Annotated in this window: 64 protein-coding genes, 1 pseudogene and 1 riboswitch (1 of these 66 only partly in view); of the genes and pseudogenes, 19 read left to right on the forward strand and 46 right to left on the reverse strand. The window is 34.0% G+C overall.

The window, feature by feature from the left end; all coding sequences use genetic code 11:
• Window positions 1-141 precede the first annotated feature (141 nt).
• From ABH960_RS17960 to ABH960_RS17970, 3 genes are all read left to right on the forward strand, one after another.
• Entirely contained in the window at window positions 142-732 is a 591-nt protein-coding gene (locus tag ABH960_RS17960; protein WP_002065987.1) for a hypothetical protein, read from the forward strand.
• 761 nt (window positions 733-1,493) lie between these two features.
• On the forward strand, window positions 1,494-1,976 hold the full coding sequence (locus tag ABH960_RS17965; protein ID WP_404447192.1) for a DUF2975 domain-containing protein: 483 nt from the start codon (window positions 1,494-1,496) through the stop codon (window positions 1,974-1,976).
• Window positions 1,977-1,986: 10 nt separating this feature from the next.
• On the forward strand, window positions 1,987-2,202 hold the full coding sequence (locus ABH960_RS17970; RefSeq protein WP_002084833.1) for a helix-turn-helix domain-containing protein: 216 nt from the start codon (window positions 1,987-1,989) through the stop codon (window positions 2,200-2,202).
• Between the two features lie 42 nt (window positions 2,203-2,244).
• Here the strand turns inward: ABH960_RS17970 and ABH960_RS17975 are convergent, their stop codons facing one another.
• The 9 genes from ABH960_RS17975 to ABH960_RS18015 all read right to left on the reverse strand — a co-directional run bounded on the left by ABH960_RS17975 (window position 2,245) and on the right by ABH960_RS18015 (window position 8,169).
• On the reverse strand, window positions 2,245-2,556 hold the full coding sequence (locus tag ABH960_RS17975; RefSeq protein WP_404447195.1) for a hypothetical protein: 312 nt from the start codon (window positions 2,554-2,556) through the stop codon (window positions 2,245-2,247).
• Between the two features lie 102 nt (window positions 2,557-2,658).
• Window positions 2,659-3,045 carry a DUF3887 domain-containing protein gene (locus ABH960_RS17980; protein WP_404447198.1) on the reverse strand — a complete coding sequence of 129 codons (387 nt, stop codon included), beginning with the start codon at window positions 3,043-3,045 and terminating at the stop codon, window positions 2,659-2,661.
• Window positions 3,042-3,725, reverse strand: a complete 684-nt coding sequence (locus ABH960_RS17985; protein ID WP_404447201.1) for a YhfC family glutamic-type intramembrane protease — start codon at window positions 3,723-3,725, stop codon at window positions 3,042-3,044. Before ABH960_RS17985 ends, ABH960_RS17980 begins: the two co-directional genes overlap by 4 nt.
• Before the next feature lie 89 nt (window positions 3,726-3,814).
• Window positions 3,815-5,131: a GHKL domain-containing protein gene (locus ABH960_RS17990; protein ID WP_404447204.1), complete on the reverse strand. Its 1,317-nt coding sequence runs from the start codon at window positions 5,129-5,131 to the stop codon at window positions 3,815-3,817.
• Window positions 5,131-5,865, reverse strand: coding sequence for a response regulator transcription factor (locus ABH960_RS17995; RefSeq protein ID WP_404447207.1), 735 nt, complete (start codon window positions 5,863-5,865; stop codon window positions 5,131-5,133). The genes ABH960_RS17990 and ABH960_RS17995 overlap by 1 nt, the downstream gene beginning before the upstream one ends.
• Window positions 5,866-6,043: 178 nt before the next feature.
• Window positions 6,044-6,622, reverse strand: coding sequence for an HAD-IA family hydrolase (locus ABH960_RS18000; RefSeq protein ID WP_404447210.1), 579 nt, complete (start codon window positions 6,620-6,622; stop codon window positions 6,044-6,046).
• Window positions 6,623-6,649: 27 nt separating this feature from the next.
• Window positions 6,650-7,228, reverse strand: a complete 579-nt coding sequence (locus ABH960_RS18005) for a kinase (protein ID WP_404447213.1) — start codon at window positions 7,226-7,228, stop codon at window positions 6,650-6,652.
• A complete protein-coding gene (locus tag ABH960_RS18010; RefSeq protein ID WP_404447215.1) occupies window positions 7,228-7,770 on the reverse strand; it encodes a GNAT family N-acetyltransferase in 543 nt (180 codons plus the stop codon). The genes ABH960_RS18005 and ABH960_RS18010 overlap by 1 nt, the downstream gene beginning before the upstream one ends.
• 15 nt (window positions 7,771-7,785) lie before the next feature.
• Window positions 7,786-8,169, reverse strand: a complete 384-nt coding sequence (locus ABH960_RS18015) for a VOC family protein (RefSeq protein WP_193653841.1) — start codon at window positions 8,167-8,169, stop codon at window positions 7,786-7,788.
• Between the two features lie 282 nt (window positions 8,170-8,451).
• Here ABH960_RS18015 and ABH960_RS18020 point away from each other — a divergent pair, with 282 nt between their 5' ends.
• The gene (locus ABH960_RS18020) at window positions 8,452-8,700 is read left to right on the forward strand and encodes a hypothetical protein (protein ID WP_002013535.1); all 249 of its coding nucleotides are present in this window, start codon (window positions 8,452-8,454) and stop codon (window positions 8,698-8,700) included.
• 166 nt (window positions 8,701-8,866) lie between these two features.
• On the opposite strand, the gene ABH960_RS18025 is transcribed toward ABH960_RS18020, so the two are convergent.
• Window positions 8,867-9,976, reverse strand: coding sequence for a lactonase family protein (locus ABH960_RS18025; RefSeq protein ID WP_002185545.1), 1,110 nt, complete (start codon window positions 9,974-9,976; stop codon window positions 8,867-8,869).
• A 191-nt stretch (window positions 9,977-10,167) separates the two neighbouring features.
• On the opposite strand from ABH960_RS18025, the gene ABH960_RS18030 reads away from it, so the two are divergent.
• Window positions 10,168-10,464 carry a hypothetical protein gene (locus tag ABH960_RS18030; protein WP_002185543.1) on the forward strand — a complete coding sequence of 99 codons (297 nt, stop codon included), beginning with the start codon at window positions 10,168-10,170 and terminating at the stop codon, window positions 10,462-10,464.
• Window positions 10,465-10,579: 115 nt separating this feature from the next.
• On the opposite strand, the gene ABH960_RS18035 is transcribed toward ABH960_RS18030, so the two are convergent.
• Window positions 10,580-11,116: a DUF2812 domain-containing protein gene (locus tag ABH960_RS18035; RefSeq protein WP_002137004.1), complete on the reverse strand. Its 537-nt coding sequence runs from the start codon at window positions 11,114-11,116 to the stop codon at window positions 10,580-10,582.
• A gap of 7 nt (window positions 11,117-11,123) precedes the next feature.
• A complete protein-coding gene (locus ABH960_RS18040; protein WP_000991891.1) occupies window positions 11,124-11,441 on the reverse strand; it encodes a PadR family transcriptional regulator in 318 nt (105 codons plus the stop codon).
• A 204-nt stretch (window positions 11,442-11,645) separates the two neighbouring features.
• Between ABH960_RS18040 and ABH960_RS18045 the strand changes: the two genes are divergently transcribed.
• The 3 genes from ABH960_RS18045 to ABH960_RS18055 are packed head-to-tail and all read left to right on the forward strand — an operon-like array spanning window position 11,646 to window position 14,819.
• Window positions 11,646-12,575 carry an AAA family ATPase gene (locus ABH960_RS18045; protein ID WP_012261180.1) on the forward strand — a complete coding sequence of 310 codons (930 nt, stop codon included), beginning with the start codon at window positions 11,646-11,648 and terminating at the stop codon, window positions 12,573-12,575.
• A complete protein-coding gene (locus tag ABH960_RS18050) occupies window positions 12,572-13,735 on the forward strand; it encodes a DUF58 domain-containing protein (RefSeq protein WP_404447222.1) in 1,164 nt (387 codons plus the stop codon). Before ABH960_RS18045 ends, ABH960_RS18050 begins: the two co-directional genes overlap by 4 nt.
• Window positions 13,710-14,819 (forward strand): DUF4018 domain-containing protein, encoded by a 1,110-nt coding sequence (locus ABH960_RS18055; protein ID WP_404447225.1) that lies wholly within the window; start codon window positions 13,710-13,712, stop codon window positions 14,817-14,819. Before ABH960_RS18050 ends, ABH960_RS18055 begins: the two co-directional genes overlap by 26 nt.
• 68 nt (window positions 14,820-14,887) lie before the next feature.
• Here ABH960_RS18055 and ABH960_RS18060 read toward each other — a convergent pair whose 3' ends face one another.
• Together ABH960_RS18060 and ABH960_RS18065 are read right to left on the reverse strand one after the other, a co-directional pair.
• On the reverse strand, window positions 14,888-16,339 hold the full coding sequence (locus ABH960_RS18060; RefSeq protein ID WP_012261183.1) for an MFS transporter: 1,452 nt from the start codon (window positions 16,337-16,339) through the stop codon (window positions 14,888-14,890).
• A 303-nt stretch (window positions 16,340-16,642) separates the two neighbouring features.
• Window positions 16,643-17,860, reverse strand: a complete 1,218-nt coding sequence (locus ABH960_RS18065) for an aspartate aminotransferase family protein (RefSeq protein WP_002190021.1) — start codon at window positions 17,858-17,860, stop codon at window positions 16,643-16,645.
• Between the two features lie 271 nt (window positions 17,861-18,131).
• Between ABH960_RS18065 and ABH960_RS18070 the strand changes: the two genes are divergently transcribed.
• Window positions 18,132-19,511 carry a catalase gene (locus ABH960_RS18070; protein WP_404447228.1) on the forward strand — a complete coding sequence of 460 codons (1,380 nt, stop codon included), beginning with the start codon at window positions 18,132-18,134 and terminating at the stop codon, window positions 19,509-19,511.
• A 125-nt stretch (window positions 19,512-19,636) separates the two neighbouring features.
• Here ABH960_RS18070 and ABH960_RS18075 read toward each other — a convergent pair whose 3' ends face one another.
• The 10 genes from ABH960_RS18075 to ABH960_RS18120 all read right to left on the reverse strand — a co-directional run bounded on the left by ABH960_RS18075 (window position 19,637) and on the right by ABH960_RS18120 (window position 29,194).
• The gene (locus tag ABH960_RS18075) at window positions 19,637-20,158 is read right to left on the reverse strand and encodes a hypothetical protein (protein WP_404447230.1); all 522 of its coding nucleotides are present in this window, start codon (window positions 20,156-20,158) and stop codon (window positions 19,637-19,639) included.
• A 113-nt stretch (window positions 20,159-20,271) separates the two neighbouring features.
• Complete coding sequence (locus tag ABH960_RS18080) at window positions 20,272-22,026, reverse strand: adenine deaminase C-terminal domain-containing protein (protein ID WP_404447233.1); 1,755 nt, start codon at window positions 22,024-22,026, stop codon at window positions 20,272-20,274.
• A 329-nt stretch (window positions 22,027-22,355) separates the two neighbouring features.
• Entirely contained in the window at window positions 22,356-23,522 is a 1,167-nt protein-coding gene (locus ABH960_RS18085; protein ID WP_404447235.1) for a serine hydrolase domain-containing protein, read from the reverse strand.
• Between the two features lie 452 nt (window positions 23,523-23,974).
• Complete coding sequence (locus tag ABH960_RS18090) at window positions 23,975-24,481, reverse strand: DUF3902 family protein (protein ID WP_404447238.1); 507 nt, start codon at window positions 24,479-24,481, stop codon at window positions 23,975-23,977.
• Between the two features lie 349 nt (window positions 24,482-24,830).
• Window positions 24,831-25,568: a signal peptidase II gene (locus ABH960_RS18095; RefSeq protein ID WP_404447241.1), complete on the reverse strand. Its 738-nt coding sequence runs from the start codon at window positions 25,566-25,568 to the stop codon at window positions 24,831-24,833.
• Between the two features lie 15 nt (window positions 25,569-25,583).
• On the reverse strand, window positions 25,584-26,693 hold the full coding sequence (locus ABH960_RS18100; protein WP_061688471.1) for a DUF58 domain-containing protein: 1,110 nt from the start codon (window positions 26,691-26,693) through the stop codon (window positions 25,584-25,586).
• Window positions 26,690-27,646 carry an AAA family ATPase gene (locus ABH960_RS18105; protein ID WP_265324634.1) on the reverse strand — a complete coding sequence of 319 codons (957 nt, stop codon included), beginning with the start codon at window positions 27,644-27,646 and terminating at the stop codon, window positions 26,690-26,692. Before ABH960_RS18105 ends, ABH960_RS18100 begins: the two co-directional genes overlap by 4 nt.
• Before the next feature lie 122 nt (window positions 27,647-27,768).
• Complete coding sequence (locus ABH960_RS18110) at window positions 27,769-28,062, reverse strand: putative quinol monooxygenase (RefSeq protein ID WP_404447244.1); 294 nt, start codon at window positions 28,060-28,062, stop codon at window positions 27,769-27,771.
• Between the two features lie 46 nt (window positions 28,063-28,108).
• Window positions 28,109-28,747 carry a nitroreductase family protein gene (locus ABH960_RS18115; protein WP_000185377.1) on the reverse strand — a complete coding sequence of 213 codons (639 nt, stop codon included), beginning with the start codon at window positions 28,745-28,747 and terminating at the stop codon, window positions 28,109-28,111.
• Window positions 28,748-28,765: 18 nt separating this feature from the next.
• Window positions 28,766-29,194, reverse strand: a complete 429-nt coding sequence (locus ABH960_RS18120) for a MarR family winged helix-turn-helix transcriptional regulator (protein ID WP_000204168.1) — start codon at window positions 29,192-29,194, stop codon at window positions 28,766-28,768.
• 264 nt (window positions 29,195-29,458) lie between these two features.
• Between ABH960_RS18120 and ABH960_RS18125 the strand changes: the two genes are divergently transcribed.
• A complete protein-coding gene (locus ABH960_RS18125; RefSeq protein WP_404447248.1) occupies window positions 29,459-31,402 on the forward strand; it encodes a GTP-binding protein in 1,944 nt (647 codons plus the stop codon).
• A 47-nt stretch (window positions 31,403-31,449) separates the two neighbouring features.
• Here the strand turns inward: ABH960_RS18125 and ABH960_RS18130 are convergent, their stop codons facing one another.
• Complete coding sequence (locus tag ABH960_RS18130; RefSeq protein WP_404447251.1) at window positions 31,450-32,094, reverse strand: alpha/beta hydrolase; 645 nt, start codon at window positions 32,092-32,094, stop codon at window positions 31,450-31,452.
• 21 nt (window positions 32,095-32,115) lie between these two features.
• Window positions 32,116-32,583, reverse strand: a complete 468-nt coding sequence (locus ABH960_RS18135) for an NUDIX hydrolase (protein ID WP_404447254.1) — start codon at window positions 32,581-32,583, stop codon at window positions 32,116-32,118.
• Between the two features lie 190 nt (window positions 32,584-32,773).
• Between ABH960_RS18135 and ABH960_RS18140 the strand changes: the two genes are divergently transcribed.
• Entirely contained in the window at window positions 32,774-33,565 is a 792-nt protein-coding gene (locus ABH960_RS18140; RefSeq protein WP_404447257.1) for a DUF4240 domain-containing protein, read from the forward strand.
• A gap of 59 nt (window positions 33,566-33,624) precedes the next feature.
• Here the strand turns inward: ABH960_RS18140 and ABH960_RS18145 are convergent, their stop codons facing one another.
• From ABH960_RS18145 to ABH960_RS18175, 7 genes and pseudogenes are all read right to left on the reverse strand, one after another.
• Window positions 33,625-34,662 carry an SDR family oxidoreductase gene (locus ABH960_RS18145; protein WP_404447260.1) on the reverse strand — a complete coding sequence of 346 codons (1,038 nt, stop codon included), beginning with the start codon at window positions 34,660-34,662 and terminating at the stop codon, window positions 33,625-33,627.
• Window positions 34,663-34,843: 181 nt separating this feature from the next.
• The gene (locus ABH960_RS18150; RefSeq protein WP_404447263.1) at window positions 34,844-35,515 is read right to left on the reverse strand and encodes an ABC transporter ATP-binding protein; all 672 of its coding nucleotides are present in this window, start codon (window positions 35,513-35,515) and stop codon (window positions 34,844-34,846) included.
• A complete protein-coding gene (locus tag ABH960_RS18155) occupies window positions 35,515-36,780 on the reverse strand; it encodes an ABC transporter permease (protein WP_404447266.1) in 1,266 nt (421 codons plus the stop codon). The genes ABH960_RS18150 and ABH960_RS18155 overlap by 1 nt, the downstream gene beginning before the upstream one ends.
• 2 nt (window positions 36,781-36,782) lie before the next feature.
• Complete coding sequence (locus tag ABH960_RS18160) at window positions 36,783-37,868, reverse strand: FtsX-like permease family protein (RefSeq protein ID WP_404447269.1); 1,086 nt, start codon at window positions 37,866-37,868, stop codon at window positions 36,783-36,785.
• A 65-nt stretch (window positions 37,869-37,933) separates the two neighbouring features.
• Complete coding sequence (locus ABH960_RS18165; protein ID WP_404447272.1) at window positions 37,934-38,305, reverse strand: hypothetical protein; 372 nt, start codon at window positions 38,303-38,305, stop codon at window positions 37,934-37,936.
• 130 nt (window positions 38,306-38,435) lie between these two features.
• Window positions 38,436-38,706: pseudogene (locus tag ABH960_RS18170) on the reverse strand (hypothetical protein); the annotation flags it as partial.
• A gap of 289 nt (window positions 38,707-38,995) precedes the next feature.
• Window positions 38,996-39,754, reverse strand: coding sequence for an SDR family oxidoreductase (locus ABH960_RS18175; protein WP_159146809.1), 759 nt, complete (start codon window positions 39,752-39,754; stop codon window positions 38,996-38,998).
• Window positions 39,755-39,900: 146 nt separating this feature from the next.
• Between ABH960_RS18175 and ABH960_RS18180 the strand changes: the two genes are divergently transcribed.
• Together ABH960_RS18180 and ABH960_RS18185 are read left to right on the forward strand one after the other, a co-directional pair.
• Window positions 39,901-40,467: a TetR/AcrR family transcriptional regulator gene (locus ABH960_RS18180; protein ID WP_159146810.1), complete on the forward strand. Its 567-nt coding sequence runs from the start codon at window positions 39,901-39,903 to the stop codon at window positions 40,465-40,467.
• A gap of 22 nt (window positions 40,468-40,489) precedes the next feature.
• On the forward strand, window positions 40,490-41,245 hold the full coding sequence (locus ABH960_RS18185; protein WP_404447275.1) for a CPBP family intramembrane glutamic endopeptidase: 756 nt from the start codon (window positions 40,490-40,492) through the stop codon (window positions 41,243-41,245).
• A 211-nt stretch (window positions 41,246-41,456) separates the two neighbouring features.
• Here ABH960_RS18185 and ABH960_RS18190 read toward each other — a convergent pair whose 3' ends face one another.
• From ABH960_RS18190 to ABH960_RS18205, 4 genes are read right to left on the reverse strand one after another with little or no spacing between them, the layout of a single operon-like run.
• A complete protein-coding gene (locus ABH960_RS18190; protein WP_404447278.1) occupies window positions 41,457-42,398 on the reverse strand; it encodes a serine hydrolase domain-containing protein in 942 nt (313 codons plus the stop codon).
• A 24-nt stretch (window positions 42,399-42,422) separates the two neighbouring features.
• Entirely contained in the window at window positions 42,423-43,313 is an 891-nt protein-coding gene (locus tag ABH960_RS18195) for an AraC family transcriptional regulator (protein ID WP_404447281.1), read from the reverse strand.
• Between the two features lie 47 nt (window positions 43,314-43,360).
• On the reverse strand, window positions 43,361-43,831 hold the full coding sequence (locus ABH960_RS18200; RefSeq protein WP_002066078.1) for a GNAT family N-acetyltransferase: 471 nt from the start codon (window positions 43,829-43,831) through the stop codon (window positions 43,361-43,363).
• A gap of 17 nt (window positions 43,832-43,848) precedes the next feature.
• Window positions 43,849-44,256 carry a DUF3980 domain-containing protein gene (locus ABH960_RS18205; protein WP_404447284.1) on the reverse strand — a complete coding sequence of 136 codons (408 nt, stop codon included), beginning with the start codon at window positions 44,254-44,256 and terminating at the stop codon, window positions 43,849-43,851.
• Between the two features lie 96 nt (window positions 44,257-44,352).
• Here ABH960_RS18205 and ABH960_RS18210 point away from each other — a divergent pair, with 96 nt between their 5' ends.
• Window positions 44,353-44,820, forward strand: coding sequence for an NUDIX hydrolase (locus ABH960_RS18210; protein ID WP_404447287.1), 468 nt, complete (start codon window positions 44,353-44,355; stop codon window positions 44,818-44,820).
• 18 nt (window positions 44,821-44,838) lie between these two features.
• On the opposite strand, the gene ABH960_RS18215 is transcribed toward ABH960_RS18210, so the two are convergent.
• Window positions 44,839-45,750, reverse strand: a complete 912-nt coding sequence (locus ABH960_RS18215; protein ID WP_404447290.1) for a DMT family transporter — start codon at window positions 45,748-45,750, stop codon at window positions 44,839-44,841.
• 124 nt (window positions 45,751-45,874) lie between these two features.
• On the opposite strand from ABH960_RS18215, the gene pdxR reads away from it, so the two are divergent.
• Together pdxR and ABH960_RS18225 are read left to right on the forward strand one after the other, a co-directional pair.
• Complete coding sequence (pdxR, locus tag ABH960_RS18220; protein ID WP_404447293.1) at window positions 45,875-47,317, forward strand: MocR-like pyridoxine biosynthesis transcription factor PdxR; 1,443 nt, start codon at window positions 45,875-45,877, stop codon at window positions 47,315-47,317.
• A 232-nt stretch (window positions 47,318-47,549) separates the two neighbouring features.
• Complete coding sequence (locus ABH960_RS18225) at window positions 47,550-47,990, forward strand: YaiI/YqxD family protein (RefSeq protein WP_002084774.1); 441 nt, start codon at window positions 47,550-47,552, stop codon at window positions 47,988-47,990.
• 86 nt (window positions 47,991-48,076) lie between these two features.
• Here ABH960_RS18225 and ABH960_RS18230 read toward each other — a convergent pair whose 3' ends face one another.
• The gene (locus ABH960_RS18230; RefSeq protein WP_201031315.1) at window positions 48,077-48,397 is read right to left on the reverse strand and encodes a DUF3892 domain-containing protein; all 321 of its coding nucleotides are present in this window, start codon (window positions 48,395-48,397) and stop codon (window positions 48,077-48,079) included.
• Between the two features lie 239 nt (window positions 48,398-48,636).
• On the opposite strand from ABH960_RS18230, the gene ABH960_RS18235 reads away from it, so the two are divergent.
• Window positions 48,637-49,512 carry a hypothetical protein gene (locus ABH960_RS18235; protein WP_404447296.1) on the forward strand — a complete coding sequence of 292 codons (876 nt, stop codon included), beginning with the start codon at window positions 48,637-48,639 and terminating at the stop codon, window positions 49,510-49,512.
• 158 nt (window positions 49,513-49,670) lie between these two features.
• Here the strand turns inward: ABH960_RS18235 and ABH960_RS18240 are convergent, their stop codons facing one another.
• The 6 genes from ABH960_RS18240 to ABH960_RS18265 form a co-directional block, all read right to left on the reverse strand.
• A complete protein-coding gene (locus tag ABH960_RS18240; protein ID WP_404447299.1) occupies window positions 49,671-50,495 on the reverse strand; it encodes a DUF2785 domain-containing protein in 825 nt (274 codons plus the stop codon).
• Window positions 50,496-50,781: 286 nt separating this feature from the next.
• A complete protein-coding gene (locus tag ABH960_RS18245) occupies window positions 50,782-51,324 on the reverse strand; it encodes a GrpB family protein (RefSeq protein ID WP_404447302.1) in 543 nt (180 codons plus the stop codon).
• 43 nt (window positions 51,325-51,367) lie between these two features.
• Complete coding sequence (locus ABH960_RS18250) at window positions 51,368-52,036, reverse strand: nucleoside/nucleotide kinase family protein (protein ID WP_404447305.1); 669 nt, start codon at window positions 52,034-52,036, stop codon at window positions 51,368-51,370.
• Between the two features lie 143 nt (window positions 52,037-52,179).
• Window positions 52,180-52,923, reverse strand: coding sequence for a metallophosphoesterase family protein (locus ABH960_RS18255; RefSeq protein WP_219302922.1), 744 nt, complete (start codon window positions 52,921-52,923; stop codon window positions 52,180-52,182).
• A 13-nt stretch (window positions 52,924-52,936) separates the two neighbouring features.
• Window positions 52,937-53,875: an aminoglycoside phosphotransferase family protein gene (locus ABH960_RS18260; RefSeq protein ID WP_404447308.1), complete on the reverse strand. Its 939-nt coding sequence runs from the start codon at window positions 53,873-53,875 to the stop codon at window positions 52,937-52,939.
• Between the two features lie 14 nt (window positions 53,876-53,889).
• Window positions 53,890-54,687 carry a VOC family protein gene (locus ABH960_RS18265; protein ID WP_404447311.1) on the reverse strand — a complete coding sequence of 266 codons (798 nt, stop codon included), beginning with the start codon at window positions 54,685-54,687 and terminating at the stop codon, window positions 53,890-53,892.
• A gap of 207 nt (window positions 54,688-54,894) precedes the next feature.
• Between ABH960_RS18265 and ABH960_RS18270 the strand changes: the two genes are divergently transcribed.
• Complete coding sequence (locus ABH960_RS18270; RefSeq protein ID WP_002127976.1) at window positions 54,895-55,797, forward strand: sulfite exporter TauE/SafE family protein; 903 nt, start codon at window positions 54,895-54,897, stop codon at window positions 55,795-55,797.
• Window positions 55,798-55,837: 40 nt separating this feature from the next.
• Here ABH960_RS18270 and ABH960_RS18275 read toward each other — a convergent pair whose 3' ends face one another.
• Window positions 55,838-56,287 carry a GNAT family N-acetyltransferase gene (locus ABH960_RS18275; RefSeq protein WP_002127978.1) on the reverse strand — a complete coding sequence of 150 codons (450 nt, stop codon included), beginning with the start codon at window positions 56,285-56,287 and terminating at the stop codon, window positions 55,838-55,840.
• Window positions 56,288-56,671: 384 nt separating this feature from the next.
• A riboswitch (Lysine riboswitch) is annotated at window positions 56,672-56,864 on the forward strand.
• A 112-nt stretch (window positions 56,865-56,976) separates the two neighbouring features.
• Here ABH960_RS18275 and ABH960_RS18280 point away from each other — a divergent pair.
• Window positions 56,977-57,671, forward strand: the 5' portion of a protein-coding gene (locus ABH960_RS18280) for an amino acid permease (RefSeq protein ID WP_002013597.1). It continues 772 nt past the right edge of the window; 695 of the gene's 1,467 nt are visible here — the first part of the coding sequence; it begins with the start codon at window positions 56,977-56,979; the stop codon falls past the right edge of the window.

The following is a 57,671-nucleotide window of genomic DNA, read 5'->3' on the forward strand; positions in this document are numbered from 1 at the left end:
TTTAATTTCAAATCTATGATATATTCAAAATATTAATCACACAAAGTTAATAAAATGAAAACAAGGGAAATTTATGAAAAAATATATTTTATATTCATACTAAAATCACATAGTTTTTAGTATAGAAAGGAGATTCAAAATTTGAATAAGAATTTAACCAAAATTACATTAATAAGCGGTCTCGCTCTCATACTTTATCATTTTTTCAAATGGTATTTAGTTGAATTCCTTACCCCATTTGTTATGCCATTTCTTTCAATAATAGTTCATGGATTGTTTTTCTTAATATTAATTTTCACAATCATACATCTTATCAAATACAAAAATTGGAAACCATTAATTATTCAATTAATCATAATAATTACTTGGATATGTATACCATTTAATGAGATTTATATAAATTTAGATTTTATTATCTATAAAGAAGACCGTGAAAAAGTTATAGCACTTATAGAACATAAAGAGTTAACTCCTAATGTTCATTATGATAGTAGACAAATTCATTTACCTAAACAGTTTGCATCCACTTCCAAAAACGGTGGGGATGTAATTATTCAACAAAATAAAAATGGTATTTCTGTTTTCTTTTTTACTTATCGTGGTATATTAGATAATTTTTCAGGATTTATTTATACACCAAATGATACTAGACCAAACAAATACGACTTTAATAATGAATATAAAGAAATCACAAAAATAGAAAAAAACTGGTATTATGTGACATCATATTAAAGAACACAAAAATTTTCTTTTAATTATATTAAAAACATACCGTATTTATAGAAAGGGAATGCTTGTATACTATATACTGATCTGTACTGCATTCCCTAATTAGGCCCGAAACGGATTCTTGTCGTATTAGCTCATTCAAGGTGATGCAATTTTTTTACAAGCGATACATCTTTTTTATCATATACGTCGCTTTAACACCACTCAATATAGAGGGTGCTGTTTCAAATGACTCGAACCTTAACATAGGAGTAGCATCACACATCCATCAACTTAAGAATTTTCTCGTTTGGATTATTTGTTTTTCTCAGCTTGATTGTGACAGGGCACTGCCAACAAAAAGCGATTTTCGTACGCTAAGCGATCTTTTATATAAAAAGCCGATTTCTTGTAATCTAAAGGATAATCGGCTTTTTACTATTGATTTATTTGTAGTAGTTGAAGAAATTCTAAAGGTATAATCATATTAATTATTATCTATAAAGTGAAACTTTAATCAGAGGGTTTTTTTCCATCCCCACTGATTATTAGCCTTCACCAATCGGGCTTTTACGGGCAGCCCGACTCCCACAAATAGCGGGATAAGAACGACTTAATCGTTACTTTTAACATAACATCATTTACAGAAAGAAGGAATGATTATCTTCATTAAAATACAAAATTGGTTTAACAATAAAAACAAGATTATAATAAATAAAAATTTATTGTTAAACGATAAATTTCATGTTAGATTAAATAGATAATTAATAAATGAGGTGCTTTATATGAAACAAGGATCAACACTCTTTTTAAAGACAGCTATTATTCTGATTGGAATCCCTGTTCTTGCTTTATGTATATTTTTAGTTCCTAACATAGGGAAATATGCAGCGGAATTGTTCCCGGATATTGCATTTATAAAATATCTTGTTTTAATCAATCTATATGCAACGGTGCTACCTTTTTATTTTGCTCTGTATCAAGCTTTTAAACTTGTAAGCTTCATTGACAAGGGTAACGCTTTCTCGAAATTATCTGTTAGAGCTTTAAAAAAGATAAAAAACTGCGCAGTAACAATCAGTATTTTATATGTGGTAGGTATGCCACTCTTCTATCTTGTAGCAGAGAGAGATGACGCACCAGGTATTATTATACTTGGCATGCTCCTAATCTTTGCTTCAATGGTTATCGCAATCTTTGCTGCCGTTCTCCAAAGACTTTTAAAAGATGCGATAGATATAAAATCAGAAAATGATTTAACGGTCTGAGGTGAATAACATGGCAATAATAATTAATATTGATGTAATGTTAGCTAAAAGAAAAATGAGTGTAACAGAGCTTTCGGAGAAGGTTGGAATTACAATGGCTAACCTTTCTATATTAAAAAATGGAAAAGCAAAAGCAATTAGAATTACAACTTTAGATGCTATTTGTAAAGCATTAGAATGCCAACCTGGGGATATTTTAGAATATCAACCTGAAGATAGCGAATAAAAAAGAGTCCTTCTCGTAATGAAGGACTCTTTTTATCGCTCATTAAGGCGCAAAACTTATTTGCCCCGTAAACAATAAGATAATCGCGATAATCCAAAAAATAAAAAACGATGAGGAAAGTATTAATGAGATAATTGCAATTGCCTTCTTCTCTGTTTGTTTCGTCATTGTAATTATTGAAAGTATAATACCTACACCTGTAAGAGCAATCGTTACATAATCTCCAACTATATTTCCCGCATTCGCTATTCTCGTCGGAGTTATAAAAACGAATAAAAAACACATAATTCCGATGAGTAAAGATATATAGCTTATTATACTGTACTTCTTTTTGGGAACTATTTCGGTTCTCATAATACCCACCCCTTTTATATAGCTATGTGTTCATATCAGCACAAATAACCATAATTTGGTTAAAAAAAACAGATACAGTGGAAACTTCCACTGTATCTGTTTTTATTTAATATATAAACCTGCTATTTCTTCTTTAGCGTTATAAGTTATGATAAAGGTACGTTGTTCTTTACTATATTTTGCTACGAGAACAACTGTATATAAACCATCTTTTTCTTCAATCGACTTTTTTTCAATCTTTTCGAATGTACCAGCTTTTTCAATTACAGGTGTAAGATCTTTCATTTTTTCTTCTGGTAATCCAGCTTTCATTTTACTATCAAATTTGTCATGCACCTCTTTATACTTAGCTTCATTTAGTAACGTTACAATTTCTTCCGCCTTCGGAATAAATTTTTTTGACGTACTTTCATCTACTTTATTACCGGTACATGCTGCAAGTGCGAACGCTGCAATAGCACTTATAATAATGAGTAACATTCTTTTCATTTTAATACACCCTCTCTTTTTAAGATGAAACTATAACTAAATAGAAGTAAAGCACAAATTGCTATTGTAACTTCTACAGTTAATATAGCCCTATCTGCTGGTACGTATAGTGGGATGATGCCTGTTAGTGCATTTACAGTCCCATGGATGAAAATTGCATATACAACATAACGAAATTTCTTTTGGACAACCGCTTGCAATACAATGAATGACAGACCGACATGGATTAACATCGCAAAGATACGTTCCACTCCACCGACAAAATAACTATCCGTATTTCCGCTAACTGTTTGCGATAATAATAGAGATACTACTGGAATACCGACTATCAATACAGCTTCAATACCACTGTGCCCTACTCCGAATAAAAATCCAGACTGCCAATCTCGTTGTTTCATAAAATAACGCATTGCAATAAAACGAGCTATCTCTTCAAAAATACCAGCTGACAAACTAAGCGTAATCACAAATAATATAGGCTGCATGACACTAAACATTGAAAAAGCTGTGCTATTTCCATTTAAATAATTCAGTATTGGTATACGGATTAAAACTTGTGATACAACAAATGCCAATACGCCTAGCATATACGGGATATAACGTTTCTTCCAAAAAGCATATAAAAGTGCAACAAGCGGTAATCCTATACTTATACACGCTGTAAAAATAAGACCATTCATCTCGTTTCACCTCTTACTTGAAGTGTATAAAAACGAGTGAAGAAAGTATGTAGTTCTTTCCTATTCGGTTTCATTTTCATCATAGATGGTCATTTCATCTCTTTTAATATGAATGTTTGAGTAAAATAAGGACTTACATACGTTGTTTCTAACGTCGCATTATTTGTTTTATTCATAATACGTTTTAATGAGAATAACCCGTATCCTCTAGCCCCTTCTTTACTTGAATGGTTTTTCTCATAAATTTTTTGCAAATCAATTACTTCATCCTTTGAACTATTACGTACAATAAAATATTGTCGTGAATCCATTTCAAAGAATGCGATTTGCAATATCTTTTCCTCACTATGTACTGCCTCTTCAATTGCATTGTCTACTAAAACTGAAATGATGCGAATAAATGAAATGATCGTCATCGAAACAATTTCAATTTTCTCCGGTATATCAAGCATTACTTTTATTTGTTGTTGCTGGGCAGTACCAACTTTCGCTCTCAATACACTTCTCACTTCAGGTATATGTATACGAGATAATTTCGCAAGATCAAGTTCATGATCATTTATTGTTTTTAACGTAGGAGCTATAACGTCATAGTACACTTGCTCAATTTCTTTCACATTTTTCGTACGTATTCCCTCTTCTAACGATAGTAATACATTCATATAATCGTGACGGAAACTAGCAAGCTCATCATGCATATCCTCTAATTTCTCCACATAATCTAATAACTCTTTATCTAAACGTTTTTCATGCTCTTCTTGTAACTTTGCTTTCGATAAATGTGAACTTATAAGTACTATGATGACTAATAATAAAAATACAATAATCGCTGAAATATAACTTACATCACTGTATTGTTGATTTAACTTTGCTAAAAACGCAGAAGATGGCCGAGTTAAAATTAGTTCAATAATAAATCCAACAATTAATAATATATAAGTTACATAGTATAGCCGACTACCTACTATATATTGAGCAATTTTTCGGATTCTTTTCCGAGCTACAAAAATACCGATAAAAGTAAGTGTCGATACGATAAGATGAATAATACTACCTGTCCATAAATATAAATTGAATGTTGTTAACATAAAGATTTTCATTCCTAAATCAAATAGCAACATTTTCACTAACGTTATAATCACCATACTCACTAGTGCAAAATATACATTATGCTTAAATTTCAATTCATTTTGCATTAATCCTAAACTTATTAAAAATAACACAATAGTACTATTCAACTCTGGGTATCTCGTTACTGTTACGACAATAGCTAGTAAAATAATGAATACTGCACTTAAAGCTATTAACATTCTATATGACAATCTATTGTACCGGATTAATTGAATGTATAAAAACGTATGGCTTATACTAGTAAGCAGTATTGCAAATAAATCATAAATATACATTACATCTCACCCTTTAATATGTTACGTACTTTATTCAATAAACGACGTGATACTGGAATACGTTTCCCGCTTTTTAAAACTATCATTTTTTGCTTCGCATCGTAATAAGACATTTGCTTCGTATTCACGATATATGATTGATGACAACGAAATAAACGTTCATCTATTATTTCTATCTCCTTTAATGTTCCATAAAAATAAACGATACGATCTAACGTCACTAATGCTAAACGGTGCGGTTCATCAGTCATAACATATTCAACTTCATGAAACGGAACCCGCACAGTCGCATTACTATTTTCAACGATAAAATCATCAGATGGAATAATATGCTTATTACGCGCTTCATATTGGAGTAAACATTGTTCAAAAACGTTACACCTCTCCTCGTATGGCAACCCTTTATCAATAAAAGTTAAAGCTGATACCATGTATTGATATGAAATAGGTGCAAATTCAGAATGCGTCGTTACAAACACAATAATTCCTTGCGTATCATACTTTCGTATCTCTTGTGCCACTTGTAACCCTTTACGTTCTTCTCTTTTTATCTCTATATCTAAAAAATAGATTGGGATATACTTCGCCTTAGGAATGTTGGTAATGATGTTTTCACTTTTACTAGTTACCTCTATAAAATCAAAAGGCAACATATACTCCTCACAAATCTCTTCAACTAGCCGCTTCATTTGCTGTGCTTGTATGACATCATCTTCTAAAATGAAAATACTCATGTGATCACTCGCTTTATTGAAATCTTTTCATCTATAGATTTATCTATAACTATATAATTCAAATCGTTATACCAATCTCCTCCTAAGTACTAGAAAGTATTAATTTTCTATAGTTTTTATAAAGCATAGAAAATAACCTCTACTTTCAAGCAAAAAGTAAAGGTTTTATTTAAATTATTTATAAAATAACCTCTCTATCAATCACTACGTTAAAAAATTCCGAGTAATGCGATAAAGAATAATCCGCTACATCACAATTCCCTTGAAACATACATGTTGAAATACCTAATTCTTTTGCAGGTAATAAATCTAATTCTTTATCACCAATAGCTAAATCAATACTGTGCTTTTTATGCAAATGATCATAAGATAAAGTGTTCGGTTTTCGAGGGAAACCATCGTCAATTGTAACCATGTCTACGAAGTATTTCTCCCAGCCGTAATGATTTAATATAGATAATACCCCCGCTCTATCTTTATGAGTCATAATTACATTTTTATCGGCAAACTTTAATACCTCTTCCACTTTTTCAAATGGTTTTATATCTTCTATCATAATGCGACTCTCTAATACATCAATTTCACTTAATTGTTTTTTAGATATTTTATAATAATCAATTGCGTGAGAAAATGAAACCTTTAACTTTGTATAGATTTCCTCTTCACTTATTTCCTTCCCTAAAACTTGAGAAAGAATTTTTGTATATACCGGATACGTATCAAATAACGTCCCATCAAAGTCCCACAAAATATTCATTTCATTCACCCTTCTATTTTCTAATCACTAAATAACTAAATCCGCCCTATCCCTCGGCAATTCCGCTTCCAAATAATACTCCTCCGCTTTCCAATACCTACTTTGAAATTTTGAAAGGTTCTTCTGCGTTTCTGGACTTTCACGTAGAAACCTTGTCTCTCTTGAACAATCCAAATACACCATATAATGAAAGAAATCTCTCCATTCTTTTCGCTGCAGAAAAACTCCTTCTATAATTATTACACCTACTAAAGGAAGCTGTATTTCTTTCATTTCACATGAGTCTGTTTCATCATGATAAAAAGGTAATTTTAATTCAATGTCGCTTTGTAACTTTTGAAAAAGGTTTCGCAGCAACCAATCGATATCCCATTGAAGGTTGTAGTACTCATACCACTCTTCAAATCCAGTATTATATCGCTTGTTACGCTCGGTAATATGATCGTCAATATGAAAAATATGAAACGAGATTCCACTTCGTTTCATATTTTCTTCTAATTTTTTAACCAATGTTGTTTTACCCGAACGACTTAGTCCGTCTATACCTATTATAAATCGCTTATCTTTATGTTCCTTAATAACCTTCATTATTTCATTTGTGCTCATTACTTTTGCCAATCTTCTTTTAATAATGAATAAACGACCGTGTCATGAGCAACATCATTTTGAATCATATATTTTCGAAGTAATCCTTCTTCTTGAAATCCGACTTTTGTTAATAAATTACGGGAAGCTTCATTTTCTATATATACAACAGCTGCAATTCTTATAAATTGCAACGTTTCAAATCCGTAAGCTAACATTGCTTGCAGTGCTTCGGTTGCGTATCCTTGCCCCCAATGTGTATCATCTAGCTCATAACCAATTTCAGCTCGTTTATGATGATTGTTAATTAAATGAAACCCACACGTACCAATTAATTGATCCGTTCCTTTCTTCTCTATTCCCCAGCGAAATACGCTTCCCTCTTCATTACGCTTTCTAAACGTTTGAATTGTCGTTTTCGCTTGCTCAATATTTTCGAAAGCATCCATCCCAAAATAACGAATAACGGATTCTTTTGAAAAATAATGGAACATCGTTTCTGCATCTAACAGTGTAAGTTCTCTTAATAGTAAACGTTCTGTCTCTAATTTTGGAAACCCCATCCTCTTTTTCTCCTTCTATTCTAATGAACTACAAATTTCAATATAATTACCGTCTGGATCGGCAATGTAAGCAATTGTTTGTCCCCACGGTTTTACGATTGGCTCAACTAGAACTTTAACCCCTTTTTCTTTTAATTTCTCAATCGTTCCCTTTACATCTTCTACAACAAACCCTAACTCAAAATGAGAAGATTGTAGTACACCTTCTGTAAGAGGTAGTCCCGTTAACTCCTTAACATCCTCTCGTGTATTCATCGCTAAAATTGTTGCTCCTGTTTCAAATTCAATATATGTACCGTGCTCTGCTCTTATTGGTAATCTTAAAATTTCTTTATAAAACTGAAGACATTGCTCAAACTTTTCCACATATAAAATAATGTATTTCATTTTTAAGTTCATAATTATTCCCCCTTAACCTTCACCTCTAAAAATTCGACAAATGTTTTTAAAAACCTTGTACCTTATTGAGATGAGCACAAAAAAATGAGGCCGATTTCTCGGCCCCCCAGCTTATTGGCATAAAACAGGAGATTTGGTTTGGACATAACCAGTTCTTACATTCATTATATTTTATTTTTTCTGAATTTTAAATATAATAAATACCTATTTATGTTGAGAAAGTTTTTTTACTTGCATAAAATCATACCGCTTAAGAAATGCTACAAATGGAGGTGTATACATATGGAACCAATGCTTTGTCCAAGTTGTAAAACGAACCGAACTCGCTTTAATATTCTCGAGCAACAAGTAAAACCAGTAAAATTAAATCCACAAACTGGTCATGTAGAAGAAGAATACACGAATGAAACGATGAACGCTTTTCATATGGCTTATCAAGGACCTACTTACCGCGTCCAATGTGCTGTATGTGGGCTTGTTGAAAACCCAGAACAATTTATAAAACCTGCGCAAAATCAGTCTTTCTCTTAAACATTTCCCTACCCCCTATCAATTTTCTATAGGGGGTTTTTCCGTTTTACGTAAGCAAGGTGGACAATTGCTGTTTAATCAAAGGTCCCTAATTCATCTACATGTCTACTATTCATACACCGTCATATATTTTTCTTTTCCACACAAATATAGCGGCCCAATAGAATCAAAGAACAGCTAAGCCTTGCGACCCAAAGTAAGGAAAATTTGATGAAGCAACAACCTGCAGCCTTACTAGACTACCATCACTTTGAATATTAAATACTGACACTGTGCCCTGATTTCCATTAAGGGTGTAAAAATGTCGTCCATCTTTACTCACTCCAACATCCATCGGAAGACCCGGTGCTGTCCCCGGCGGTGTACTAGTAATATGCCTTACTACTGACAGTACTCCATTGGGGGCGATTTGGTAGGTGGAGATGGTGCCACTTAAAGTGTTCGTAGTGTAGGCAAAACGTTCATCCTTCGTTGTTATAACCCAACAGGCAGTTTTATATCCGTTTTGTACAGAGCCGCTGATTACATGAAGAGTACCATCATTGCTCAATGAATAAGATGACAACGCATTTGAAACTGCTTCTGTAACTAAGAGAATTCCGGACGATAGAAAGTAAGCACCCAATGGGCCTTTACCGTAAGAATCATTAACAATTGGTCCTGTAACCGTACCATCTTTATTTACATGGAAGACACTGAGATGGTTTGATGTAAGCTCGGAGACAACAATTTTACTACCATCCGGGGTGAAGAGAACTTGTGCAGGCTGAGCATTAAAGGTACTGAGAGCATGAGTGGATCGTGGAATAGGTGTAAGGTTTCCCTTATCATCTATGTGAAATCCAGTAATATTTGATGCAAAATTGTTTGCAGCATTACCTACATTGGAGACATAGAGAAGATTATCATACACACCAATGCTATTGGGCTGAGCACCTCCTGATGGCTTTACATCCACGAAAATCGGTACCCCGTTATCTGCTATGATAAAACTACTGATACTATGACTGCCTGCGTTAACTGCAAATAGGAAACGACCATCACGGGACAAAGTCAGAGAACCTTGTGATGCTAGAGGATCTATACCATCGTTTGCCGTTTCTGTAGAAACTTCCTTTATACCAGTACCTCTTCCGTAAGTTCGGTAAGAACCCACAAAGGTGAGCATTCCATTCGTATCCATATGAAAAGAAACAATGTGATTCATTACTTCATTATTAGTCATCATGTATACCATACTCGCACGAGCACGAAAATAATTGTTCATTCTCTGCATTTTATGACTCTCCTCCCTTCATAATTTTATATGGTTCTTTTTCCATTTAAATTCCTATGCAAATGGAAATTGATTTAGAAATATCTCTTACTCATCTCGTAGTTTCTTTAAGTGAAAACCTTATTCACTTCCATATTATATTTTAAACTCCATACTCTTCTGGTAATATTTACATAAGAGAGGTGAAATAAATGATTTTAAATAAAAAGTTAATGATTCCATCTACATTTCTACTATTAACTTGTCACATAGGTATTTTTTACTTTTGGATTTTCGATTGGAAGAAGATAACAACTCCTTACGGTCTAGCTATATGGATTGTTTCTACTGTTTGCGGCTTTTTACTTTATTACCACTTTAAACATCAAAAATCTAATAAAATAGTATTAATCAGTAGTTCATTATTATTAATCGTTTCTTCATCATTTATGATTTTTTTAGGTATTATTACTAGTATTATCTTTGTAACTGTTAGTTCTATGCCTTAAATATACAGTCTTTTATTATGTAAAAAAGAGTGAACAAAAAAAATACATAGAAATGAAAGAAGATGATTCCCGTATAATATCTACGAAATCATCTTCTTTTAAAATCCACTCTTTATTATAATATTTCACTTTTCAATTTCTTAATTTTCCAAGAGATCCTTATAAAGAAATAAACATACATACAACTAACAAGCCCCATCATAACTTTCGCCCACATTGGCACTATTGATTCTGTTGAATTTAAAAATGTGTTAAACATTAACGGTAACATAGCTATTGAAATAAATGCAAAAAATTGTAATAACTCCTTCATTTTTTGCACCTTCGTGTCCTTCTCTGAATATATGTCAGGTAACTCATTTTCCTCTTCTACTTCTTTACAAAAATAATTCCATCTTGTAAAACTCGTTACGCGTTTCCAACCAGACATTTCATATATTTCGAAGTACTCTTGTTGTTTTTCTTTTGAATCTCTATAAACCAATCTAAAATCTGCTTTATATATTACATCTTTCGGCTCAGTTTTCTTAAACGTATACATCATATTATATTTTTGTAACGCCCAGCCTTGCTGATGCATCTTTCGTAAAAAAACTTCTTCTTTTTCTAAATTCCATGCCGTGAAAAATTTAAATACCTTCTTTGTCTCCATCTTCCATTCACTCCCCTAATATACTGTTTCCATTTCTTACAGATCTCTGTAACCTGTTATACTCTAGCTCTAACACTTCTCTCCCAAATGGTGTTAACTCATAGCACTTCTTTCTGTCTGTAGAGGCAACTTCAACAATCAATTTCTCTTTTAATAACTTCGTCGTATTCCCATATAAAGTACCAGGACCGAGTTTTACTTCCCCATTTGTCATCTCTTCTACCATTTGCATAATTCCATAACCATGCATTGGCTTTACAAGTGACAACAATATGTAATATGTCGCCTCAGTTAATGGAATGTATTTTTGCGCTTTCGCATTCATTATAACTACCTCCGATACATCGCTTCATGATATATCGACTCGCGATACATCGTATATCGATATTGTATAATCATATTCCAAAATATGCAATAGTAATTTAATAATTAAATATCTATTTCTTCGGATTAAAAAATCATACCAATTTTCTGAATAATTTGTTAAAATATAGAAATATCCACTTTTATTTTGAAAGGAATGATACATATGATAAATAAATTAAAAGAAAACATAGGATCTGTTTTTGTCGGTAAAGAAAATGTAATTGATTTACTCCTCGTTTCACTGCTTGCTGATGGACATGTACTACTTGAAGACGTACCTGGTACTGGAAAAACATTACTAGCAAAAACAATTTCTAAAAGCATTGGTGGTAATTTTTCTCGCGTTCAATTTACCCCTGATGTACTTCCGAGTGATGTAACAGGTATTGAATATTTCAATCCAAAAACTAGTGAATTCGAATTAAGACTTGGACCAGTTATGACAAATATACTACTCGCAGATGAAATTAACCGCGCGATGCCAAGAACACAATCTAGTTTGTTAGAAGCGATGGAAGAACGACAAGTAACGCTTGAAAAGCAGTCTACTCCTCTTCCGAAACCGTTCTTTGTTATTGCGACGCAAAACCCGATTGAATCACAAGGAACTTTCCCTCTTCCAGATGCACAACTTGATCGTTTTTTAATGACGATTTCAATTGGTTATCCGTCTCCTGAAGATGAATTAAAAATGATGCGCCGTTTTCGTAACAATGCACCGTTAGAAAGCGTCACATCTGTCATTTCTTTAGAAGACATTTTAGAAGCACAAAAACAAGTGAAAGAAATTTTCGTATCAGAACCGTTAGAACATTACATTATTAAGCTTGCTCACGCTACAAGAAATCATGATTACATTGCTAACGGTGTAAGCCCGCGTGCTACATTAGCTTTAGTACGTGCCGTTCAAGCACTAGCCTTTTTACGCGGCAGAGAATATTGCACACCTGAAGATATACAATTTTTAGTTCCTTCCGTTTGGAATCACCGTATCGTCTTGTCAATGGAAGGAGCTTTACGTACGACAAAAAATGAATTAATGCAAAGGATTTTAAAAGAAGTTGACGTACCTGTGGAGATTGAACAAGCATGAATGGACAGCGCGTTGTAACTGTACCTTTATTTTTTCAAATCCACATTATTCAATTAACTGTGCCCATCGCTTTACTTTTTACGTTTTTTCTGCCCCAACGAATTATTATGTTTCTCTTTTTCTTCTACTATTTATTTGCGATTTTCATTTATAAATATGTCGCTTACATAGAGAAACGGTTTCAAATTATAAATGAGAAGCACACTACACGTCTTTTCCCAGATGAATCGGGACAATTTTATATTCATTTAAAAAATGGTGCAAATATACCACTCGTTAATGGAGTTTGTTATTTTCATTTAAATTCGTCCCTTATACCGCATAAGGATCAAGGGATTGAACAAATATCAAAAACGTTATTTTCTTTCCCATTTTCACAACCTGCTCATTCAGCGCAAAAATGGGATTTAACATTAACCGCAACGAAGCGTGGTGTCTTTCAAATTGAACAGTTCGAATGTGTTTTAAAAGATCCTTTTCATCTTTTAACTATACATTTACCTGTTTTCGATAAGTTAAAGGCTGAAATTATTGTGTACCCTTCTCCTAAAGAAGTAGCCGGTTTACAAGAACTTCGGCAATTATTAACAGGTTCGTATCGAACGAATTTCTCTTTTTACAATGATGAAACATCCATTATCGGTGTAAAGCGCTACGAGCGTGAATCTTTCCGCTCTATTCATTGGAAAGCATCTGCTAAAATGCAGGCGTTACAAGCGAAGCAATATGAACCTGTAAAAAATTATAGTTGGACAATTTGTCTTTCTTTAGCTGCTGATCGTGGGTTTGGTTGGAAAGAGAATGTAGAAGACCTTATTTCATTTACAACGTACATTTGTCAATTCGCAACGAAGCATCAAATTCCGTTTGAGTTATTTATTAGTGTTTTAGCAGAAGGTGGCCCTTTGCTTTTACCATTAAACGAAGGACAAACACATTACGCCAAAGCGTTAGAAGAATTAGCACGTATTTCAGATGATAGTACGCTACTTCCGAAACAAGGATTTCTTCACTATGTAACGAGAAAAAGGGAACGCTCATCTACAATGATATACATTGGTTTGCAGAAAAAGGAGCTCCCTCTTCTATCTCAGCCTACGTTCCTCATTAATAATGAAGGGATGGTGGAAAAGCTTGAAAACTTGGCTCTATCACGTTAATGACTTTATTCTACTCCTCCTTCTTTCATTATTAACGGAAAGAAATGAACTCATTGGTATTGCTATATTTTTAGTGACCGGTTATGTAGGAGTATTTCTTATTCATAAATTTATGAATAAAAAAACAACAGGTTTTGTAGTACTGTTAGTTATTCAAATAATCGGTTGTTCTTTATTTCTACCTTTCTCTATTTTAGGCACAATATTATTACCACTGTTTTTCTTTATCGTACACTCTGTTGGACCGGGATATCCAGTACAAAAATCGTTAGGCGGTATTGTATGGTTTGTCGTTTCAGCTATATTTTATGCCCCCTTTCCGCCATTGTGGAAATTGTTACTATTAACTTTACACATTATGATTACATTTTGGTTAACAGGTTCCAATCGTAATCAACAGCTATTACGTTTCACTTCTATTATTACGATTGGAATAATTAGCGCTTTACTTATTCCGGTATTTCCTTATATTCGGCTTCTTTTTTCCTATATCATACAAGTAGTTGCCTTAGGATTTGGTTATGCTTTAAATCCATTGTTCTCGGCAGCTGCATTAAAAGATACAGACGACTTTTGGTCGAATAAAGGAAATTTAAAAGATTCTCAAATTAAAGAGGAATTGGGGCAGCGTCCTTTTGATCCAACTCTCATAAATAGCATTACAATAATAGCCTGTACAGCCATCGCTATTTACGTCGTTTGGAAAATAGTAAAAAAACGAAAACATTTAAGTTTACCAAATATGCCTGTCTTTGAATCTACAATCATTACTGATAAAGAAGGCATTAGCCAAAAACGGTTCAAACGAAATAAACCACCAAATAACGAAATTCGGAAAGAAATTTTCAAACTTGAGAGTAAACTATCCCCTCCTTTAAATCGTGAACGAGGAGAAACTGTTGAAGCTTGGTTAGAAAGAATAAATCTTGAAGAAGAGGTAAATATTCAGAGTCATATTATTATAGACGCGTATAATGTAGTGCGTTATTCAAATGGTGAAAACACTGTACTTCTGCATGAATTTAAGGAAGAGGTTTATAAGCTTTATGCGTATCAGAAGAGTTTGAAGAAGAAGAGAAAATGATGTACACAAAAAGACTCCTATTAAACTAGGAGTCTTTTTGTGTACAAGTCCACGTTGCTTTTCACAAATTATGCTTTTTTTCCTGCTTCAATTTCTAAAGATTCTTCATGCCACCAAAGTGTTTCTTCAGGATCCTCTTTAGCAATTTGATGTGCTTCTTTTTTCGATTCTACAGTAGGGTAAGAACCTTTTAGTGCACGTCCTGATGTTGTGACAAACAGTACACTAAACACAATTAATCCAATTACACTTACACCTGTTAAATAAAATGCTGGTGCCAGTGGATTACCAGTAGCATGAACTAAGTATGAACATACAAGCGGCGTTGTACCACCGAATATAGATACAGAAATATTAAAGGAGATAGAAAGCGCACGATAACGTACATCTGTGAAAAAGAGTGCTGGTAATAACGAAGGCAATGTTCCTTCATATACACTAAGGAAGAAACCTAAAATGAAAATACCCGCAAACATGGCTACAATATGTCCGTTACCAATTAATAAAAATGCTGGAATTGAACATAATGCTAAACCGAGTAAACCAATTTGTACTACGCGTTTATTACCTACTTTATCACTTAATTTACCGAAATAAAGTGCTAGTGGAATCATAAGTGCCATCGTAATTGAAATAATTAATAAGCCCGTTGTTTCTTTGACTTTTAGTACTTGTGTTAAATAAGAAGGAATATACGAAAGGATCATATAGTTTGTAATGTTAAAGAAGGCAACAATTACTGTGCTTAATAAGAAGTCTTTTTTGTGATATTTTAATATATCCATAAATGAAAATTGTTCGTTGTCTTCAGATTCCTCTTGTGCTTTTTCCATCTCTTGAAAGATTGGAGATTCATCTAAATGACGTCGTAAATATAAACCGACCAAACCAATTGGTGCAGCAATTAAGAAAGGAATACGCCATCCCCAGCTGAGCATTTGCTCATCTGTTAATAATAACGTTAAAATGGTAACAATTACCGAGGCAGCAATGTAACCTGAGAGTGTTCCAATTTCAAGACCACTACCGAGTATACCACGCTTTTTATCTGGAGAAGATTCTGCGATATAAACCATTGCTCCTGAATATTCGCCGCCTGTAGAGAAGCCTTGAATCATTCGAGCAATTAAAAGTAGTATTGGTGCCCATACACCAATTTGTTCATAGGTTGGTAGTAATGCGATGAATAATGTAGAAAGTGCCATTAAAATAATAGTTGTACTTAAAACAATCTTTCGGCCATACTTATCTCCTATTCTACCAAAGAAAATACCTCCGATTGGTCGAACGAGAAAGGCCGCTGCAAATGTACCAAATGTAAGTACAAGTTGCAAACCACTATTATCCACACCTGAGAAGAATAGTTGACTTAATATTACCGCTAAATACGCGTATAATCCAAAGTCAAACCACTCCATTGCATTCCCTATGCCAGTAGCAATAACTGCTTTTTTCGCTTGTTTAGAATTGACAATATTAACGTCTTGAGGTTCAAAATTCAAATCATTATTTTGTTGCATATAGTAAAACAGCCCCTTATTTAATTTAACTTCTTTAAGCACACCTTCTCTTACTAGAATAAATTCAATACGAAGCACTTAAGGAAAAGCAACGTCTCCTTATCTGTTATTATTGTTTCACATAATTAATTATTTGTCCAACGAGATGCTTCCTAGATTAAGTAATTTACTATTTTAAAAAGCTGAAGAAGGCGCTATACGAGTACCTTTTTCAGCTTTTTATTTTAATACGTAAATTTATTTTTTTCACCCCTATTTTCTTCCTATTTGAATTAAAAATAAGGTGCGTTTTTATAAAGTTTTTTAAACACTCGCTATAGCTGATAAGCTATGAATACAGGAGATAAACTCATAAATAAATGCATCAATTTCTTCTTTAGTAATTATATATGGAGGAAGTAAACGGATGATGTTCCCTTGTGTAACATCAACTAACATTCCTTTCTCCATTAGCTCCACCTGTAATTTCTTAACATTTTCATTCTTATCATTCAAACTAATTCCAAACATCATTCCAGCATGACGTACTTCCTGAATATAATAAGAATTTTCTTTCTGAATTTCTTGCAATTTATCATTTAGATAGTGTGATGTTTCATACGCTTCTTGCATTAAACCATCGTCAATCAATGTATTTAAAACCGTTAACCCTAAAGCCGTTCCCATTGAAGAATGAGCAAACGTTGTGCCGTGATCTCCTGGTGCAAATACATCACATAATTTTTCACCTACAATAATTCCGCCAAGCGGTATCCCGCCTCCTGCTCCTTTACCAATTTGAATAATATCCGGTGTAATATTGAAATTTTGATAAGCAAATAGTTTACCAGTTCTCCCCATACCACTTTGAACTTCATCAACGATAAGAATGACATTATATTTATCACATAAGTTTTGAACACCATGTAAATATTCACCCGATAAAGGGTATATCCCCCCGCTACCTAATACAGGCTCTAGCATAATCGCAATTGGATTTTCTTTAACAATTGTTTCTTCTAATTGCTCTATATTCTCGCGCTCTACTTCATATACAGGAATCGATGTTTTAGGGAAATTTTGATATACACTTTCTTGTCTCGTAAAATGAAGTGCCCCTAACGTACGCCCGTGGAAGCTATTCTTCAGCACTACGATTCCTTCACGTTCCTCATGCGTATTCGCTCTATATTTATCAATTAATTTCAACGTTGTTTCTGTCGCTTCCGTACCAGAGTTTGTAAAAAAGACTTTTCCATTTTTTAAAGAGCAATCAACTAATTTCTTTGCATACTCAATCGCAACTGGATTTAAAAAATGAAACGGAAGATGCAGAGACTTCGTAACTTGCTCCATTGTCGTTTGCACGATTTTCGGGTGATTATACCCTAATACGTTCACTCCGACACCAGAAAATAAATCTACATACTCTTTACCATCCACATCATAAAGCTTGCACCCTTCTCCTCTTTCTATTGCAACCTTCGTACGACAATACGTAGGCATCATATATTCTTTATCTAATTGAAACCAATCCGACATTTTAAATTCCTCCTAGTTATTTTCCCTGTTTATTTATGTTCATTCTCTATAAAGTCATGTATAAATTCATTTTTAAGATTGTAATTTTAATAGTAATTTTCTTCCCGATATTCATTTTTCCATAATTTCTTCTATTTCAACAGGTCCACTACATACACGTTTTTTTCATCTAGCGGTCTGTTACTATTTTGAACTTTGCGTTTCATACATAATCAAGGCTATAAAATCATATTTAGTAACAATGGAAAAAAAAGATTTGGAGGCTATATCGATGGATGAAAACTATGATAAACAGGGACAATCTTTACTAGGGAAAGGCTTTAATGAAAATGGAGAACGTAATGAACAAGCTATACTTCACTCTCAAACAGTTGGTTCACGTGGACCTATTTTAAAGCAAGATAATGTACTGCACGAGGCGTTACAAGAATTTATTCATGAAAAAATTTTAGAAAGACCTGTTCATGCAAAAGGATTTGGTGCATTCGGTTATTTTCAAACGATATATCCGATGTCTGAACATACAAAACTAAGCTTTTTACAAAATTCTAATGAGAAAATTCCTGTTATGGTTCGATTTTCATTAGCTGTTAGTACGAAAGGAACACCTGATACTTCTAGAAATGTAAGAGGTTTTGCTACAAAATTTTATACAAAAGAAGGCGTATTTGATCTTTTATGTAACCACCTTCCTGTCTTTTCTGTTCGTGATCCGATGCGTTTCCCTGAAACTATTAATGCGTTATTGCCTTCACCTAAAAATAACTTAATAGACCCTGATAGATTTTGGGATTTTGTTGCTAGAGCACCCGAATCCATTCATTTTGTTGTCCGTTTATACTCTGATGCTGGTACGGCAAAAAGTCTTCGCCACATCCCAGGACATAGTGTAAATACATATGTTTGGAGAAATGCTCAAGGTTATCGAAAGTATGTAAAGTATCATTGGTATCCATTTGAAGGTGTACAATTCATTACAAGTGAGGAAGCAAATAAACTGGCCGCCGAAAATCCTGATTATAGCGGGAAAGATTTATACGATGCAATTGAGGCTGGTAAAGCAGTGGAATATGGTTTATATGTCCAGCTCATGGATCCTAAAGATGAAACACACCTTTCTTATGACCCTTTAGATGATACAAAAGTATGGGATGAAAAGGAGTATCCTCTTATACCAGTAGGCAAAATGGTATTAAATAAAAATCCTGAAAACTATAAAGAACAAGTAGAAAAAGTCGCTTTCTCCCCTTCTAATTTACTAGACGGTGCAGAACTATCAGATGATAAAATGCTACAAGGTCGTGCTAACATTTATAGTGATTCTCAAAGAAGAAGAATTGGACCTGAATTTCGTAAAATAGCGATCAACCAACAGCAAAATTGGACACCTGCTAATCAAGCAACTAGCGGTGACGGAAGATACGTTGAAGGAAAACTTGAAAGAGCTTCTATAACTAAGCAAGACGACTTTGGGCAGCCTGGTGAATTTTATGCGAAGTTACAACCGATAGAAAAAGAACATCTTGCCGAAAACTTAGCTAGTGATTTGAAAGTTATCTCCGATGATATAAGAAAGGTAGTTTTAGGGTATTTCCATGAAGTGTCAGCTGATTTGGCAAAGAGGATTGAGAGTGCGATGCAAAGGCTTTAAGAATATAAAAAAACGTCATTTTTAATGATTAAAATGACGTTTTTTTATGGCGAACTTATTTGTGATTTCTATCGACCAATGTACATTTATTAACGAAATCTTTCCCCTTCAAGATTTTCGTCATCTCATTTCATATTATGGTACTCATTTCTTTTTTCCAGATAATCCTTTTCACATTGTAACGGCTTGTATTCCACGATTTTCCCTTGCTTCTTTTTCGTTTCGGTAACAATCCATTCCCCTTTTTCAAGGTTTAGGCGTTTCATTACATTAGTATCGTCTATTTCTTTATAAAGTAAAAATGCTTCTTGCGCCTTCACAAATAATCTAGGCTCTCCCCTATATCCACCACTATCATAAACTTTAGTTAGCGAATTATAATAAGAATCATTTTCCCTTCCGCCATACATCAAATGCGCAGCCTCTAGGTCTCTTTTACTAATTTCCCAAAAACTATTTCCATCAATCTTTAAATCAAATGTAGATATAATGTCATTCATAATGTTTTTCACATACTTTTCATCACGAATTTTACTTTCTTCCAGACAATCCGAAGATAACCTTGGTGCATTTGACTGAGAATGTACCACATGCTGTATAGATACGCACAAAATAAATACACTTAAAACATACAATAGTTTTTTCATATTTAAGTATCACCTCAAATGATTTAGATACTATATTATTTGAGGCTTAGGATATTCTTATGCTAAGAATGAGAAAGGTCCTATAAAATAGACTTTTTATAGGACCTTTCCTTTTAATATTGATTTATCAGTTTCATCGGCGAAGCAAGTACCTTACTACTTTTCACATCATATAATCCTATAGGTGTTACCCGTATAAAAGGCAAGTGCGTCGCAGAAAAGAATAAAATCGTAAATGCCGGATCGTCATACGCGTAGCCACGCTCTTGCAATAATTTCACCATCTGTTTTTCTTCCTGTATTAATTCACTCATTTTTAAATTAGACATAATCCCGAGCAATGGTAATGCTATTTCGTGTAATACTTCATTCTTTTCAGCTATTACCATTCCCCCGCCAAGCTCTTTTACCCTATGAAAAGCTGTAAGCATATCTTCTTTACTCTTTCCAATGAGGATGATGTCACCTGTACCGGAATAGGAGCTAACAAGGCCTCCTAATTTATTTGCAAAGCCTTTTACAACTGTATTCACTCGCCAAGTACCATCACGAGCAATCATCATAAGGAAACACTCATCATGATCTAGAGAAAGTTCCTCACCGTTTAAGTCGATTTCAGTTACATATGGTTTTGAAATAACATCATTTAATAATTTTATACCTGTTGTTTCAGAAAAAATCATATCTTCTTTCTTTAAAGACCAGTCTAATGATAATGGAGTTACTTTGAATTTACTCCAGTCTATATGTAATGATGCATTTTTGTTTATTCCGTCACGCTTCATCCACTTACCCTTTGCAATTACACTTATTGGAATCGGATTTTCTTTACTTTCCAAAATATTAATATTTGCAATTCTTCCTGTCGCGATCGCGCCGTGTAAATGCTCCATATTATAATAACAAGCAATGTTATAGCTTGCCATATTATAGGCATCAATTACTGGTATTCCTTGCTTTATCGCGATTTCTATCATCCTATTCGTCATTCCGTTTTCATAAAATGACGGATGTGAACCATCTGTTGTGAACATGAATCTATCAAATTGCTTGACACCTAATTCCAGCAATTCTTTCAGTAAAACTTCTAAATCTGGACGGATAGAAGAGTTTCTAAGAGTAACGGTGTAACCTTGCATAAGACGTGTTAATGCTTCCTGCCCCGTCATCGCTTCATGATCGCAATCAGTACCTAGTAACTTTAACTTCGCTAACGTTGATTCAGACGCACCGGGAAAATGACCTTCTACTTTTTTCTGCAACCGCTTTGTTTCCTGCACCCAATGTAACATTTCATCATCGCCATTTAATAGTTTTGGCCATGCTGTTAACTCGCCGCCCTGAAGAACATCTTCATGCTTCAGCCACTCCATTATTTCTTCACTATTAAATAAAGATTCCCCATTTTGTAGTTCAGTCTGTCCATCAAAACGACACCACCAATACATACTTGCCGGAATCTTTTCAAATTCATCTAATAAATGAAATGCTTCTTCACGTTGTAACGTGAAGAATAAAGTTAAATTATCATTAATAAAAGTTGTTGTCCCAAACTGCATCGCATGATTCGCTAAAGTTTCTGGATTATACAATTGATATGGATGTGCATGCGGTTCAATGTAACTAGGAACTACATACTTTCCATCACAATCAATCACTTCACATTCATGTAGTTGCTCTGGTAGTTTTTCTCCTACATATATAATGCGGTCATCATAGATCCAAATATTTGCTTGCACCCACTCGCGCATATAGGAATTTAAATATGTTGCATTCTTGAATAAAATGTGCGGGCTTCTTGTGCCATCTATTACTTCAACATGTTCTCGTAATTGTGTGTTACTCCATCTAAACTGATTTTGTCCCAATGTATTTCACTCCACATCAATTTACTTTTATTTATTAATACAAAAAATAATTAACTAACTAAAGTATTATCCATTCATAACTCCCCTGTATATCCCCTATACCCTTTATTATATGTAATAATTACAAAAATAACAATTTTCAAAATTCGCGATATATCTCTTTGATCCAAAATAAAAAAGATGTCATGCAACTGACATCTTTTTATACTAGACTATAAGATTGAATTACACTTGTATCCGTATTTATGTTCTACATATACTTGATTGCTGCCATACCATGAATGCTAATACTGTCCTTTAAAGCAGTATTCCATTCGCTTTCTTTTCATCTATTTCTTAAATTCAATTTGCATCATTTTATTAAACTGTGTAAAAACATCCATCGCACCTAAAGAGTTAATATTGGCAGCTAATGTATGTTTGCCTCCCATTACTCCGCCAACAAAAGTTGTAAATCCAGGAATTGCCCCTCCGTGACCCCAAACTGAAACACCGTTTGGAAGTTTAGTCTCATAGATCCCAAGGCCATATCCATCACCAACACCTTTTCCTTCTATAGGAACTGTAGTAAGCATTTCTTTTAGCTCACGTTCTTTCAGTAACTTACCACCAAGTAAAAATGAAAAGAATTTATTTAGATCGTCCGCATTAGAAATCATATCTCCAGCTGAATTAGCTAAACTCGGATTATAATACGTCATGTCTTTCAATTCACTTGTTTCTTCTATTTTCATATACCCACGAGCATGATCCTTTCCTGGAATAACGGGTGAATTCCCTGGTAAAAACGTATTTGACAGATCCAAAGGTTCAATAATTCGCTTTTCAATTTCTTCCGCATAACTATTTCCAGTTATTTTTTCAATAAGCATTCCCAATATCACGTATCCTGTGTTTGAATACAGCCATCCCTTACCTGGTGAAAAATCTGGGGGTAGAGAAAGTCCCATTTTCACTATTTCTTCTGCTGTATACGTTTTTCTCGAATTCATTATGTCAGCGTCTTTTGACTTTAAGTATTCAGCTATACCACTCGTATGATTCAAAAGTTGACGTATCGTAATTTGATTGCCATCATACCCATTTCCTTGAATGAGACCGGGTAGCCACTTTTCAATTGGATCGTCAAGTTGCACGCGATTTTCTCCTACTAATTGAAGAACAGTCGTAGCGGTAAAAGTCTTCGTCACACTCCCAATCCGAAAACGATAATCCGATTTCATTGTTTTCTTTGTATTTAAATCCGCGACGCCAGCAGTATAACTACTAATCTTTCCATTGTTAGACGTCTTCGCTAATATTCCTGGGGTTCCAAGCTGAACTGTTTCCTGCATTACTTGTTTCCAACCATTTCGGTTCTTTTGATCATGTGATTGTGACGGACTAGATAAATTTTGAACAGACTCTGCTTTCACAGTAAAACCTGGTGTGAATAGAGTAGTACCCGCTAATAAAACTGCCAAACTTGCTAACTTAATTGAATTACATTTTTTCATAAGGCTCCCTCTCCTCTATTAATATCGGATTAATTCAAGTTATACTTTAATCCTATATGATAAAACTCTCTTTTTTCTTATCCATTCCTTACGAAATACTTACGTTCAAATTTTGATACGATAAACTGCGAAAGAGCTATGCATGAAAATAAAAAGGGCATATAAAATAAGGACAGCCACTTAACTGCCCTTATTTTCATTTCACCTCGTCTTTATTATTTTTAAGATGATTCATTAATTGCGTTCGTTTCAAAGGTACATATATGTTTGTTCCAGTAACATATCTTTTTCCCAATCGAATTATCTTATAAATTTAAGGAGTTCATATTAATATTAACAATAAAAAAAGAACGTGTTTTCAATTTATCAAAACACGTTCTCTTACATACTTAAAATCCTATATCAACTTTTTATTTCATTCACTTCTTTAAACTACTAATCTTTATTCAGTTTTACCATCCTGCACTAGCATTCATACCATTTCCAATAATAGTAAAAAACAGTGGCCACAATACTGGTCCTAACGTAAGAAGTAAACTTAGAAGTATAAGTAATCTATATACCCCGGGGAAATTTTGATCTTTACGATTTACAAATACTAAAATAACTAATAATATTATGGTCGTTAAAAATAAAAGTAGAATTAGCAGCCAATACCAAACCATTAAACTGAGACTCCATGGTGTTAATAGCTCGTGTATTATACCAAATATGATTCCTAATACTCCAAAACTAAAGGTAGTAACTGTTGATTTTATAAGCACTATATTTAATGTTTTTTCGTATGTATTTTTACAATATAAATCTATTAAAGTGTATAAAGATAAATATGCCATTAATACACCTATCCAAGACAATAACCAGTCTCCGCCTCCTCTAAATAACATGAACAGCAACCAACACATCCCTACTGCAGAAAAAGCAAAGGAAATAAGTATGCTTTTCAATACCGGTTTCATTATATTTTCACACCCTTAAAAATAAATTATAAGTTTTTACTAAACTCATGTAATTTTTTATTAACATGCTACCCGTTAATCGTTTAGCTCTAATGCATCCTTTTTTCATTCTATATTAATAAAACAAAGATATACTCATGAACAATTAAAGAAGCAATACTCTACAAAGAGTTCCATATAGCTTGTATATTCTTTTTCCATTGGTAGAGATATTTAAAAATTAAGTATACATTAACATGCAATTAAATATAAGTAAATAAAATTAATTTGCAGCTAATTTTATTTACTTATATAACTTTCATATTCAGATTAACTCAGCCATCATTTTATTTTCATATAGTACATTCTACTATTCACATCGCCCTTTTCCATCCCGCTCTATCCACCGTATAGTCTTCTTAACATCTAACTCCGTATACGTCTTTTCACCATAACGAACAGACTCATATATCGGAATAATATCTCTCGTTCGACATATTCGTTTTAACCATTGTTGTATCGTTTCATAAGACCTTCTCTGTTCATGAAATGGTAAACTTCTTTCCCATTCAACTAACGTTTTCCTTATCATATCTGTAGGTAACGGTTGCTCTAACTGATGAATGACTTTTTCATCCTTTACAGTTCTTACCGTATTCTCTTTTGTTACAGATTGTTTCTCCTGCTCTATTTCTGTTTTCGTCAACCTTTTCCTAATAGATTTGTAGAGAAAATATATACTTGCCACTGCGATAATCATATAAAACGCTATAGTAATCCATGAATTTGAAAGCACAGAAAATACGTCTCCCCATGACCTTTCTCGTTCGAAAGGTGGAAATTTCCTATCCGTTGTCGTTCTTATACCTATATCTCCTGTTTCTTCATCTATAAATCTTGCAGAATCATCATACGGTTCGTCTTTGCTTATAAAGTTATAATTCTTTTCCGATCTGGTCTCAGTCTCACTAAAAAAACGCTCTTTTACTATGTCTTGTACATGCACAATACCTTGTGATAACATGATCGCACTAATCGCAAAGAAAAGCATGATTAAAGCTTTTACACTCCAAAACTTCACCTTCATATGCCGCTTTTTATTCAACATGACATAAGCCCTTTCTTATTCTTTAATTACAATCCATTTATTCGTTCTACTATATTTCCTTGGAGAAGTACCAAGAATTAAAGGAACCGCATCCAATTCCTTACGACGAAATCCAGCTGTGTAAAAATAAGAAGATGATACAGGCGTATCTTGGTCCGATATTGAGGCAAGTACCTTTAATACATTTTGCAAATGTTTCCGATTATCCCCGTTCTTTACATGTAACAATCCGTTACCTTTCACACTGTTAATCCATAACTCAAATGAACAATCTTGCATGAGCAGTTGTTTGCATATGCCTGCGGTTAATTCAATAAGCTCTTCAATATCATTTCGTAAAGAAACGCCACTTTTATTTTGTAAATTGAGATAAATTGCGTATTTATCAGATTGTGTTCGTTCATATTTTTTCGCAGTTATCGTCCCTGTTTTTGCTGTTGCACCCCAATGGATAGAACGAAAATCTTCATTTTCATAAGACTTCACTCCCATTACTTTCATTTCATCATATAGCGGAGAAGACATTGCTTTTCGAAATCCGCGTGACCATTCTTGTAATTCAGGAACTTGTATTTTCGGAACGGCTGGTAAAACTAAATAGGACGGCGTATCAACTTGTTTATATGTTATATGTTTCGTTATGAATCCAAATGGATCAGTAATAACAATTTCAACTTCTTCCCATTTCGCGATACCTCTTTTTAATGCTACAGCTTGTAAATCAAATGAAACGGTCTCTCCACCTTTTATATTGAAATTCAAATAATAATTTGAACCTGTACTATGATTTTTGTTTAGTTCATCATGATTCCAAGTTAGCTTGTTTTCACATTTAAATCGAAATACGATATTGAAAATAGGAAATATCGCGTTGTTTGAAATTTTTATTTTGCACGTATTCGTTTCACCTATAAAAACGTTCGAATTACCTTGATTGTATTCCCATTGAACACGAGATACTTTACGTATGTATACATGCATAGTACCTATTAAAATTACATACAAAAATACGAGAGATAATATGAGTAGATTACTTGAAAATACACATAAAATAACGGCTACAACTGACATAACTCCTATTACGAAAGGCTCGGCTAAAGGTGTATACACAAGCTGTTGATTCATCGTAGATTCTCCACTGGCACACTAATCGTATGAAGAATTTCTTTCATGATTTGTTCTTTCGTCGTTTTCATCTCCCCTTCTATCGTTAACGTTAACCTATGAGCACAAACGGATGCAGCTAGTAGTTTTATATCATCTGGTGTACAGTAATCTCTTTCATTTAATATTGCTCGTGCTTGGATTGCCCGCATAAATGCCAATGTGCCTCGCGGGCTTACACCAATTTCAATCAGTTCATGCTTACGGGTTGCTTCAATAATTTCAAGAAGATAATCTTGCACATCATTCCCTACTAACACTTCCCTTGCAAGTTTTTGTATATTTATTATTTCTTCACTTGAAATAATAGAATGTAGCGTTTCTAATGGATCATTCGTTTGGAACCGATTCATCATTTCCTTTTCCGCTTCTCTCGTAGGGTAACCTTGGCGTATAGTAAGTAAAAATCGGTCTAATTGAGCATCAGGTAAAGGAAATGTACCAGCCGATTCAAGAGGGTTTTGCGTTGCAATTACTAAAAAAGGTTCTGGTAGTGAATGTGTCTGCTTCGCAATTGTAACAGTACGTTCTTCCATAACTTCAAGTAACGAAGATTGTGTTCTCGGTACAGCCCGATTAATTTCATCAACTAATACTATATTTGCAAAAATAGGCCCTAACCTCGTTTTAAATTCCGATTCCTTCACATCAAAATATTCGAGTCCAATAACATCTCCAGGCAAAGTATCAGCTGTAAATTGAATTCTTTGGAACTTAGCGTCCACACTTTTAGCCAAACTTTTCGCTAATGTTGTTTTCCCCGTCCCAGGTACATCTTCTAATAAAATATGTCCTCTTGCTATAAGAGCTATAGCTGCTAGTTCAATCGATTCATTTTTCCCTATAATGACCTTTGAAATATTGTTAGTGATTTTCTTTAATATGTTCATATATTTCACTACCACCTTTAAAATATTTTCAAAATTAAGAATATTTATTTTCCAAATTATAACACATCACGTTAGAAGTAAATATATTCCTATCAAAATAAAAAAGATGACCTCAGCATACGCCAAAGTCATCTTCTATAACCATATTATTTTACTAACGTTCCATTATAAGCTTTTATATCAAGCGGAGCATTTAAAAACTGTGATGCTTTACTAACGAAAGATGTGAAGTGTTCACTCGTATTATGACTCGCAACTGCTGTTTCATCTTTCCATACTTCTACCATCGTATAAACACTTTCTTTTTCAGTATCTTTATATAAATCGTAAGATACATTTCCACTTTCTTCTCTTGAACCATGAAGTAATGGCTGAATTTCTTCTAAAAATGATTGTTGTTTTGCTGGATCTACTTGAAATATTGCGTGAATAATAATCATGGTGTTTCCCCTCTCATATCTCACTTATTTCTGTTTTTTTATAAAATTACTTCCACTCAGCAACTTTTTCAATTGGAAGACGTACTGATGGATAACCACTGTCAGCAGCTTTTCCGATTGAAATTAACATAACTGGTACGTGACGCTCTTTGTCTAATCCGAAAGCTTCTGCGATTTGGTCTTTTTCAAATCCACCAATTGGGCAAGTATCATAGCCGTGAGCACGTGCTGCTAACATAAATTGCATTGCTACAAGACCACCGTCAATTAATACAGTATCTTTCATTACTTCTGGTGTAACCATTGAGAAGTAACCTGAAAGTTTTTTCATTTGGTCTTCTTTTACTTCAGCTGGCATAAGTCCGCGCTCTACTGCTGTACCGTAAATTTCTTCTGCATTATCAAAGTTATTTAAATCACCAAATACAGCGATCATTGCTGAAGATGTTTCTACTTGAGATTGATTAAATTTCGCAAGTGGCGCCAGTGTTGCTTTTGCTTCGTCACTTTCAATAACTAAGAATCTCCATGGTTGCATGTTTACTGAAGATGGTGCAAGTGTTGCTTCTGTAAGAATTTCAGTCATTTCTTCTTTGCTAATTTTCACTGAAGGATCGTACTTACGGATTGAACGGCGTCCTGTTAAAATTTCGTTAAAATCATTTGTTTTTACTGAATTAGTCATAGTTGTATTCTCCCTTTTTTATAATTCTTTTATGTTTTCTTGAATGCGGTCTAGCATTGTTAAAAGATTATCGCGTTCTTCTTCACTTAATCCTTTAAATGCAGATGTTGCGAAACGCTCTTTTTCCTCTTGATACACTTGAATTTTATTTCGTCCCTCTTCTGTAAGAGAAACTAACGTAATTCTGTTATCATCTGGATTTTTACGTCTTGTAATCATTCCATTTGCTTCCAGCTGTTTTAAATGCCTCGTAATCGCGGCATTATCAATATTCACTTCTTGCTGAAGTGCTTTTTGACTAATTTCATCTACTTCATATAACTGAAGTATAAGCTCTAGTCTAGATTGACTCATACCCGTACACCCTTCAAACTTCGAACTTACTTCTTTATTGAGGAAGTGTAATTTATATAAAATTATTGCTTCTTTTGAGCATGAACTTGTCAAATTACCCCTCCTTTACATCCAAATCAAAAATGTTTGATGTATCAATAGTTGATATGTCAATTAATATAATCTATATCGATTTAGAATGCAAGCATTTTGTTTTCTTTTTATTTTTTCCAAATTAAGGCGCTTTGTAGCGTTACAAAAAATGTAAATTACATTATAATAGTAATAATTTAAATGACTGGAGAGTGATTGTAATGCGGCAATACACACATAGAAATGAGGAATTAAAAATGGAAAGTGAAATGAGGATATTTATATATGACAACAATAAATATAGGGATTGTCGCGCACGTAGACGCTGGCAAGACGAGTTTGACTGAGCGAATTCTTTTTGAAACGAATGTAATTAAAGAAATTGGCCGCGTTGATAGCGGAAGCACGCAAACTGACTCAATGGAATTAGAAAGACAGCGCGGAATTACGATTAAAGCATCGGTCGTTTCTTTCTTTATTGACAGTTTAAAAGTAAATGTCATTGATACACCTGGACACGCTGATTTTATCGCTGAGGTGGAGCGATCATTCCGCGTTTTAGACGGTGCGATTTTAGTTATCTCTGCCGTTGAAGGTGTGCAAGCACAAACGAAGATTTTAATGCGGACATTACAGAAATTAAACATACCTACTATATTATTTGTTAATAAAATAGACCGTAGTGGCGCAAATACTGAAAAAGTTGTGAAACAAATAAAAGAGCTTCTTTCAAATGAAGCATCCCCCTTCTACTCTGTAGAGAACGAAGGTATAAAGGACGCTCGGATTATTGAATATAAATCCTATGACGATTGTATGGAACTGTTAGCACCATTTAACGAATCATTGCTTGAGTCATATGTAAATAACGAAATAATATCAGATACGCCATTAAGAAAAGAACTAGAAAAACAAATACAACAAGCAAATGTGTTTCCTATCTTTTTTGGTTCAGCAATGACAGGTATAGGAGTAACTGAATTACTTAAAAATATTTCAGCCTTAATTCCAGCTACTAAATCGGCTCAAGATGAAACATTATCCGGTGTTGTATTTAAAATTGAACGTGAATCTTCTGGCGAAAAGATTGCTTACGTAAGACTATTTTCTGGTTGTTTACACGTTAGAAAATATGTTGATATTCAGCGCAGTGAGTCTCTATCACATAAAGAGAAGATTAAAAAAATGTGCATATTTCATAATGGAAATGCAGTTCAAGCCTCTACTGTTCATAGTGGAGAGTTTTGCAAAGTATGGGGACTTACGAATATCAAAATTGGTGATATTATCGGTAAGCGGACGGATTATATAAAGGATATTCACTTTGCCGAACCACAAATGGAAGCTGCTATTGAAGCAGTACCAAAAGAACGAATTCATGATTTATACGCTGCACTTATGGAACTATGCGAAGAAGATCCTCTCATTAAAGTTTGGAAAGACGATGTTCATAATGAACTATACATTCGCCTTTTCGGTGAAGTACAAAAAGAAGTTATCGAAACAACACTTTATGAAAAATACAATTTACAAGTTACCTTTTCAAACACGCGAGTTGTATGTATTGAAAAACCAATTGGCATAGGGAATAGCTTTGATGTAATGGGCGAAAAAGAGAATCCTTTTTACGCAACAATTGGGTTCAAAGTTGAACGTGGCGCGCTTAACTCTGGCATAACGTATAACTTAGGTGTTGAACTTGGATCACTGCCTTTAGCATTTCATAAAGCGATTGAAGATACAGTATTTCAAACGTTAAAACAAGGTTTATTTGGATGGGAAGTTACGGACATTATCGTCACATTAACACATACCGGCTATGCAAGCCCTGTTACAACAGCGAGTGACTTTAGAAATTTAACACCGCTCGTATTAATGGATGCTTTGAAACGGGCTGAAACATGTGTATATGAGCCATTAAACGAATTTGAATTAACTGTACCAGAGCACGCAATTAGTAACACAATGTATAAGCTCGCTGCCATACCAGCAACTTTTGTAGAGCCTATATTAAATAATGATTCTTACCAGTTAACAGGATCATTACCTGTTGCAAAAACAGAGAATTTTAAACGAATGCTCCATTCATTTGCTGAAGGAGAAGGAATCTTTACAACAAAGCCAGGTGGTTTTACAAAACTTACGGCTCCCTTCCCTACTCGAAAACGTGTTGACTTTAATCCGCTAAATCGGAAAGATTATTTGCTTCATGTGTTGAAGGCTTACTAAACAAAAGAGAGGTGCAATTTGTACCTCTTTTTGCATGTGTTGATAAATTAGTTTGTCCTAACAACTTCTTTAAGTTTTTCTATTACTTTCGCTATAGCTTCAATTGAATTCTCCGTTTCAAATTCCCCAACATTTAAAGAATGGTTTGCATTTTTAACAATCTCAATCTTTAAATTGGATTGCTCTAATCGCTCCATTTGACTTGCATTGTATTGATGATCTTTGTCTCCAATTACTAAAAGCCCGTCGTGATGACTATGTAAAATGGACTCAAAAATCAAATCAAACGTCAGTAAAGGTGTAAGTAGTATCATTTTTGATTGTGCAAATTCCTCTTTCTTCATTAAATCATTTGCAATCGGGATTGTTCCGAGTGATTTTCCTAAAAACATCGAATCGTTGTATTGTCCATTTCTTAGCACTTCATTAATAATAGGATTAATATCATCCATCATTACTTTCGTTACTTCTTCCATTGGTTTTTCCATTAACTGTCCATCATAGGAATAATGAATATGTACTACATCTATTTTATTTTCAAGCATAAGCATTGTTGCATAATAGAATAATGGTTTATCATAATTGTAACCGGAACCTGAAAACATAAAGCAAACCGTATTAGAACCTTTTTCGATATGTGTGTAACGAATGACTTTTTCGTCTATATGTATTTCCTTTTTAGTCCCCTTCACCGTTTTCCCCTCCAAACACGCTTACTTTTGTAAAACGATATGTTCTGTATGAACTGATACATCCTTTACTTTATCTTTTATAAACGCTGGCTGTAAGTTATACGCATCTAACTCTTCTACCGGCACCCACTTAAATATATATTTTCTACCTGCTTCTTCAAGAATATATTGATCCGCCCCATTTGCAGGTAATTCATGCAGCTCTACTTCATAATAAAAACTAATCTCATGGAACTTTCGCTCAGAAAGGGTGAAGAAATTTTCTACTGACCATATTAATCTCTTCACTTTAATAGGAACACCCACTTCTTCTGTAAGCTCTCGTTTTAATGCATCTTCACTATTTTCTAACATTTTCACTCGTCCGCCTGGTACGTACCAATACTCTTCACCTTCATCTTGAAGGATGAGTATTTTATTATCGTGTTTACAAATTGCTCCGACTCGGTAATTAAAACATGTTTCCTCTACTTTAAACGTAAGATCCACAACAAACCCCTCCAATGTATGATTACAAAACTATTATGTATGTGCTGTACAAATAAGATTACTAAATTTTTCTATTTTATTCAATAATTTTCGAACTTTCCGAAAACTACACTTACCTTTTTGTCATTACAGGTATTTATACATATGTTACAATCACAATGCATACTAGAAAAGCAATATGGGGGTACGAATGGAAACGTTATTAATCCAGCAAACTGAGAAATCAAATAAGTTTTGGAAAATCGTTGTGAAAGATAGAGACTACGTTGTGTTTTACGGAAAAATTGGCACAGCTGGTAGTGTGAAAGCGAAAGAGTTTGAAACAGAAGAAGAATGCATAAAAGAAGCTAACAAACTAATCGCTTCCAAACGAAAAAAAGGATATACCGACCCTATTCTAGGGGAAGATTACATAAAAGAAAAAACGATAACAGAAGAAGAATTTTGGGAACTACTCGCTCGTGCAAAATCGAAAGGCGAAGACCAAGAAGAACAAATAGAATGGCTCACTTCTCACCTTGCTAAACGTACAGTACATGAAATTGTAGCTTTTGACACACATATGCATCGTACTTTAAAAGCTTCCTATACGTCTCACTTATGGGCGGCTGCTTGTATAATTATGGGCGGTTGTTCGGATGATAGTTTTGATTACTTCCGCGAGTGGTTATTATATCAAGGAAAAGAAACATACGAAGTGTGTATTGAAGATCCAGAACGGTTAATTCCTGTATTAGAAAATTTGAGCGAGTATGATGTTCCAGAAATAGAAGAACTTACACTATATTTCGGACAAGAAGTATATATGGAGAAGACTGGGGATGAAGATGATACATACTTTACACTATACCATGTCTTATCAAATGAAGAATTTGAGGAAGTTGATATCGAGTTAGACTGGGATGAAGATGACGAAGTAGGTTTGAAAAAGATGTTTCCTAAGCTATGGGAAATGTACGGGGAAGAACCGATTGAGTGGTAGATGAATATTAGGACTCTGTTTAACCAATAGACAGAGTCCTTTTTTCATAAGATTCCTATTTAAGCTCTCTTTATTTCATACCACTTATCTAACAGCACCTTTTCTCTTTCAATTGAAATACCTGCCTTAAATTCCCTACCTTTCATTTCTCTCATCCACTCATACACGTCTTTAACAGTATCTTCTAACCTTCTAAAAGTAAGACCCTCTTTAACTGCGCTCTCTATATTAATAGAAAATCCACCTTTCCACGGCTTCGTTTCACCTTCTAATGCAAAAGTTTCGGGAAGCCATAATGGCATCTCTGTCCATGGCTGTACTTTATGTTCATTTATAAATGATTCATCTACCCAAACGAATTCAGCATCACTATTCGTTACCTTTTTACACGTATTTAATAGTTCTTCCATCGTCAATTCATAATTCAGACCTGTTACATTAAATGTACCCGTTTTATTGTTTTCTGCCATGTTTAGTCCAAAGCTTGCGACGTCTTTTATATCAACGAACTGCACTGGACGGTCTTTCCTTCCTGGAACTAACACTTTTCCTCCCTTTTCTACACGCCCAATCCAGTATGGAAGCCGATCTGTATAATCAAACATTCCTGAAAGAAGTCCTGCTCTTACATGTAAAACACGACCCGGCCAATAATTCTCTGCTTCTTTTTCACATAATACTTTAAGCGCACCGTAATACTCATAAGGAGATATTTCACCATTCTCTACAGCTTTTACCTTATCACTTGGTGGTTCAGGTAGTAATTTATAATCTTCTTTTATGTGATGCGGGATCCAATCTTTATATACGGAAAGGCTTGAGATGAATGTATAGTGCTTTATATTATCTTTAAGTACTTCTCCTACATTCCTAATGTGATGAGGAGAAAATCCACATGTATCTATGACCATATCCCATTTTCGATTTTCTAAACTTGAAACATCATCATCTCTATCACCGATTAGCTGCTCTACTTCAGGAAAAATCTCATTATTTGTTCCGCGATTAAATAATGTAACTTCATGCCCTCTTTTTAAAGCCTCTTCTACGAAAGCTCTTCCTAAAAAACGTGTACCACCTAGAATTAAAATCTTCATGTTTCTCCCCCATTCATGATTGAAAATCCTTTCTTTTGTTAAACGATTTTTTGCTCTGAAAAGTTACGGGTGGGATGTAGCTTTTTACTACAATTTTAATTCTATAAAATAAAAAGAAACCATTTTGAAAAGTTAATCATCATGGTTTCTTAAATAATAAATAATTATTAACTCTCATTCTTTAACTCCGCACAACTTCCCCATCAACTAACTCAATTATTCTATTACACTGATTCGCTACTTCCATATCATGCGTTACAATAATAATCGTTCTTCCTTCTTCATTTAGTTGTAATAGCAGATTCATAATTTCTTCTCCGGTTTTCCTATCTAAATTCCCAGTCGGTTCATCAGCCAAAATTATTTCTGGTTCGCCCACTAACGCTCTTGCGATAGCTACCCGCTGTTGTTGTCCGCCTGATAGCTCGTCCGGTGTTTTATACAAATGTTCTTTTAAACCTACTTTTTCTAAATAGAACTTCGCCTTATTTTCTCTTTCACGTTGCTTTAGCTTTCTATATGTGAGTGGTAGTGCTACATTATCTAGTACAGTATGTTCTTTTAACAATGCAAAATATTGAAATATAAATCCAATCATTTCATTTCTTGTTTTATGAACTTTATTTGCTCTAATTTCAGTTAATGTTTTTTCATTTAACGTATATTCACCCTCATTTGGCAAATCAATTAACCCTATAACATTTAATAGCGTACTTTTCCCCGATCCTGATCGACCCATTATCGCTATAATTTCGCCCTTATTTATCGTTAAGTTTATACCGTTTAACGCGAACGTATTATGGTTTTTGTTACTATACACCTTCTTAATGTCTTTCAATTCAATTAAACTCATTATTCCATCCCACCTATTAATGTTTTCGGTTCAAGCTTTCTAATAAATAAGAAGACAATTACATTTGAGACAATGATGATCAATAATAAGAATAGAAATACTAAAAATAATATAGGCATATCCAATTTAAAGTCTAATACCGTTGCTGTTTTTAAATCCTTCGACATTTGCAATAGAGCCCCATATCTCCATGAAAAGTAAACTAGTGACATTCCTAAGCCAACTATTGCTACAATAATGTTTTCTAAAACAATTTGAATAAACATTCCAAATTTACTTTCGCCAAAAACTAATTTTATACCAAATTCCCTCTTTCTCATCATGATAGAAATAATAGTCGTTACTACAATTCCGACGATTGAGAATAAAATAAATAAGATTCCGACTATAAGTTGAGGTATTTCAGAATAGCTATCAAGAGTAACCCCTTCATTTATTTCTTCACCTAAACTTTTTAAATAAAACGTACCATCGTTTCCTTTAAGTTGAATTGATTCTTCTAGTTTCTTTATATCTGCACCTTTTTGTAAATATAAAACTGTACTTTGATGTAGTCTTAAAAACATCGCTTCATATTTTTCATATCTATTAGATGACATAGGCATTATCATTGCGTAATCCAACTTCAAATATGTGTTCGTCGTATTATTATTTACGATAAATTTATTTTCTGGCAAAAAGCCTGTAATTGTATATTGATTATTAATTGTATCCCCAACTTGAAAATATTTCTTAAAGTAAGAACCCATTAAAACCTTTGTTTTCTCTTCACTGTTTTTTTGAAAATCTTCATGTAAGAAGCCTTCTTCAAATTTCAAAGGTAAATGTAACAATTTGTAGTAATTTTCATCTACAAAAATTGTTTTAATAGTAGGTCTGTCATCGTGAAACGTTTTATGTTTCAAATCAGTAATCATACTGGTTTGAAGTGGTCTATTACTTGACTCTATTTCAATAACTCTCTGCTCGTATGTACCATACGAAATCACATCTTTATTTTGTTGAATCGTTTTATAAACTTCTTGAATTTGTTCTTTATTAAATTTTTTGCTTTGTAACCTATCTGCCGTCGTTTCAAAATTAATTAAATATGTTTTATCCACATTTAATACTGAGCTGGATTTATCGTTTAGATGGTGTAAGTTATAAAATACATTAATTGAACTCGTTATAGTTGCTAATCCAAATGTAATCTGTATTAGAAGAAGTACCGAAAATAGAAATCTCTTTTTTAATGCTAGGAACGCACTTTTTATTCTCATCATTTTTACTCCTTTAATGCTTTAGCAGGTTCACTTTTAAGCACATATACAATTGGTATTACAGAGAGGATAAAAGCTATAGTAAGTGAAAGAAATACACACATTACAATATGAGTAGACTGTAAACTAATGCTATAACTTGTAAACTCTAAAATATTTTCACTCAAAGTTTTAAAAATCCATTGTATGCATATTGCACAGGCTGATGCAGTAATTGCACATAAAAATAATTGACTAAATATAAAAATAAAAAGATTTACATTACTTGCTCCCAAAGCCTTCCTTAACGACAGGCTCTTTTTCTTCGTATAAATCCAAAAATAACTTACAATTATACTGGTAATTAAAGCTATACAAAAAATTCTATATGGAAAACTGAGTAACTCTTCTACGGCTTCACTAGAGTTTTTTTCCTTCTCATAGTTCTCTTTTTCACTAATCACTTTGGCATTTATATCTTTATTGTTCTGTTTCATATGCTGTATGAAAGTTTCTATCTCTTCTTTAGGGTTTTCGTTAGAACGAACGATCATTTGGAATGTCTTTTCATTTTGTATCTTTTGTTTCACTTCATCTGGCATGTCATGTAAAGAGACATAAATTTTCATATTATACTCATATTCGGTATTTACTCCTGCTAGGCCTTTAACTGTATATTCCTTATTAAATAGTTTTATTGTTTCCGTATTTTTATAAATTTTCTTCCCCACTATTACACTATTTTCTTCATGTTGTTCCATCTGAGAACCTTTTAGCAATGGTGGAGACCAATTTTTATTAAGGAGACCATTCATTGTTATCCGCCCGATATCTGGAATAGTAATACGAATATCATTTGTAATAACGCTAGCATTTTTAAAATCAGATTCTACTAACGTCTGAAATTGTTTGAAATTGAATTCCCCCATATTAGTAAGTTGAACGGAATAGTAATAATTAAAATAACCATTTTTACTATCATAAAATCTCTCATCATAATAATCTTTCGTCGACATTGCGATAAGTATCGGCCATATTGTCAATACAAACGCAATAAATAACATAATGAATATCGCTTTGTTCACCACTATTTCTTTTAATACTAGATTCATATATCCTCCTTATTTTAAAAACCGTGAAAAAAGTATATATCCTTTTTCACGGTTTTTGTTGATTTTTATTTAATTACCATTTCCTTATAGGCGAACGCACTATCATCCTCTACGACTGACCATTCATGAGTCGAATAACCACCATTCACTTTCCCTTTGGATGAAACTTCAACATCTATACGATCTGTAATTCGTGCATCATCCACTTCTTCTTTTCTAAAAGAGCCATCACTAAATTTAGCTGTTACAATCATTTTGTACATAAGAGGTTCATTTGATTTTGCAGTGTAGGCAGTTGCCTTAGCTTTCGAACCGGATCCTGACCACCTTGCACTATTATCCCAACTAATCGAAGCAAATGAAACTGAAGAAACCATACCTAATAAAGAAGCAGTTAGTCCTGTAACAGCTAAAGTTTTTTGAAGTAAGCTTTTCATATCTCCTTAATCTCCCTTTTTAAAATATTCACTTAAATATTTAAGTATTTTTAGGCCTTGTCCTCATTATACATAAAGAAAATAATGAAATATCGAAAAATCCCAATATTTACATTTATTCACACAGAACTTACATTCCCGCGAACTTTCCGTCATTAAACAAAAAGTTAGTATTAAATTCCAAAACCCATCCCCCGGCATTTGGAATAACCTCAGAAGCAATCATCCTCACAGTTCTTTCTCTGGTACGCAGCAAATCACATTCCCACCATCGCTCATTTCACAATATGAATAAACACCCTCTTCTTCTCGTAACCAACATAAGTAAATAAGTAACAATGTTGATTTTGGATCATTTCTGTCGATTCTTTTATCCATGATTTTGATAGAATTTCTTTTCCTTCACTCATCGTATTGGGAAGTTCCCCTTACACTGTTTACGATATGATAAAGCACACGCAGGACTTTAGACGCGGGATAGAAGTATCGTTGTTTTGTAGCAAAACATGGTTTACTTTATTCATAGTCATACAAAATACGTACAAACATTTACGAACCAATAAAGATAGCTATTTAAATATTAGTGTTAATTTATAATGTAAAAATTCTTATAAAAAGGAATGCTCCTGCCAAATTGACAGGAGCATTATTTTTTCAAAACTTATTTACTTATATATATTTGAATTAAAATTAATATGAAGTCCAGCCGCCGTCTACAGAAATCACTTGTCCGTTTACGAAACTAGCTTCATCTGAACCTAAGAAGATAGCCAGTTGTGCAACTTCTTCTGGTTGTCCAGCACGTGGATTAATTGCCATACCTAATGCTTGGCGGCTCGCACCAAATTCACTCACATTTGTCATTGTAGAAGCAATGTTTGTTATGACTGCTCCAGGAGCGATACCGTTACAACGGATGTTGTTGTTCGCATACATAAAGGCAGTGTTTTTTGTTAGGCCAACGACTGCATGTTTAGATGCTGTGTAAACAGCACCAGCACGTGCACCGTATAATCCACCTGCAGAAATATTATTGACGATCGTACCGTGTCCTTGTTCCAAGAATAGATTCACTGCAATACGCATTGTTTTCATTACAGATACTGTATTCACAGAGAAAACCTTCTCCCAGCGTTCGTCTGAAACTTCACCAACAGGCTCCATTCCATCCATGATACCTGCATTATTAACAAGAATATCTAATTTCCCGTAAGCTTGTTTTGTTTCATCGAAAAGACGTTGAATATCTTGATCAGAGGTAACGTTTGTTTGAACAGCAATGGCCTCTGCACCTGTAGCTTTAATTACTTGTACTACATGTTGAGCCCCTTCTAAGTTTAAATCTGATACAACGACTTTTGCTCCTTCTTTTGCATAACCTTCTGCAATTGCTTTCCCCATGCCTGACGCAGCACCAGTGACAATTGCTACTTTATCTTTTAATCTCATTTGAATCGGCCCCCTTTGTCTTTTATTGTACAGTTGTTCAATAAAGATTATAATAATATAAAAGAGCGCTTACAATGAGCAAAAAAGTGATAAATGTTCAATAATTAACACATCGTAAGAAATGTGTTCAATAAGAGGTGAAAAAAATGATGCGTACAGATATGCGTATTGTGAAAACAAAAGAGGCGTTACATAACGCATTGCTAGAATTATTAAACGAAAAAACTTTAGAAGTCATCTCTATCTCGGAAATTTGCAGAAAAGCCAAAATAAATCGTGGTACATTTTACTTACATTATAAACAAGTGGAAGATTTATTTGGGGAGTATTTTAAAGAAATTACAGCAGATTTGACACGTTCTTATCAAGAACCTTATCGCTACGTATCAGTATTGAAAACTAGTAAATTAGATCCTTCTACAATTCGGATTTTTCATCATATCGAAAAATATAAAACTTTCTATAGAATTGTTTTTTCCAAAAAGGTTCCTTTAATGTACTATTATTTATTTTTTGAGGAAATAAAGCATTTATTATTTCAAGATAAAGGGTCTTTGCTTAAAGAAGGAGTGAATGATTCACTTTATTGTTCCTACCAAGCGAATGCAATTATTGGCATCATTATTGAGTGGTATCAAAATGATTTTTCTTATAGTACCAGTTATTTAAATGATCAACTTGTTCAAATTTTAAATATGGAAGTAGACGGTTAACACTTTATATATACTTAGGTAGGTGAACAATATTAATAGAAACATAGTTTATCATTCAACATTATGTATTTATTGTCTCACATCGCTTGTATATATCATCTTACTGAACATAGAAAATAGTCGTAATTATTTAGGGTTTACGATGGTTGTTCCGTTGTTAGCCGTTATTTTATATCAAAAAGTATATAAGAAACAAGAAATTTTCCATACATTTGGCATTTCACGTCCAACATTAAAATCACTAATTTTCCCTATTTTATTCCCACTACTTCTAGGTCTATGTCTCCATTTTTATTTTTATATTTATAATATAAAGTTCTTATTTAATCACTGCAATGAATTGGGATTTCTCATACTCATTGGTCTTACAATTGCAGCTTTGTCTGCATTTTTAGAGGAAATTATTTGGCGCGGGAATCTTCATTACTATTTACGAAAAAAACATTCATTAATACAAACTGCAATAATTACAGCTTCACTTTGGTCTTTATGGCATTTACCAGTAGCACTCTTTTATAAAAACTATGAGTTATGGTTTGTAGGAATATTAAGTTATCTATCGTTATTATTTATATTATCTATAATTTTGACGTATACGAGAGAGTATAGCCGTTCTGTGATAACACCTGCAATTTTACATGGTATGTTTAATGTATTTTATTTAACAAATGGAGTAGAAACAAAATGGGATATTAGCCTAATGGAATTAATTAAATTTATCTTGCTGGTAATTGTGTTTGGCATGATGTACCTTATACATCGAAAAGTTAAAGAATAATTTACAATAACAGAAAAAGGTGTTTCAGCTCGCAGTTTAATGTACCTTAATTAACTCATAAATACTTCAACACCTATTCAATAATCGTATAGGTGTTGAAGTTTCCTAATCTTAATTGAACGCCTCCGTTCTCACAGCACTTATTTCAATCATGGAGAATATAACAAGTATAACTAAACCTTTCATTTTCATTTTCATAAAAATACACATCTTAATCTTTTAAATAAGGAAGTATGCAGTCTTTAATTAACTTCCATCTATCTCCCACACTCGCCATAATTTCAGAAGAAATCACCACCACCAATTCCTTCTCCGGAATACAACAAATCATATTCCCACCATCGCCCATTGCACAGTATGAAAAGATTCCATCCTCTTCTCGTAACCACCATAAGTAACCATATTGATTTTGGTTCATTTTTGTCGATTCTTTTATCCATGATTTTGATAGTATTTGTTTTCCATTATGAATACCTTCATTCAAATACAGCTGTCCAAACTTTTCCATATCTCTAACCGTTAACGTCAGTCCCCAGCCACCCGTCGAAATACCATTTGGATCGTGAACCCATCCTTTTACATCTTTTCCGAATAAATCATCGAATCCAAATGCTTTCATATTGTAGTTTGGAATTTCTCTCATGCCGAGTGGTTGAAATAAGTACTCATTCGCAAACTCACGCGCACTTTTGCCTGTTGCGTTCGTTATAATCGCTGATAGTATATGAGCTCCTGCAGATGAGTATTTAAAAGATCCGATTTCTCCACTATCCCCCATTCTATTAAGTGTATACTGTACCCAATCCTCTTGTGTACATAGTTCTTCTAACGGTTCCTGCCAGTCTACAAAAGGATGTGGAGCCGTCATCGTAAGAAGATGTCGTACTGTTATTTCAGATGAATTAACGTTATATTCCGGGAAAAATTCTATTACTCTTTGATCAACACTTTTTATATACCCTTTATCTACACATAGTCCAATTAACGCAGAGATTATCGTTTTGGTGACCGATGCCACATGAAATGTATCATCTGGCCCGTGTCCGTTATAATATTTTTCAAAAATAACATTACCTTTCTGTACTACTAACATACCATTAATATTTTTATATTCTTTTTTTATAATCTGATCTAACTTTTCAGCAGTTTTCATTATTCCTTCTCCTTTAACCTATGATTAAAAAGGTTCGATAGGTACATATATATCAACTATATGTTTATTTTCCGGGTGCTGCTTTGGGTCATTTTTATACATTTCAAAAGGATATGAATCTCTCGGCTTATATCCGCTATTTGGAAGCCACTCACCGTATAAGAAATCCCATGCTCCTTTATATTCATCTTGGAATATTTCAAAATGACCTACCGCATACTTTCCAGAAGGTATTACCATTATTCCAATGTCGCTCGTTTCTACTGCGGACTCATTCGGAATTGTTATACATAGACTTGTTCTTAAATGATAGTCTTCTGTGAACTCATGATGATCATGGTAAATTGTTAATACCTCCGTATCCTCGAATGCATGATAGTTTTGCTCCGATGCGTAATGAAATAGTTTTTCTATCATTTTCGGAAAATCTATAGCTAAATCTTTATATGTACCTACATGTCTTATGTATGCGACGTTTACTTTGTCCGCTGTTACAATTTCGACCTCTCCTCGAACCTTCTTACACTCATTGTATTGAGAATCTTCGCTAACGTCTTTGCAATTCTTGCTATTGTGATTTCTATAGTGAGACGGACTTACTCCGTAATAACTTTTAAATGTCCGGGAAAAAACTGCTGAATCTGTGAACCCGAAGTAATACGCAATGTCTGTAATCGTCATATCTGTACGATAAGTAAGAAGGTGTGTTGCCCTCTCTAATTTCAAACGATTCACATACCGAGATAACGGCTCATCCATCATCCCTTTAAAAATTCTATGAAAATGAAATTTTGAAAAGCCTGCCACATTAGCTAAATCTTCAATTGAAAGTGAATCATTTATATGTGATTCTATATAGTCTTGCACTTTATAAACACGTCGTAAATACTCGTTTCTACTTTGAGAACTCTCCATATTTATCCCTCCTCACAACAAAAAGGCTAACTTTACGTCAGCCTACTTTACACATTTTTTAAAAATAAAACTCTACTCCCGCCGTTCCCATCATAATTTGTATGTACGGATACACCTTCTATTTCATCATCCCCAGCTTCAATTTGAAATCCGATTTCTTGATGAAATTCAATTGACTTTTTATTAACTGGTGACGTTATCGCTTTTACAACTTTACGGTTATTTGCACGGGCGACATCGAAGAAATAAGAATATAACGTCGATGCGATTCCTTTTCGTCTAAACTTCGGATTTACACCGATAAAATGAACGTACGCTTCATCTTTATGCGTCTGTGAAAAAAATCCACATAAGAAACCTAACGTTTTTCCATCTTCTTCAATGATAAAACTCGTTTCTTGAAAATGGACGAAAAACAACTTCGGCAACATACTAGCCATATCTCTTCCACCCCACCAATCATTTAATACAGAATGAATATTTACATAATCTTCCCCTTGTATGTTTCTTACTCGCATATGTTTCTCCCTCTCACTCACTTCATTTTTTCATAAATTTTAATGACTGTTTCTACTAATAGAATGAATACCCATATCCCGCAAAATACAAGAACAGACTGGAATAGAGAACCTAGCATAACAACACTTATTAAACCTAATTCTGATCCTGAAATTGACATTTCACCAAATCCCATATTATGTATAAATGGACCAGTTGAAAAAGTCATTAAAATAGATCCTATTAAATAAATAACACTCATTATTTTTAATATTTTTATAGAAAGATACGAAGTTTGTTCTTGCTCAACTTGTGATAATTCGATTTCCCCACTCGCAATTCCTTTTTGCAAACAGTCTTCACATAGAAATTCTTCTTTAATTTTTTTACCACCATGCAATGCACCTGTAATTTCTTTACAGCGCGAACACTTTCGATTTATCATGTTGTTATCACTCCACTCCTATAAGATTATACTTATATAACTCTATATTTTCCTTAATAACCCTTTTATGTATTTTATAGAGAAAGGTCGTGTTTTATGATTTCAAAACTTACATTTGGTTATAAAGAACCTACTGTTCAGTATGTATTACGGCCAAGTTGCTATGCGGTTATTTTTAACAATACTTGCTCAAAAATAGCTATCATCGAAAAAGGAGAACATTACTTTTTACCTGGTGGCGGTATGGAAGGTACGGAAACGAAAGAAGCATGTTTACAGCGGGAATTACTAGAGGAATTAGGTTGGGCGATTGAAATCGAACAGTATATCGGTAATGCAGCGCGATATTTTTATGCGGAAAAGGAAGATACATATTATTTCAATGATGGTTTCTTTTATATCGCAAATATGATACATCAGCAAATTAATAACTGTGAAGATGATCATGTTTTAAAGTGGATGTCTCCTTTACTTGCTGTAGAGCTTCTCATTCATGATCATCAAAAATGGGCCGTTGAACAAGCGCTTTTATTACGAAATAAAAAAGGATCTCCTTCTATATGAAAGAGATCCTTTTTACTGTTAGCTTACTTTTTTCAAATTGAGAGCTGGCTTTTTGATTCCGCCTTTTTTTACAACATATAAGCCGATAAAGATAATAAGTCCGCCAACTAGTTGCATCATGTTTATTTGTTCTCCAATTGTTACAGCTGCAAAGATAACTGCGAACAATGGTACGAGATACATATAAACCATTACTTTCGTTGAGCCTATTTGACTAATACCGACATACCACATTGCTAGTCCGAAGATGGTCGCAAAGATGATTGAATATGCTAGTGATCCCCAGCTTGGCATATCTACTGGCCACGTTAATGTATTTACGTTGAATAAACAGTATATAACGAGAGGTACAATTCCAATTAAAGTAGACCATGATGTGACTCTCATTGCGGAGTATTTTGTAATAAGAGGCTGCGCTAATATTGGATACCATCCCCACGCAATTGCTGCGACTAATCCAATTACATTTCCGAGCCATGCATACTCGTAAGTAGCTCCTCCCGTATGACCTGTTAATAAAACGAATGCTGCACCAATAAATGCTACTATTGAACCAATTTGTACTTTCATCGAAAAACGTTCTTGTTTGTGCAATACTGCTAATATCCCTGTAAATATAGGTGACATCGCAATTAATAATGAGGCGTTCGTTGCTGAAGTATATTTCACAGATAGCATAAACATCGTTTGGTACATTGTCGTTCCAACGATACCAACTGCTAATAATCGTAACCAATCTTTTCTTTCAATACGTAATGAGCGTTCCATAATAAATGTAATAAGTAATAATACCGGTGATGCTACTAAAAATCGTAAACTATTAAATTGAATGGATGACATAAATGCCACGCCATACTTTCCAATTGTATAATTTGCTCCCCATACTAATGCAACTGATACTAGGAGCCACTCCATTTGCCATCGTTTCATCCGAATCTCCCCTTCCCTATTTAGCATAGTAAAATTGGCTGGATATAACACCGTCCAATTGGCTGTTTTTTTACCCAGCCAATTTGTTATACTTAATGTATATAAGATTTGCGGAGGCGTTTGTATGGAATGGAAGCTAGATAACGACAGTAAAATCCCTATTTATCAGCAAGTTGTTGACTTTATTGAAAAACGTATTACATACGGAGAACTTCCTCCAGGTAGCTTCCTCCCTTCAGAACGGAAATTAGCTACGCAGTTAAATGTAAACCGAAGTACGGTAACGACTGCTTATAATGAACTACGTGCTATGGGAATTGTAGAAAGTACGACTGGTAAAGGTACACGTGTGAGTACACATATGTGGGGCGTTTCTCCAACATTAACGCCGAACTGGAGAGGTTTCGTAGAAGGTGGTACTTTCTTACCAAACTTACCGTTACTTCGCCATATTCGGGCAGAAGTACAACAAAATGAGAACATTATAGATTTCGCAAACGGAGAGCTCGGTTGTAACCTCTATCCTCACGATCAACTACAAACGATTTTACGAGAACAACCTTTAACGCATTCATTAAGTTACGATCATCCGCAAGGCTATCTCCCGCTAAGACAAGCGGTAGTAAAATATATGAAGGAATATTTAAAAGTTGAAGCGACCGAACAGTCGATTATGATTACATCCGGCGCTCAACAATCACTTCACCTTATCGTACAATGTTTATTAAACCCAGGTGATGCGGTCGCTTTCGAAAGTCCATCACACTGTTATTCATTACCGCTATTCCAATCAGCAGGTATTCGTATTTTCCCGTTACCTGTCGATGAACACGGTATTAATCCAGACGATGTGCAAGAGTTATATAGAAAGCATCGTATTAAAATGATCTTTTTAAATCCAAATTTCCAAAACCCTACGGGAACGATGCTGCATCCAAACCGTAGAAAGAAACTGCTATCACTTTGCGCAGACTTACGAATCGCGATCGTTGAAGATGACCCGTCCAGTTTACTTACGTTAGAAAATAAACAACCTTGCCCTACTTTAAAATCGATTGATGAAAACGGAACAGTCATTTATGTTCATTCCTTATCAAAAATGATTGCGCCAGGGTTACGAGTTGGCTGGCTTGTCGCTCCGCAGTCTGTCGTAGAGCGATTATCAGATGCGCGTCACCAAATGGAATTAGGAATGAGTATATTCCCGCAGTGGCTTATACAACAATTTTTCGAAACTGTACCATTTCAGTCGCATATCGTACCGTTACGAAAACAACTTGCAGAAAAAAGAGACATTATCGTTCGTGCCCTAAACGAGCAACTTCACGATAAAATCTCTTTCTCAAGCCCGACCGGTGGTATATACATATGGGGAAAATTAAACGAACCGATAAACGAAAAACAACTCATTATGCAAAGCTTAAAACAAGAAATCGCCTTTATGCCGGGTAGTATTTTCGGTGCTAAAGACGGTTATATTCGTTTATCTTACGGGAAAGTGAATATTGATCAAATTGAAAAAGGTATTTCTCGTTTGCGTGAGGCTATTTTGGTTTGTGGGAAATAACATTATGTAAAGAAGTCTCGTTTGACAAAAGCAAAATCTACCATTATTATCAACACGAACCTATTCATCCCGCATTAACGGGCAGTAAAACTCCCACCTCAAAATTCAGCTGGAACAAAGAAGTTAGGTGGGAGATCAACTGCCCGTAAACGCCCGATTGGTTCAACTAATAATCAGTGGGGGATGAACAACCCCCCCACTGATTAAAGTTTCACTTTATAGGAGTGATAAAATGAAGATTTATGTTGATGCAGATGCTTGCCCTGTAAAAGATGTGATTATTTATGAAGCTACGAATGCCGAAATTCCTGTTACCCTCGTTACTAGCTTCTCTCATTATTCTAATGCTAAGCAGCCAACAGGTGTGGAAACAATTTATGTTGATTCCGGAGCAGATGCTGCGGATTACCGAATAATGCAGTTAGCCAAAAAAGAAGATTTAATCGTAACGCAAGATTACGGTCTTGCTTCGCTTGCTTTAGCAAAAGGCTGTATCGTTCTACACCATAAAGGCTATAAGTATACGAATGAAAACATTGAACAATTGTTACAAACACGATATTTAAGTGCAATGGTTCGAAAAAGCGGCAAGCGTACAAAAGGGCCAAAACCATTTACAGCAGAAGATAAAGAGAAATTTAGAGAACTCTTTAAAAGTGTGATTACACTTTAGAAATGAACCTTCTATTTGTAGGGAAAGCTTAACAAAGAAAAGAAGAGAATATCCAAATGGACATTCTCTTCTTGAGGCTTACCCGTTTAAAAAGACGGTAAATTATCTAAGTTATTTTCCTTTATACCATCCGGTTCACTACGTATAATATCCCTACCATACTTATGAAATACGTCCACATGAGCTAACTTCCCTGATTTTGCTTCATCAAGAGCAGTAATATAATCTAACTCTCTTCCGCTACTCGTTTTAAAAGCAATTAAATCACCTTCATCATTTTTACGAACGGCAACTATTTGTTCTGCTCCTGAATCGACTTCCTGGTCCTGGACTACTTCCAATTGAGCTTGCTCTTCTCCTTGATGTAAGTATTCATTATAAACTTTTTGAAAGTCTTTTTTATCCATAAAACTCACCTCCAAAATATTTTATTAGTATGTTTGGAAGGTATTAGTTTTATGTACTTCTTCCATCAAGTTCACAAAAATACACTCCCTCAAAAAGATAACCCGAATCATAATTTTTTCAATCTAATACAAATTCATTTTAGAATCCTATAGAGTATCTCTTAATTAAAGTGTTAATATTTTCCTAGTAATATTATAATTTATTTATATCGAAAAGAAATATGAAATGGAGAATGATTATGTTGAATATAGATATTAATCGTTTAACTGATATTTGTTTAGACTATCAGCAGTCTAGATTTTATGTTACTAGAATACCTAAAGATTTCTTATCAATTGCAAATACACGTTTTTCTATACCAACAGATGACCAAATTATCGCTTTTTTAAGTTGTAATTTGTTTGGATCAGGAAAATATGGGGTTTACTTTACAAGTTCAGGTCTATACTGGAAAAATTGGCTGTTAGGTAAAGGAAATATAAAATGGGATCAATTAAATAAAGTGCAACAAATTGAAATTGATAAAGATAGTTTTTTATCTTTTAATGCACAAAAAAGCTTTAATATTAACGGAAGTGATTATCCTCCACTGTTATTTAAAGAATTACTTATAACTCTTACAAATTCATTCCAAAATTCAAAGCAAAATGATATACATCCAGTTATAAAAGTTGATGAGATAAAATCAATCTGTTCTTTGTTTGAGACGTACGATGAATTATTAGAACCTGATAATGGATTATTTGTAGACACTCATATTTCACACAAAAAATTAAAGGAAATTGGGGCACGATACATTGTTTCAAAAGAAGAAGAAATCGTTGCTTTTTTAGATACATCTGTCCTTGGTAATTTGAGTAAAGGATCCGATGGAGTATTAATTTGTCAATCAGGTATATATTTTAGAGAAACTTTTGTACACTTGTATTTTCCATGGCATGTCTTTAGGAATATCCCTATTACTTTGACTTCAAGTGAATTAGAAATCGGAAAAGGAAACATATTTCATCTTCAACATGCTAGAATGCCTAGTCAAGAGATTCTATTATTCATCAAGAATTTAAAACAGTATGTTAATAGTTTATATGAGGAAAATCCACAACTACATATTTAATACATTCGTTATTACATATAAGCTCGTGTATAGTTAAGTCTAAAATTTCAATTCAACTAAAAAAACCGATTATTTTTGTAGGGAACCTACAGGTATAATCGGTTTTTTAATCTTATTCTTTGCTTACATGCTCATTTATAATGGCATCTAGTGATTTTTTAATACCTACGCAAATCCTTCAAAGTCTCCAATATATCATCTGTAAAGGCTGTACTACCCTCTGTCTCTAAAACTCTGAAATATAAACTTCTTAAGAAAGCTCTAATATTTTGTACTAAAATATCATGCTGAGGATGTGGGATATCTTCAACAATTGCTATACTATGTAGCCAGTTGCTCCATTCTTCTTCAGTTAAAAGATTTTGGTTCCGTAACGACATAATTGGCGTTACTAATCTCTCATCCTCAAAGTGTATGTATACGTAGTCATTCATACGAACTTTTTGACGAACAGCAGCTAGTATTGCATATGAAAACTCACGATTTCGTATTGTACGTGCTAAAGCATCTAGTGCATCTGCAGCATGTGCAGTTGAGTGTGCCCAGCCTTTCCCTTCTACGTAACCCCTTACATCTTCTTCTAAATATACATATTCCAGCACTTGTTCTGCCACACTGTACAGTTGTTCTTCAGATAACAGCGGTTCTCTTTCATGAACAGATAAAATAAGTGGTGGAATTAATACGGAGAACGCACGTTTAAAAACAGAGTCTGTTCCCTTTTCACCAATTTTATAAAATAAATAGTCAGGACTAATTGCTTGTAACATTAATCCTCGTAATTCTTTTTGTCTAAATACATCATTTGTAATCCATGTGTGAAGCGTACTATAAATCAAATCATCACGTAATTCAGCATCAGGTGATCCGATATAATCTAACATCCACTGTGCATATGGATATGCGTCTACGTCTTCTGGTACAGCATAATTGTTATTTTTAATTTGTTGTAGTTCTTCTTTTAGTTCTTGTACTTCTGTCATTATATTTCCTGTCCCCTTTTAAAGATTTTTTTATATTTCCCCTTTTACCTTATCTCCCTGCAATTCATTTCATAAAATTAAGTAGATTTCTAAAATCATTTTCACTAAGTATCTATCCTTCTATGAACTTGATTCAATTATATAAATTTCTCCCGAGAAATAAAAGGAAATACATTGGAACACCAAAGCTTCTCACTTTGTTTACATGCATTTCATGTAAGTTTAGGCTATAAAATAAAGTGTTTTTTTCATTTATATTCAAACGTAGTTACAATCAAAAATTAAATCATTTTAGAACTTGTTTAATAAATTCTGTTTTAGCTTTTGTGTATGCTTCTCTATCTTGGTTAAACTTTTTTGCTAACTCTTGCTTTAGATTTGAATAATCATAAACTAATTGTGTATCTTCTCGTAAGCGGTTACGAAATAAAAGTTGTTGCTCCCATCGTTTAGTTCCTTTAACCATCAAATGCAGATGAGCTACACGCCTATTATTCTTCACTTTCACAAAGAACCTTCTCCAAGGTCTTTCATCTAATTCCGGGCCTACATAATGCCAATCATATATAGCCAATTTTGCTGAAATATCGAGCACTCTATCAAATGAGTCTGTTTCAGCCATTAGATCAATGATAGGTTTTGCAGGTAAACCAGGTATGGATGTACTTCCTATATGTATTACTTTGCTAATACCGAGAGGAGTAAGCAGTTCATAAAGTTGCCGTTCTTCACATCGGCCTTTATCTTGCCAATCAGGATTTGCATTAACTATCTCTACTGACTCATTCGCCCATACAGGCCAATCGTTCGGATTATCTTTTTTATCCACCCAGCACATCCCCTTTCACGAACTTTTTGCTATATAAACGATTTTAAATTCCTTTAAATACAACTACCGGATCATCAAAATTACTATTCTGAAATATAACATTCGCACATTCGTTCGGATTATGCTCATCTATATACATCTTACAAGCCGCATGATATCTGTTTATAAACATTTCCTCTGCTTCTTCATAACTTCCAAAAGCCTCAGTCTCGCGCTCTGCACCACGTTTTCTCGCAATCTCAAAATCTGTATCTATGAAAATTTTATAGTCAAATAGATACTCAATTTCTTTTTTCAATAAAAATGTTCCATCTACTATTAGCACCATAGTTGGCGGCGCCACTAGCGGCGTATTATGTACAGGCATGTCCGTTATTAAGTTATGAGAAATCGTTTCATACTGTAAATTCCCGTTAGGTCCTAAAGGTTTTAATAGCCTTTCTTTGAAAGTTGTATAATCGTGTGCATCTTCATAATACCCTCTTGCTGATTCTTTACCTTGTATATAGCGAATCACTCTTGGATTATGAAAATCGTCAATGCTGGCACGTGTTACTTGTACTCCCCGATTTTTCATTTCCTCTGCCAGTTCGTTTGCAAATGTTGTCTTTCCTGAAGCTGTAATACCACTCACTCCAACTCTTGTTGGATGAGTTAAATTTAACTTTAAAATATGATTAGCAATTTCTTTCATATATTGTTTTCGGAGCATGACATTCCCTCCTGCATATTGTTTACATAATATAATTGCATTAAATTAAATTTGTCGCTATTTGTTGGTAAATCGATATATTGAAAAAATCGTTGATATATTTTAAGTTATGATAGATATATTTTTATTGATTTATATTTTCCTTATTTCCCCTTAAAACCTCGATATAAAGCAGTCCGTAATTCTTGCTTGTATTCTTCAATTTCTGGCATATCAAGCTCCTCAGCTAGTCGGATGGCTAATTCAATATCATATGGTACTCGTACGAGTTGAATGGAAAAGCTCGCTGCTTCTTTTTCATTGTAAGTTCCTTCAAAAATTAAATAGGAAGCTTGTGTAATTTCAAGAGGATTTCCTACGCTACCAGCATTACATAACGTTTTCCCTCTGAAATTTTGAATGTATGCTTGATGAACGTCACCGTAGCAAACGACATCTGGTTTTCTTTCCCCTTCTATATTCTCTGTCAACTCACTATTTTCGAACATACTAACACGCTCTTCTCTTGAAGCGTGTGGTTGAATTCTTTCATACAAACTTCTCGGTGAAGCGTGGAACATACGAATGAGTTTGCCGCTCATAAAAAATTCAATTGAAAATGGTAAGCTTCTTAAATACTCATTTTGTTCTTCTGACAGTTGTTTTTGATGCCATTTTAACGCTTCAAATTCAGTCGGTTTTGTAATGAAATCATCCCAATTTCCCATTACGGTTCCTTCACATTCTTTACGAACGATTTCAATTACTTCGCTAGAATGAGGACCTTTTCCTACTAAATCTCCAAGACAAATAATACGTTCAATTCCTCTTAATTTAATATCTTTCAGTACAGATTCTAATGCCGGAATATTACCATGTATATCTGAAATTACCGCAATTTTATCCAAATGAATCCCTCCGTTATTTATTGTTTATTATATCCGCATGTTGTGATTGATACCATTTTGGAATATAAGATGAAAAATGATTATGATCTTCTATAATTCGGTTCAATCTCTCTTTCATATCATCTACTAAGTGTGGCGTGCTTCGGTTTGTCCATACGATATCCGCTGGGAATGTCATCGCTGCATATAATGAATACAGTTTCCAAAAATGGATTGACGGTTCACCTCCGCAATAACCGTAAACTTGTCCAACCGCAAATGGTTTGCTTATTCTTGTAGTAAAAATCGCTACGTTATAAAAATCGTGTATTGGATCGCCAAAATCATATCCACCAAAATCGATAACGATAAATTCATTATTATGAATCATACTATTTGCTGGATGGAAGTCATCGTGTAAAAATGTGATAGGCCGATTTTTCAATAAGTCTTTATGATTTTCTACAAAGGTTAATACTGGCTTCATATCGAGAAAGTCTACCTCTAAGTCTGCTAATGCTTTCAAGTATCTCTCGTACTTGTTCCACCGAAACGTTTCCCACGAATCAATGACATTCTCTTTTTCTATTGCATGAATTCTCTTTAAAACTTCTCCAGCTCTTTTCCCCGCAGCATACTGCTCTTTCACCGATAACTTACCTAAACTCTCTTCTCCATTTACACCTTGGACCCATTCAAATACTTGAACACATTTATTTAATTCCTCAAGTTTTATGAAATGAATTAACTTCGGCGTTGGAATATGTAATAACTTCAATTGTTTCATATACATATATTCTTCTTGTTTTCGTTCATAATTAGAAGAATCACACACTTTTACAAAATAAGTTTCTCGATTCTCTAGGTCAATTTTATACTTCTCTTCATGTGAAAAACCTTTTGTAATAGCTGTACATTTTACAATACGTGACCACTCTAGTTTTCTTTCTATCTCTCTTAACATTTCTTCCACAAAACTCACCTCTATTAATATACGAACAAACTACCTAACACTTCATACTCTCGTTTATTTTCCCCTTTAAACTCCACTGCAAATGGATATTCGCCATGATGCTTCAAACGTTCTAGTACTAGCCCTTCTCCAACTGGTTCACAAAACTGCACATGAACATCACCAAACGATACACTTTGACACTCAGCATTCCATTCTTCATTTTGTATGATTGAATTTGCAGTTAGCTCCATTACTTCTTTCCATTTCCGCACTGTTTTTCGAACATTTTTCACCGTATAATGAATCGTTTCAATTTCTTGTACTTTATTTTTATGTTCAGTGATCGTCCCTATTTTACGTAAATCGTTTCTTCTTTCTTCATCCGTTTCATTCCACTGTATAAAGAATGGTAATTTCGGTCCATTCTCTTCTTGCTTTACAAATAACATTTTCCATTCTAAAAGCCGGCCATCTTTTCTCATCCTTTTCCCTTCAAATGGTCCTATCGTATGTAAGCCGTGCTTACTAAATTTAACTGCTAGTTCTTCAATTGCATCTGTTCGAATTGCGATTTGTAGCATCCCTTCTCCATTTTTTAATTTCACCACTGTTTCTTGTACTAATGGATTTTCTGCTTCTTTCGCTTTTTCTTCATGCTGAACTGCTAAAAATTCTATATATGATAAATCAAAATAACATAAACTATTCCAAGTACCCCAAGTCGTATGCTCACCGCCTAATGCAGTATGAAATCCATGCTCCTGCATTTGTTTTGTTGCTTCCTCCGGTGTACAATGCACTGCGTGAACGAGATGATCAAATGCTAACATAGTCTTTCTCCCCTTTCTCTCCATCCTTTTATTGTATATTTTATTTTTCTTTCGTTCAATTCAAAAAACTTTAAAACCCAGTTGTTTTATACGATTAATGTGTATTATAATAAAACAAATTTAATTATTGCTGATTGGAAAAACCAAAGGCACTTTTCTCATACGGGAAAAGTGTCTTTTTCATTTATTATTACAGGGGGATTATTTATGCAGAAATTAATTGTCTTTGCTATTATTGGATTTTTCGCTCAATTGATTGATGGCGCACTTGGTATGGCGTACGGGGTAACGTCTACCTCACTATTATTAATGTTTGGTATCGCACCAGCTGTAGCTTCCGCATCAGTTCATTTAGCTGAAGTCGTTACAACCGCCGCTTCTGGTGCATCTCATATCAAATTTGGAAACGTTGATAAATATACAGTTTCCAGACTTACATTACCAGGAGCAATTGGCGCATTTATTGGGGCATGTTTTTTAAGCAATTTACCTGGTGATGTAATTAAACCGTACATTTCCATATTTTTATTTACTTTAGGGGTTTATATTTTATTACGATTCATCATTCAAAAACAAATTGTTTCTTCAAATAAGCGTATGTCTGCTAAACAACTTGTACCACTTGGCTTATTCGCTGGATTCGTCGATTCAACTGGCGGCGGTGGTTGGGGGCCGATTACGACACCTGTTCTTCTTGCAAGAGGAAATGAAGCTAGAAAAGTTATTGGATCTGTAGATACGAGTGAATTTCCTGTTTCACTCGCTGCAACGATTGGCTTTTTCATTTCACTTGGCTGGGAACAAGTAAGCTGGGTTTGGGTATTTGCCCTCATGCTTGGTGGTATTGTTGCCGCACCAATCGCCGCATGGTTAGTACGCATCGTTCCTTCTCATTTACTTGGCGTACTCGTTGGCGGACTTATTATCTTTACGAATATACGTACACTGCTTACTACATTTAAAGTAGATCCAACTATTATTTCACTTTCTTACGTTGCAGTTGGTCTTGTCGTTATTATATCTATTTTTATTGCTGTTCGTAATCATTCCAATCGTTCTAACGTATCGACAGCCGGCTATCCGAAAGATCAAAAACAAATGCTACCATAATTAATAATAATACCGCCCGATTTACTTCGAGCGGTATTTTTTATTTTTCTATTTTCCAATTGACCATCGTTTCAGTACTATTTACTCTTTTCATATGTAATTTCTCTAAGACACGAATAGAGCTATAATTATCAAGGAGTGTCTCCGCTATAATCGTTTCCACTTCCCCTGTTTGAAAAGCCCATTTCATTAATTCACTAACCGCTTCTGTTGCATACCCTTTATTCCAATATTTCTCAATAAATCCGTAACCAATTTCTACCGTATGTTGCTCATTCGGTTTCCCTTTAAATCCTATATCACCTAGAACAACATCATCCTCTTTCCGAATAACATACCACGGTCCCCACGGTAATGAAGCCGCATCTCGTTTCATATTTTCTATATGTCCTACAATATGCGGACCACTATTGTATCCTTGATTATCCGCAATTTGAATCCATTCTTCTGTACACGGTACTATATATAATCTTTCCGTTTCTAATTTCATAATGATATCCCCTTTTCAATTAAACAATACCTCAATTTTATCAGAAATAAAAAGAATATTCATTCTATTTATCGAATTTATACTTATTCTTTGAAACGAATTTAAGGAATAATCCCCTTCTGATACTTATGTCGAATTATATTTTCTGAATTTTCTTTTAATTTTAAAGGGTTTTTCAATATTTTTTGCGAAACATTTGTATAACAATTTTTTCTTTGCTTATTGCTACATAATAGTAGGTTCGGGTGGAGTTTTGCAAGCGTTTCCTATACAATAACCGATATTTTTTGACTTTTCCTAACAAAATTCCTTGCAATATATTCAGAAAGTCATTACAATTGCCATATATTAAATATCTTAGCAATATATAAATCCTCATCAATCCGATGAGGTAGAGGTTGCGACTTTTAAAAGTAAAATGGACGAGACACAGCGAATGTCACTGACTCCGTTTGAAAGGAAAAGTTGCCGAAGTTTATATTTCTTCTCTGGAAATATGAGCTGGGGCTGTCTCCGAAAGGAACAGAACTGTCACGTTTACAAAATTACCGTGTAAACGTGGTGTGCTATCTTAACGGAAGGGTATGATGGGGTGGTTATTTGTGAAACGTTCCGCCTAATTCCTTTGGCGGTTTTTTGTATTTTTCTCCCCCGCTCCTTCCTAACCTACAAGAAAAGGAGTGTTGAACATGAATAGCGCAACAAATCAATCTACCTCTAAAACGCAAACTACACAAGGACAAGGTGAATTAAAACGCGGATTAAAATCTCGTCACCTTACGATGATTTCTCTCGGTGGTACAATCGGTACCGGATTATTTCTTGCCAGTGGTGGTGTTATCCATTCAGCTGGTCCTGGCGGTGCATTAGTCGCATATGCCGCAATTGGAATTATGGTTTATTTTTTAATGACAAGCTTAGCAGAACTCGCGGCTTACATGCCTGTTACTGGATCTTTTAGTACTTATGCAACAAAATTTGTTGATCCATCACTTGGTTTTGCACTTGGATGGAACTATTGGTATAACTGGGCGATTACGATTGCAGCTGAACTAGCGGCCGTAACATTAATTATGAAATTTTGGTTCCCAGATACCCCTTCTCTTATTTGGAGTGGACTTTGTTTAGCTATTATTTTTCTCTTAAACTATTTATCTGTTAAAGGTTTTGGTGAATCTGAATATTGGTTCGCACTTATTAAAGTAGTTACTATTATTATCTTTTTAATTGTCGGTTTTATGATGATTTTTGGAATTATGGGCGGCGAATCTGTTGGCTTTAAAAACTTCACTGTTGCAGATGCACCATTTAATGGCGGCATCATGGCAATTATCGGTGTATTTATGGCTGCTGGTTTCTCATTCCAAGGAACTGAATTATTAGG

Origin of the sequence: Bacillus sp. RC252, assembly GCF_044909215.1 — a bacterium.
In the GTDB taxonomy this organism is placed as follows: domain Bacteria; phylum Bacillota; class Bacilli; order Bacillales; family Bacillaceae_G; genus Bacillus_A; species Bacillus_A mycoides.

Bases quoted from the DNA above. Each gene is read 5' to 3' on its own strand.
- ABH960_RS18150 (WP_404447263.1), bottom strand. From the start codon at position 35,515: ATGAGTTTAATTGAATTGAAAGACATTAAGAAGGTGTATAGTAACAAA.
- ABH960_RS18000 (WP_404447210.1), bottom strand. From the start codon at position 6,622: ATGAATATTTTGTGGGACTTTGATGGGACGTTATTTGATACGTATCCG.
- ABH960_RS18210 (WP_404447287.1), top strand. From the start codon at position 44,353: ATGATTTCAAAACTTACATTTGGTTATAAAGAACCTACTGTTCAGTAT.
- ABH960_RS18155 (WP_404447266.1), bottom strand. From the start codon at position 36,780: ATGATGAGAATAAAAAGTGCGTTCCTAGCATTAAAAAAGAGATTTCTA.
- ABH960_RS18025 (WP_002185545.1), bottom strand. From the start codon at position 9,976: ATGCAGAGAATGAACAATTATTTTCGTGCTCGTGCGAGTATGGTATAC.
- ABH960_RS17985 (WP_404447201.1), bottom strand. From the start codon at position 3,725: ATGAATGGTCTTATTTTTACAGCGTGTATAAGTATAGGATTACCGCTT.
- ABH960_RS18200 (WP_002066078.1), bottom strand. From the start codon at position 43,831: ATGCGAGTAAGAAACATACAAGGGGAAGATTATGTAAATATTCATTCT.
- ABH960_RS18060 (WP_012261183.1), bottom strand. From the start codon at position 16,339: ATGCAACAAAATAATGATTTGAATTTTGAACCTCAAGACGTTAATATT.
- ABH960_RS18050 (WP_404447222.1), top strand. From the start codon at position 12,572: ATGAATGGACAGCGCGTTGTAACTGTACCTTTATTTTTTCAAATCCAC.
- ABH960_RS18090 (WP_404447238.1), bottom strand. From the start codon at position 24,481: ATGAAACCGGTATTGAAAAGCATACTTATTTCCTTTGCTTTTTCTGCA.
- ABH960_RS18070 (WP_404447228.1), top strand. From the start codon at position 18,132: ATGGATGAAAACTATGATAAACAGGGACAATCTTTACTAGGGAAAGGC.
- ABH960_RS18235 (WP_404447296.1), top strand. From the start codon at position 48,637: ATGTTGAATATAGATATTAATCGTTTAACTGATATTTGTTTAGACTAT.
- ABH960_RS18205 (WP_404447284.1), bottom strand. From the start codon at position 44,256: ATGATAAATCGAAAGTGTTCGCGCTGTAAAGAAATTACAGGTGCATTG.
- ABH960_RS18190 (WP_404447278.1), bottom strand. From the start codon at position 42,398: ATGAAAACTGCTGAAAAGTTAGATCAGATTATAAAAAAAGAATATAAA.
- ABH960_RS18180 (WP_159146810.1), top strand. From the start codon at position 39,901: ATGATGCGTACAGATATGCGTATTGTGAAAACAAAAGAGGCGTTACAT.
- ABH960_RS18175 (WP_159146809.1), bottom strand. From the start codon at position 39,754: ATGAGATTAAAAGATAAAGTAGCAATTGTCACTGGTGCTGCGTCAGGC.
- ABH960_RS18110 (WP_404447244.1), bottom strand. From the start codon at position 28,062: ATGATTATTATTCACGCAATATTTCAAGTAGATCCAGCAAAACAACAA.
- ABH960_RS17980 (WP_404447198.1), bottom strand. From the start codon at position 3,045: ATGAAAAGAATGTTACTCATTATTATAAGTGCTATTGCAGCGTTCGCA.
- ABH960_RS18240 (WP_404447299.1), bottom strand. From the start codon at position 50,495: ATGACAGAAGTACAAGAACTAAAAGAAGAACTACAACAAATTAAAAAT.
- ABH960_RS18165 (WP_404447272.1), bottom strand. From the start codon at position 38,305: ATGAAAAGCTTACTTCAAAAAACTTTAGCTGTTACAGGACTAACTGCT.
- ABH960_RS17990 (WP_404447204.1), bottom strand. From the start codon at position 5,131: ATGTATATTTATGATTTATTTGCAATACTGCTTACTAGTATAAGCCAT.
- ABH960_RS17970 (WP_002084833.1), top strand. From the start codon at position 1,987: ATGGCAATAATAATTAATATTGATGTAATGTTAGCTAAAAGAAAAATG.
- ABH960_RS17975 (WP_404447195.1), bottom strand. From the start codon at position 2,556: ATGAGAACCGAAATAGTTCCCAAAAAGAAGTACAGTATAATAAGCTAT.
- ABH960_RS18030 (WP_002185543.1), top strand. From the start codon at position 10,168: ATGATTTTAAATAAAAAGTTAATGATTCCATCTACATTTCTACTATTA.
- ABH960_RS18095 (WP_404447241.1), bottom strand. From the start codon at position 25,568: ATGTTGAATAAAAAGCGGCATATGAAGGTGAAGTTTTGGAGTGTAAAA.
- ABH960_RS18075 (WP_404447230.1), bottom strand. From the start codon at position 20,158: ATGAAAAAACTATTGTATGTTTTAAGTGTATTTATTTTGTGCGTATCT.
- ABH960_RS18125 (WP_404447248.1), top strand. From the start codon at position 29,459: ATGACAACAATAAATATAGGGATTGTCGCGCACGTAGACGCTGGCAAG.
- ABH960_RS18195 (WP_404447281.1), bottom strand. From the start codon at position 43,313: ATGGAGAGTTCTCAAAGTAGAAACGAGTATTTACGACGTGTTTATAAA.
- ABH960_RS18225 (WP_002084774.1), top strand. From the start codon at position 47,550: ATGAAGATTTATGTTGATGCAGATGCTTGCCCTGTAAAAGATGTGATT.
- ABH960_RS18140 (WP_404447257.1), top strand. From the start codon at position 32,774: ATGGAAACGTTATTAATCCAGCAAACTGAGAAATCAAATAAGTTTTGG.
- ABH960_RS18100 (WP_061688471.1), bottom strand. From the start codon at position 26,693: ATGAATCAACAGCTTGTGTATACACCTTTAGCCGAGCCTTTCGTAATA.
- ABH960_RS18065 (WP_002190021.1), bottom strand. From the start codon at position 17,860: ATGTCGGATTGGTTTCAATTAGATAAAGAATATATGATGCCTACGTAT.
- ABH960_RS18020 (WP_002013535.1), top strand. From the start codon at position 8,452: ATGGAACCAATGCTTTGTCCAAGTTGTAAAACGAACCGAACTCGCTTT.
- ABH960_RS18265 (WP_404447311.1), bottom strand. From the start codon at position 54,687: ATGTTAGCATTTGATCATCTCGTTCACGCAGTGCATTGTACACCGGAG.
- ABH960_RS18085 (WP_404447235.1), bottom strand. From the start codon at position 23,522: ATGAAAAAATGTAATTCAATTAAGTTAGCAAGTTTGGCAGTTTTATTA.
- ABH960_RS18145 (WP_404447260.1), bottom strand. From the start codon at position 34,662: ATGAAGATTTTAATTCTAGGTGGTACACGTTTTTTAGGAAGAGCTTTC.
- ABH960_RS18115 (WP_000185377.1), bottom strand. From the start codon at position 28,747: ATGACTAATTCAGTAAAAACAAATGATTTTAACGAAATTTTAACAGGA.
- ABH960_RS18275 (WP_002127978.1), bottom strand. From the start codon at position 56,287: ATGAAATTAGAAACGGAAAGATTATATATAGTACCGTGTACAGAAGAA.
- ABH960_RS17965 (WP_404447192.1), top strand. From the start codon at position 1,494: ATGAAACAAGGATCAACACTCTTTTTAAAGACAGCTATTATTCTGATT.
- ABH960_RS18230 (WP_201031315.1), bottom strand. From the start codon at position 48,397: ATGGATAAAAAAGACTTTCAAAAAGTTTATAATGAATACTTACATCAA.
- ABH960_RS18160 (WP_404447269.1), bottom strand. From the start codon at position 37,868: ATGAATCTAGTATTAAAAGAAATAGTGGTGAACAAAGCGATATTCATT.
- ABH960_RS18005 (WP_404447213.1), bottom strand. From the start codon at position 7,228: ATGAGCACAAATGAAATAATGAAGGTTATTAAGGAACATAAAGATAAG.
- ABH960_RS18270 (WP_002127976.1), top strand. From the start codon at position 54,895: ATGCAGAAATTAATTGTCTTTGCTATTATTGGATTTTTCGCTCAATTG.
- ABH960_RS18035 (WP_002137004.1), bottom strand. From the start codon at position 11,116: ATGGAGACAAAGAAGGTATTTAAATTTTTCACGGCATGGAATTTAGAA.
- ABH960_RS18010 (WP_404447215.1), bottom strand. From the start codon at position 7,770: ATGGGGTTTCCAAAATTAGAGACAGAACGTTTACTATTAAGAGAACTT.
- ABH960_RS18045 (WP_012261180.1), top strand. From the start codon at position 11,646: ATGATAAATAAATTAAAAGAAAACATAGGATCTGTTTTTGTCGGTAAA.
- pdxR (WP_404447293.1), top strand. From the start codon at position 45,875: ATGGAATGGAAGCTAGATAACGACAGTAAAATCCCTATTTATCAGCAA.
- ABH960_RS18215 (WP_404447290.1), bottom strand. From the start codon at position 45,750: ATGAAACGATGGCAAATGGAGTGGCTCCTAGTATCAGTTGCATTAGTA.
- ABH960_RS18015 (WP_193653841.1), bottom strand. From the start codon at position 8,169: ATGAACTTAAAAATGAAATACATTATTTTATATGTGGAAAAGTTTGAG.
- ABH960_RS18040 (WP_000991891.1), bottom strand. From the start codon at position 11,441: ATGAATGCGAAAGCGCAAAAATACATTCCATTAACTGAGGCGACATAT.
- ABH960_RS18250 (WP_404447305.1), bottom strand. From the start codon at position 52,036: ATGCTCCGAAAACAATATATGAAAGAAATTGCTAATCATATTTTAAAG.
- ABH960_RS17995 (WP_404447207.1), bottom strand. From the start codon at position 5,865: ATGAGTATTTTCATTTTAGAAGATGATGTCATACAAGCACAGCAAATG.